This window comes from Terrabacter sp. Soil811, from assembly GCF_001429655.1.
Classification (GTDB): Bacteria; Actinomycetota; Actinomycetes; order Actinomycetales; family Dermatophilaceae; genus Terrabacter.
Genome location: NZ_LMSX01000007.1, coordinates 285,929 through 342,486 on the forward strand (window position 1 = coordinate 285,929; position 56,558 = coordinate 342,486).

The 56,558-nt window shown below is 71.4% G+C and carries 52 protein-coding genes, 2 tRNA genes and 1 other RNA gene (2 of these 55 running past the window's edge); 29 read left to right on the top strand and 26 right to left on the bottom strand.

Annotated features, from left to right (window positions below; translation table 11 throughout):
- The 3 genes from ASH01_RS08240 to recR form a co-directional block, all read right to left on the bottom strand.
- Positions 1-357: the 5' portion of an aspartate kinase gene (locus ASH01_RS08240; RefSeq protein ID WP_056774091.1), read on the bottom strand. It extends 915 nt beyond the left edge of the window; the window shows 357 of its 1,272 coding nt (coding positions 1-357); the start codon lies at positions 355-357; its stop codon lies off the left edge, out of view.
- 130 nt (positions 358-487) lie between these two features.
- Entirely contained in the window at positions 488-1,075 is a 588-nt protein-coding gene (locus ASH01_RS08245; protein ID WP_056775244.1) for a DUF5063 domain-containing protein, read from the bottom strand.
- A 244-nt stretch (positions 1,076-1,319) separates the two neighbouring features.
- A complete protein-coding gene (gene recR / locus ASH01_RS08250) occupies positions 1,320-1,919 on the bottom strand; it encodes a recombination mediator RecR (RefSeq protein ID WP_020145767.1) in 600 nt (199 codons plus the stop codon).
- Between the two features lie 111 nt (positions 1,920-2,030).
- Here recR and ASH01_RS08255 point away from each other — a divergent pair, with 111 nt between their 5' ends.
- Positions 2,031-2,399, top strand: a complete 369-nt coding sequence (locus tag ASH01_RS08255) for a hypothetical protein (RefSeq protein ID WP_235509574.1) — start codon at positions 2,031-2,033, stop codon at positions 2,397-2,399.
- 22 nt (positions 2,400-2,421) lie between these two features.
- Here ASH01_RS08255 and ASH01_RS08260 read toward each other — a convergent pair whose 3' ends face one another.
- The 4 genes from ASH01_RS08260 to ASH01_RS08275 form a co-directional block, all read right to left on the bottom strand.
- Positions 2,422-3,570 (bottom strand): HoxN/HupN/NixA family nickel/cobalt transporter, encoded by a 1,149-nt coding sequence (locus ASH01_RS08260; protein ID WP_235509575.1) that lies wholly within the window; start codon positions 3,568-3,570, stop codon positions 2,422-2,424.
- 45 nt (positions 3,571-3,615) lie between these two features.
- A complete protein-coding gene (locus tag ASH01_RS08265) occupies positions 3,616-4,290 on the bottom strand; it encodes a lysophospholipid acyltransferase family protein (protein WP_056774096.1) in 675 nt (224 codons plus the stop codon).
- Positions 4,291-4,407: 117 nt separating this feature from the next.
- A complete protein-coding gene (locus tag ASH01_RS08270) occupies positions 4,408-5,166 on the bottom strand; it encodes a class I SAM-dependent methyltransferase (protein ID WP_056774098.1) in 759 nt (252 codons plus the stop codon).
- A gap of 52 nt (positions 5,167-5,218) precedes the next feature.
- Positions 5,219-6,571, bottom strand: coding sequence for a hypothetical protein (locus ASH01_RS08275; RefSeq protein WP_056774100.1), 1,353 nt, complete (start codon positions 6,569-6,571; stop codon positions 5,219-5,221).
- A gap of 91 nt (positions 6,572-6,662) precedes the next feature.
- Here ASH01_RS08275 and ASH01_RS08280 point away from each other — a divergent pair, with 91 nt between their 5' ends.
- Complete coding sequence (locus ASH01_RS08280; RefSeq protein WP_056774104.1) at positions 6,663-7,529, top strand: LysR family transcriptional regulator; 867 nt, start codon at positions 6,663-6,665, stop codon at positions 7,527-7,529.
- A gap of 229 nt (positions 7,530-7,758) precedes the next feature.
- Here ASH01_RS08280 and ASH01_RS08285 read toward each other — a convergent pair whose 3' ends face one another.
- Positions 7,759-10,473, bottom strand: a complete 2,715-nt coding sequence (locus tag ASH01_RS08285) for a DNA polymerase III subunit gamma and tau (RefSeq protein ID WP_056774107.1) — start codon at positions 10,471-10,473, stop codon at positions 7,759-7,761.
- A gap of 209 nt (positions 10,474-10,682) precedes the next feature.
- On the opposite strand from ASH01_RS08285, the gene egtB reads away from it, so the two are divergent.
- Both egtB and egtD read left to right on the top strand, forming a co-directional pair.
- Positions 10,683-11,972: an ergothioneine biosynthesis protein EgtB gene (gene egtB / locus ASH01_RS08290; protein ID WP_056774111.1), complete on the top strand. Its 1,290-nt coding sequence runs from the start codon at positions 10,683-10,685 to the stop codon at positions 11,970-11,972.
- Entirely contained in the window at positions 11,969-12,949 is a 981-nt protein-coding gene (egtD, locus tag ASH01_RS08295) for an L-histidine N(alpha)-methyltransferase (protein ID WP_056774114.1), read from the top strand. The genes egtB and egtD overlap by 4 nt, the downstream gene beginning before the upstream one ends.
- Positions 12,950-12,976: 27 nt before the next feature.
- Here egtD and ASH01_RS08300 read toward each other — a convergent pair whose 3' ends face one another.
- Positions 12,977-13,606, bottom strand: coding sequence for a TetR/AcrR family transcriptional regulator (locus ASH01_RS08300; RefSeq protein ID WP_056774117.1), 630 nt, complete (start codon positions 13,604-13,606; stop codon positions 12,977-12,979).
- A gap of 89 nt (positions 13,607-13,695) precedes the next feature.
- On the opposite strand from ASH01_RS08300, the gene ASH01_RS08305 reads away from it, so the two are divergent.
- The 6 genes from ASH01_RS08305 to ASH01_RS08330 all read left to right on the top strand — a co-directional run bounded on the left by ASH01_RS08305 (position 13,696) and on the right by ASH01_RS08330 (position 19,125).
- On the top strand, positions 13,696-14,163 hold the full coding sequence (locus ASH01_RS08305) for an SgcJ/EcaC family oxidoreductase (protein ID WP_056774118.1): 468 nt from the start codon (positions 13,696-13,698) through the stop codon (positions 14,161-14,163).
- Positions 14,160-14,888: a hypothetical protein gene (locus ASH01_RS08310; RefSeq protein WP_056774122.1), complete on the top strand. Its 729-nt coding sequence runs from the start codon at positions 14,160-14,162 to the stop codon at positions 14,886-14,888. Before ASH01_RS08305 ends, ASH01_RS08310 begins: the two co-directional genes overlap by 4 nt.
- 157 nt (positions 14,889-15,045) lie before the next feature.
- The gene (locus ASH01_RS08315; RefSeq protein ID WP_056774125.1) at positions 15,046-15,507 is read left to right on the top strand and encodes a DUF3817 domain-containing protein; all 462 of its coding nucleotides are present in this window, start codon (positions 15,046-15,048) and stop codon (positions 15,505-15,507) included.
- Between the two features lie 122 nt (positions 15,508-15,629).
- Positions 15,630-16,286, top strand: a complete 657-nt coding sequence (locus tag ASH01_RS08320) for an ABC transporter ATP-binding protein (protein ID WP_056774128.1) — start codon at positions 15,630-15,632, stop codon at positions 16,284-16,286.
- 13 nt (positions 16,287-16,299) lie between these two features.
- On the top strand, positions 16,300-17,850 hold the full coding sequence (locus tag ASH01_RS08325) for a hypothetical protein (protein WP_056774131.1): 1,551 nt from the start codon (positions 16,300-16,302) through the stop codon (positions 17,848-17,850).
- A gap of 48 nt (positions 17,851-17,898) precedes the next feature.
- Complete coding sequence (locus ASH01_RS08330) at positions 17,899-19,125, top strand: GNAT family N-acetyltransferase (RefSeq protein WP_056774133.1); 1,227 nt, start codon at positions 17,899-17,901, stop codon at positions 19,123-19,125.
- 222 nt (positions 19,126-19,347) lie between these two features.
- Here the strand turns inward: ASH01_RS08330 and ASH01_RS08335 are convergent, their stop codons facing one another.
- Positions 19,348-20,592, bottom strand: coding sequence for an MFS transporter (locus tag ASH01_RS08335; protein WP_056774136.1), 1,245 nt, complete (start codon positions 20,590-20,592; stop codon positions 19,348-19,350).
- Positions 20,593-20,784: 192 nt separating this feature from the next.
- Here ASH01_RS08335 and ASH01_RS08340 point away from each other — a divergent pair, with 192 nt between their 5' ends.
- Positions 20,785-21,858: a LacI family DNA-binding transcriptional regulator gene (locus tag ASH01_RS08340; protein ID WP_082619610.1), complete on the top strand. Its 1,074-nt coding sequence runs from the start codon at positions 20,785-20,787 to the stop codon at positions 21,856-21,858.
- Positions 21,859-21,885: 27 nt separating this feature from the next.
- Here the strand turns inward: ASH01_RS08340 and ffs are convergent.
- Together ffs and ASH01_RS08345 are read right to left on the bottom strand one after the other, a co-directional pair.
- Positions 21,886-21,982: signal recognition particle sRNA small type (gene ffs / locus ASH01_RS22450), an RNA gene on the bottom strand.
- A gap of 24 nt (positions 21,983-22,006) precedes the next feature.
- Positions 22,007-23,329, bottom strand: a complete 1,323-nt coding sequence (locus ASH01_RS08345; RefSeq protein WP_056774141.1) for an MFS transporter — start codon at positions 23,327-23,329, stop codon at positions 22,007-22,009.
- A gap of 111 nt (positions 23,330-23,440) precedes the next feature.
- Between ASH01_RS08345 and ASH01_RS08350 the strand changes: the two genes are divergently transcribed.
- Positions 23,441-23,914, top strand: coding sequence for a hypothetical protein (locus ASH01_RS08350; protein WP_056774143.1), 474 nt, complete (start codon positions 23,441-23,443; stop codon positions 23,912-23,914).
- 292 nt (positions 23,915-24,206) lie between these two features.
- Here ASH01_RS08350 and ASH01_RS08355 read toward each other — a convergent pair.
- Positions 24,207-24,294 (bottom strand) — tRNA-Ser (locus ASH01_RS08355).
- A gap of 84 nt (positions 24,295-24,378) precedes the next feature.
- Here ASH01_RS08355 and ASH01_RS08360 point away from each other — a divergent pair.
- From ASH01_RS08360 to ASH01_RS08370, 3 genes are all read left to right on the top strand, one after another.
- Positions 24,379-25,365, top strand: a complete 987-nt coding sequence (locus ASH01_RS08360) for an MBL fold metallo-hydrolase (RefSeq protein WP_082619611.1) — start codon at positions 24,379-24,381, stop codon at positions 25,363-25,365.
- Positions 25,366-25,409: 44 nt separating this feature from the next.
- On the top strand, positions 25,410-26,417 hold the full coding sequence (gene argF / locus ASH01_RS08365; RefSeq protein WP_056774146.1) for an ornithine carbamoyltransferase: 1,008 nt from the start codon (positions 25,410-25,412) through the stop codon (positions 26,415-26,417).
- A 94-nt stretch (positions 26,418-26,511) separates the two neighbouring features.
- Positions 26,512-27,543, top strand: coding sequence for a metallophosphoesterase (locus ASH01_RS08370; RefSeq protein ID WP_056774149.1), 1,032 nt, complete (start codon positions 26,512-26,514; stop codon positions 27,541-27,543).
- A 75-nt stretch (positions 27,544-27,618) separates the two neighbouring features.
- Here the strand turns inward: ASH01_RS08370 and ASH01_RS08375 are convergent, their stop codons facing one another.
- Together ASH01_RS08375 and ASH01_RS08380 are read right to left on the bottom strand one after the other, a co-directional pair.
- Entirely contained in the window at positions 27,619-28,155 is a 537-nt protein-coding gene (locus ASH01_RS08375) for a LytR C-terminal domain-containing protein (protein WP_056774151.1), read from the bottom strand.
- A 45-nt stretch (positions 28,156-28,200) separates the two neighbouring features.
- On the bottom strand, positions 28,201-28,497 hold the full coding sequence (locus ASH01_RS08380; RefSeq protein WP_020145941.1) for a type II toxin-antitoxin system VapB family antitoxin: 297 nt from the start codon (positions 28,495-28,497) through the stop codon (positions 28,201-28,203).
- Between the two features lie 51 nt (positions 28,498-28,548).
- Here ASH01_RS08380 and ASH01_RS08385 point away from each other — a divergent pair, with 51 nt between their 5' ends.
- From ASH01_RS08385 to ASH01_RS08405, 5 genes are all read left to right on the top strand, one after another.
- Positions 28,549-30,141, top strand: coding sequence for a helicase HerA-like domain-containing protein (locus tag ASH01_RS08385; protein WP_056774155.1), 1,593 nt, complete (start codon positions 28,549-28,551; stop codon positions 30,139-30,141).
- Positions 30,142-30,219: 78 nt separating this feature from the next.
- Positions 30,220-30,723: an RNA polymerase sigma factor gene (locus tag ASH01_RS08390; RefSeq protein ID WP_056774159.1), complete on the top strand. Its 504-nt coding sequence runs from the start codon at positions 30,220-30,222 to the stop codon at positions 30,721-30,723.
- Positions 30,716-31,789, top strand: a complete 1,074-nt coding sequence (locus ASH01_RS08395) for a hypothetical protein (RefSeq protein WP_056774162.1) — start codon at positions 30,716-30,718, stop codon at positions 31,787-31,789. The genes ASH01_RS08390 and ASH01_RS08395 overlap by 8 nt, the downstream gene beginning before the upstream one ends.
- Before the next feature lie 132 nt (positions 31,790-31,921).
- Positions 31,922-32,434, top strand: a complete 513-nt coding sequence (locus ASH01_RS08400) for an RNA polymerase sigma factor (protein WP_056774164.1) — start codon at positions 31,922-31,924, stop codon at positions 32,432-32,434.
- Complete coding sequence (locus tag ASH01_RS08405; RefSeq protein ID WP_056774167.1) at positions 32,427-33,515, top strand: hypothetical protein; 1,089 nt, start codon at positions 32,427-32,429, stop codon at positions 33,513-33,515. Before ASH01_RS08400 ends, ASH01_RS08405 begins: the two co-directional genes overlap by 8 nt.
- 53 nt (positions 33,516-33,568) lie before the next feature.
- On the opposite strand, the gene ASH01_RS08410 is transcribed toward ASH01_RS08405, so the two are convergent.
- From ASH01_RS08410 to ASH01_RS08425, 5 genes are all read right to left on the bottom strand, one after another.
- A complete protein-coding gene (locus tag ASH01_RS08410) occupies positions 33,569-34,405 on the bottom strand; it encodes a helix-turn-helix transcriptional regulator (RefSeq protein WP_056774171.1) in 837 nt (278 codons plus the stop codon).
- A gap of 42 nt (positions 34,406-34,447) precedes the next feature.
- Entirely contained in the window at positions 34,448-37,084 is a 2,637-nt protein-coding gene (locus ASH01_RS08415; RefSeq protein WP_056774174.1) for an ATP-binding protein, read from the bottom strand.
- A gap of 310 nt (positions 37,085-37,394) precedes the next feature.
- Complete coding sequence (locus tag ASH01_RS22920) at positions 37,395-37,631, bottom strand: hypothetical protein (RefSeq protein WP_156415500.1); 237 nt, start codon at positions 37,629-37,631, stop codon at positions 37,395-37,397.
- 276 nt (positions 37,632-37,907) lie between these two features.
- Positions 37,908-38,555: a response regulator transcription factor gene (locus tag ASH01_RS08420; protein ID WP_056774177.1), complete on the bottom strand. Its 648-nt coding sequence runs from the start codon at positions 38,553-38,555 to the stop codon at positions 37,908-37,910.
- 162 nt (positions 38,556-38,717) lie between these two features.
- Positions 38,718-40,589, bottom strand: coding sequence for a histidine kinase (locus ASH01_RS08425; protein WP_056774179.1), 1,872 nt, complete (start codon positions 40,587-40,589; stop codon positions 38,718-38,720).
- A gap of 303 nt (positions 40,590-40,892) precedes the next feature.
- Here ASH01_RS08425 and ASH01_RS08430 point away from each other — a divergent pair, with 303 nt between their 5' ends.
- The 3 genes from ASH01_RS08430 to ASH01_RS08440 are packed head-to-tail and all read left to right on the top strand — an operon-like array spanning position 40,893 to position 44,515.
- Positions 40,893-42,644, top strand: coding sequence for a TRAP transporter substrate-binding protein (locus ASH01_RS08430; protein ID WP_162263871.1), 1,752 nt, complete (start codon positions 40,893-40,895; stop codon positions 42,642-42,644).
- On the top strand, positions 42,641-42,994 hold the full coding sequence (locus tag ASH01_RS08435; protein ID WP_056774185.1) for a response regulator: 354 nt from the start codon (positions 42,641-42,643) through the stop codon (positions 42,992-42,994). Before ASH01_RS08430 ends, ASH01_RS08435 begins: the two co-directional genes overlap by 4 nt.
- Before the next feature lie 3 nt (positions 42,995-42,997).
- Positions 42,998-44,515, top strand: coding sequence for a sensor histidine kinase (locus tag ASH01_RS08440; protein WP_056774188.1), 1,518 nt, complete (start codon positions 42,998-43,000; stop codon positions 44,513-44,515).
- 119 nt (positions 44,516-44,634) lie between these two features.
- Here the strand turns inward: ASH01_RS08440 and ASH01_RS08445 are convergent.
- Together ASH01_RS08445 and ASH01_RS08450 are read right to left on the bottom strand one after the other, a co-directional pair.
- Positions 44,635-44,724 (bottom strand) — tRNA-Ser (locus tag ASH01_RS08445).
- A gap of 10 nt (positions 44,725-44,734) precedes the next feature.
- Positions 44,735-45,238: a nucleoside deaminase gene (locus ASH01_RS08450; RefSeq protein WP_056774190.1), complete on the bottom strand. Its 504-nt coding sequence runs from the start codon at positions 45,236-45,238 to the stop codon at positions 44,735-44,737.
- Between the two features lie 17 nt (positions 45,239-45,255).
- Here ASH01_RS08450 and upp point away from each other — a divergent pair, with 17 nt between their 5' ends.
- Positions 45,256-45,894, top strand: coding sequence for a uracil phosphoribosyltransferase (gene upp, locus ASH01_RS08455; protein ID WP_020143911.1), 639 nt, complete (start codon positions 45,256-45,258; stop codon positions 45,892-45,894).
- Positions 45,895-45,922: 28 nt separating this feature from the next.
- On the opposite strand, the gene ASH01_RS08460 is transcribed toward upp, so the two are convergent.
- Entirely contained in the window at positions 45,923-46,912 is a 990-nt protein-coding gene (locus ASH01_RS08460) for a small ribosomal subunit Rsm22 family protein (protein ID WP_056774193.1), read from the bottom strand.
- Between the two features lie 150 nt (positions 46,913-47,062).
- On the opposite strand from ASH01_RS08460, the gene ASH01_RS23380 reads away from it, so the two are divergent.
- The 4 genes from ASH01_RS23380 to ASH01_RS08475 all read left to right on the top strand — a co-directional run bounded on the left by ASH01_RS23380 (position 47,063) and on the right by ASH01_RS08475 (position 50,862).
- Positions 47,063-47,233 carry a hypothetical protein gene (locus tag ASH01_RS23380; RefSeq protein ID WP_200959120.1) on the top strand — a complete coding sequence of 57 codons (171 nt, stop codon included), beginning with the start codon at positions 47,063-47,065 and terminating at the stop codon, positions 47,231-47,233.
- 18 nt (positions 47,234-47,251) lie between these two features.
- Positions 47,252-48,052, top strand: a complete 801-nt coding sequence (locus ASH01_RS08465) for a PH domain-containing protein (RefSeq protein WP_056774195.1) — start codon at positions 47,252-47,254, stop codon at positions 48,050-48,052.
- Between the two features lie 177 nt (positions 48,053-48,229).
- Positions 48,230-49,729 (top strand): APC family permease, encoded by a 1,500-nt coding sequence (locus ASH01_RS08470; RefSeq protein ID WP_056774198.1) that lies wholly within the window; start codon positions 48,230-48,232, stop codon positions 49,727-49,729.
- Positions 49,730-49,926: 197 nt separating this feature from the next.
- The gene (locus ASH01_RS08475) at positions 49,927-50,862 is read left to right on the top strand and encodes a hypothetical protein (RefSeq protein WP_056774201.1); all 936 of its coding nucleotides are present in this window, start codon (positions 49,927-49,929) and stop codon (positions 50,860-50,862) included.
- Between the two features lie 114 nt (positions 50,863-50,976).
- Here the strand turns inward: ASH01_RS08475 and pntB are convergent, their stop codons facing one another.
- From pntB to ASH01_RS08490, 3 genes are all read right to left on the bottom strand, one after another.
- The gene (pntB, locus tag ASH01_RS08480; RefSeq protein WP_056774202.1) at positions 50,977-52,365 is read right to left on the bottom strand and encodes a Re/Si-specific NAD(P)(+) transhydrogenase subunit beta; all 1,389 of its coding nucleotides are present in this window, start codon (positions 52,363-52,365) and stop codon (positions 50,977-50,979) included.
- A gap of 6 nt (positions 52,366-52,371) precedes the next feature.
- Entirely contained in the window at positions 52,372-53,940 is a 1,569-nt protein-coding gene (locus tag ASH01_RS08485; protein ID WP_056774205.1) for a Re/Si-specific NAD(P)(+) transhydrogenase subunit alpha, read from the bottom strand.
- A 187-nt stretch (positions 53,941-54,127) separates the two neighbouring features.
- A complete protein-coding gene (locus ASH01_RS08490) occupies positions 54,128-55,075 on the bottom strand; it encodes a helix-turn-helix domain-containing protein (RefSeq protein ID WP_235508688.1) in 948 nt (315 codons plus the stop codon).
- A gap of 309 nt (positions 55,076-55,384) precedes the next feature.
- On the opposite strand from ASH01_RS08490, the gene ASH01_RS08495 reads away from it, so the two are divergent.
- Positions 55,385-56,558 carry the 5' portion of an ABC transporter substrate-binding protein gene (locus ASH01_RS08495; RefSeq protein ID WP_056774211.1) on the top strand. Its footprint extends 191 nt past the window's final position, so 1,174 of the gene's 1,365 nt are visible here — the first part of the coding sequence; the start codon lies at positions 55,385-55,387; its stop codon lies off the right edge, out of view.

The window sequence follows — 56,558 nt, forward strand, 5'->3', positions numbered from 1 at the left end:
GCCCGGCGTCACGTCGATGATGCGGGCGGCGCCGTGGGCGTCGTCGGTGATGACGCCCGCCTGGCTGCCGGTGAAGGAGCGCGCCTCGGCGCCGAGCTGGGCGATGGCCATCGCGACGAGCGCCATCGAGATCCGCTCGCCCGACGTGAGCAGCATGTCGAGCTCGCGGGCCGGCGGGGCCGGCGTGACCTGCTCGGCGAGATCCATCAGCTCGTCGGTCGTGTCACCCATCGCGGAGACGACGACGCAGACCGAGTGGCCCGCCCGCTGCGTCTCGACGATGCGCCGGGCCACCCGCTTGATGGCCTCGGCGTCGGCAACGGACGACCCGCCGTACTTCTGGACGACGATGCTCACACTGGCTCCGGATCTCCTCGGTGGTCTGCGGCGGCTCCGAGTCTAGGCGCGCGCACGGGACGTCCACCGGGACGTCGCGATGGTGAGATGTGCGCCGATTCGTCCCCGGCGCCGCACGTTCTTGCGCGGGCTACGGGTGCAGCGCGTCGAACTCCGCCTCGCCCACGGCCTCCTCGTCGGCGTCGAGCCGCAGGTGGGCGAGGATCGAGTGGAGTGACCGGAGCGCCATCATCCCCCGGTCGCCCCAGTTGGACAGGTAGCCGAACTGCCACCACCACAGCGCCTCGAGCCTCCGACCGGCGGCGTAGTGCTTGAGCCCATGGCTCAGCGACACCGCCACGTCGACGAGGTCGTTGGTGATCGACCCGTCGGCGCGGTCGGAGGAGGTGATCGGGTCGATGACGTAGACGTAGTCGTCGATGCCGACGAAGACGTTGGCGAGGCCCGTGCGCAGCGGGTCCGAGTCGTCGTCGGCCGCATCCGGCTCGAAGCGCTCCTCGGGCACGACGTCCTGGATGGCGCCGAGTCGTGCCCCGGCGACGAGCACCTGCGACAGGGCGAGGGTCAGCAGCGGCAGCGCCGTCTCGGGGGAGCTGCCTGACGCGACCTCCGTGACGGACGTGAGGAAGGCGCTCGCCTCCGCGGCGGTCAGGTCGGCGAGACCCGACAGGTCGTCGATCTCGCCCGTGTGGCCCTCGTCCAGCGGCTCGTCAGTCATGGCCCCCAGCATGCCGTATGCCGTGTCGCCCAGTCGCGCCCGGGGCCACCCGGAGCCGTCGGAGCCGTCCGCACGCCCCTAACCCACTCGAGTGAGCGCCCAGTCCCACTCGAGTGAGCGCCCAGCCCCAGCCACCACGCGTCCGTGTTGCGAAGCGCTCACCCGAGTGTTGCGGAGCGCTCACTCGACGGGAGGGCGGCGGGACGGCATACGTCCTCGGTGGGCCTGGGCCCTCGGCGGTGGGTCAGGCGTCGACGCGGCGGCGGCCCTCGAAGGCCCGCCCGAGGGTCACCTCGTCGGCGTACTCGAGGTCACCGCCGACGGGCAGGCCCGACGCGAGACGCGTCACGGTGAGGCCGACGTCGCGCAGCAGCCGGCTGAGGTAGGTGGCCGTGGCCTCGCCCTCGAGGTTGGGGTCGGTCGCGATGATGACCTCCTGCACCTCACCGGAGGCGAGGCGCACCATGAGCTCGCGCACCCGCAGGTCGTCGGGACCGATGCCGTCGATGGGGCTGATCGCGCCGCCGAGCACGTGGTAGGTGCCACGGAACTCACGGGTGCGCTCGATGGCGACGACGTCCTTGGGCTCCTCGACGACACAGATCGCCGTCTGGTCGCGGCGCGGGTCGGCGCAGATGCGGCACCGCTCGGCCTCGGCGACGTTGCCGCACTGCTCGCAGAAGCGGACCCGGGCCTTGACCTCGGTGAGCGCCGTGACGAGCCGCGTCACGTCGTCGGAGTCGGTCTGGAGCAGGTGGAACGCGATGCGCTGGGCGCTCTTGGGACCGACTCCGGGGAGTCGTCCGAGCTCGTCGATCAGGTCCTGCACCGCGCCTTCGTACACACCGCAACACTAAGCCCCGCAATCACCTGCTGCGCACCGCCGCACCGGACTAGCGTGGTGAAGCAGAGTCAGGGGCGACGGGTCGAGCGGGGTGTCGGAGTGGGTGACCAGATGGACGACCGGACGGTGTCCCGGCGCAGCGAACGCATCCAGGGCGCCGTGCCCTTCCGGACGATGTTCGCCTTCCGGATGCACTCCGGGTACGCCGAGCGCCGGCTCGAGCCCGGAGTGCTCGACTTCACGTTCGGCGACCCCCACGAGCTGCAGGTGCCGGCCCACGCCGATGCCCTCCGCGAGGCCGCGGTGCCCTGCGACGCGCTGTGGTTCGCCTACAAGCAGAGCGAGGTCGCGGCACAGGCAGCGGCCGCGGCCTCGCTCGAACGGGTCGTGCCACTCGGCTGGGGCGACACCGCGACGGCCGAGTCGGTCGAGGCGGCCCTGCCGCACTTCCGCGACGCGTTCGAGGCCGCCCGCACCTGACCGCGCGCGGCTCGCGCCACGATCAGTCGGCGAGCGTCGCCGACCACCGCTCCTCGATGCGCCCGAGCCGCCACACGGCGAGCGCCACGGCCCAGGTGAGGACGAAGAGCCCGACGATCCAGAAGCCGACGTCGCCGAGGTCGATCGAGCCGACCCACGCGACCGGTCCCGACGTGACGTCGAGCTTGTCGGCGAGCAGCCCGACGAGCTCGATGACGCCGATGAGGAGGGCGACGGCCACCGACAGCGACGTGACGGTGATGTTGTAGAAGATCTTGCGCACCGGCCGGTTGAACGCCCAGCCGTAGGCGACGCTCATGAACGACCCGTCGAGGCTGTCGAGGAGGGACATGCCCGCGGCGAAGAGCACGGGAAGGGTGAGGACGGCATACCAGGGCAGGGCGGCCGCGGCGGCGCCGCCGGCGATGACGAGCAGCCCCACCTCGGTCACCGTGTCGAAGCCGAGGCCGAAGAGCAGCCCGACCGGGTACATGTGCCAGGGCTTGCGCACGGCCCGCGTGACGCGCCCGAGGATGCGGTTGAGGAAGCCGCGCTTGTCGAGCTGCCGCTCGAGCTCGGCCTCGTCGTAGTGCCCCGAGCGCATCCGGCGGAAGACCTTGAGGATGCCGACGAGTGCCGCGAGGTTGATGAGACCGATGAGGACGAGGAAGACGCCCGAGACGGTCGTGCCCCAGACGCCGGTGGCCTGCTGCAGCGCGGAGCCGTCGTCCTCGAGGGCGCCGGCGAGGGCGCGGATGCCGAGGGCCACGAGCATGACCATGACGAAGACGACCGACGAGTGCCCGAGGCTGAACCAGAAGCCCACGCTCATCGCCTGTCGGCCGTCGGCGAGCAGCTTGCGGGTCGTGTTGTCGATGGCGGCGATGTGGTCCGCGTCGAAGGCGTGGCGCATCCCGAGGGTGTAGGCCGTGACGCCGAGCCCGACCCCGAAGAGCTGGCCGGCGACGCGGTACTCCGCCGGGGCCACGACGAGGACGAGCAGTCCCCAGCCGACGACGTGCAGCAGGGCCACGAAGGCCGCCATCCCGACGAGGCTGCGTCGCTCGTCCCGGGAGAGCCGCCGACGCACGGCCGAGCGCGAGCCCGAGCCCGAGCGCGGGCCCGAGCGCGAGCGTGGGCCCGAGCTCGGGCGGGGGGACGTCAGGGTCACGGCCCCACGCTAGATGCGACTGGGTCGCATCTGCAACGCCCGCCCTCAGATGGCGGGCTCGCCGCCCGGCACCTCGTTGTACGTGTCGACGCGCTCCTGGCCACTCAGCTCCGCGATGGCCTCCATGACCCGGTCGGTCAGCAGGCGCCGCGCCTTGCCCGCGGGCATGCCGGCGTACTCCTCGACCCCGATCGGCTCACCGAAGCGCACCGTGACCTTCGCGAGCCGCGGGAAGCTCGCCCCGACAGGCTGGATGTCCTCGGTCCCGATGAGCCCGACCGGCACGACGGGGACCTGCGCGGTGAGCGCGAGCCACGCCACGCCCGTACGCCCGCGGTAGAGCCGGCCGTCCCGCGAGCGCGTGCCCTCCGGGTAGATGCCGAACGCGTCGCCCGCCTTGAGCACCTCTAGCGCGGCGTCGAGGCTCTCCTGCGCGGCGGTCGGCGAATGCCGGTTGACCGGCACCATCCCGACGGCGCTGAAGAAGCCCTTGCGCACGAAGCCGCCGACACCCGTGCCCGTCCAGTACTCCTCCTTGGCGAGGAAGCGCACCTGCCGCGGCGAGGCGAGCGGGATGGCGAAGGAGTCGATGAACGACCGGTGGTTGCTCGCCACGACCACGCCGCCTTCGCGCGGGATGTTCTCCTTGCCCTCGATGGTGGGCCGGTACAGCGCATGGGACAGCGGGTACAGGAGGTTGCGCCCGAGGCTGTAGAACATGGGCCACAGCCTAGGGCCGTCCACCGGCCGTCCGGTGTGGGGCGTGCGTCGCGGCGGCCCGGTGTTCACCCCTTGGTATGCCGGGTGGCGGGCCCGAGCACGTCGGGCGCAGACGCGTCAGGCGTGGGCGCGAACGGCCCAGGCGGTGGCCATGATGTAGAAGGGCGGCGCGGGCAGCAGTTCGCGGCAGTGCTCGCGCAGGCGGACGCGTCCGACCTCGTCGAGGCTCTGCACGTGCGCCCCCGCCGGGCCGACGCCGAGCGTGTAGGGGTCCCACCAGTCCTCGAAGGTCGGGTGCCGCACGGTGACCGTGAGCGCGGTGTCCTCGATCTGGTTGAGACCGGCCCGGTCGCAGAGGTGGGCCAGCTCGCCCTCGCGGACCCCGCTCATCCCCGACTCGTCGTCGACGCCGGGGTCGAGGTCGCGGGCCGCCTGCCAGAAGACGGTGAGCGGCGCTCCCCCACCGGCCAGGTCCCACACGCACGCCGAGACGGTCCCGCCCGGCCGCGTGACCCGAGCCATCTCGTGCAGGCCGAGCACCGGATCGGCCATGAAGCTGACGACGAGCTGGGCGAGCGCGTGGTCGAAGAGGTCGTCGGGAAAGGGCAGCGCCTCGGCCGTTCCGGTCTGCACGTCGAGGGTCGGGAACGACTGGCGCAGGGCGGCGAGCAGCTGTTGCGACGGGTCGACCGCCGAGACCCCGTCGACGCCCAGCCGGTCGATGAGGACTCGGGTCAGGGCGCCGGTCCCACAGCCCACGTCGATGGCCCGACCCGGTCCGGCCACACCGGACCAGTCGGCAAATCGTGTGGCGAGCGGCCCCGAGTAACGCCCCATGAAGCGGTTGTAGGCGTCCGCCGCAACCTCGAAGGTCACCTTGCGACGCTACTCCCGGGAGGCGTACGCCCACGGGTGAATGAACATTCTCCTAACCCCGAGTCAGCAGCTGCCGCAGGCGTCCCCGGCCGAGGTGACCGGCGGGGGGACTCCTCAGGTCGGAGGGCGCGGCCGCCTCGCCGGCCGTGAGACCGGCGACGAGCGCGACGGCCGCCGTGACCAGCCCGGTCAGGGCGAGGGTCGGGCGAGGACCCGCATGGTCGATCACGAAGCCACCGGCCAGCATCCCGACGGAGACGGTCACGTCGACGAGGATCGACTGGCCGGCGAGGGCCGCTCGCCGGGCGGGGCCGTGGGTCCGGGTCAGCAGAACCTGCATCATCGCGCGGATGCCCACGACGGTCACGGCGCCGGCCGCGGCCGCGCACACCCCGACGGTGACCGGCGTCGTCCACACCGCCATCGCAGCGAAGGCGAGGCCCTGTCCGACCCAGGCGACCGTGGCGAGACGGAGGGGCTGCGCGGATGGCGGGCGCCGCGCGATCGCGAGAGTCATGACGAGCGAGCCGAGGCCGTATGCCGTCAGCGCCGTCGCGTAGAGGGCGCCCGCCCGCCCGGTCCGCTCCCCCTCGACGGCAAGCCCGAGAGCGAAGGCGAACCACAGCAGGCAGCTCGTCCCGCGCATGACCCAGCCGCGCAGCACGTCGGGGTGGTCCCGGACCGAGGCCAGGATGCCCGGCGCGGGAGCCGGTGCCGTGCCGGCCGACGGAGCGTCGGCTCGCACAGTCGAGCGGCCGGTGGCGACCGGGGTGACCGGGGCGATGGGGGTGACCGGGGCGATCGGCACGACGACGCGGCGGACGAGCAGCGCCGACACCACGAGGGCGAGACCCTCGACCCAGAGCAGGGCGTGGGTCCAGCCGAGCTGCACCCCGAGCCCGGCCAGTGCCGGCCCGACGACCATGGCGCCTCGGCGCAGGGCGTCGTCCCACGTGATGACGCGGATCGCGGCGCCGCCACCGACCCGGTCACCGAGGTCACCGAGCACGGCCGTCCGCCCCGGCGAGGCGAGGGCGTCGGAGACCCCCACCGCGAGGCCGGCGACGGCGAGCATGACGGGGTGCAGCGCGCCGAGGGCGAGAGCAATGGGGACGACGAGGACCGCGCCGGCCTGCCAGAGGGAGACGAGGGCGAGTCCCCGTCCGTCGCTCAGACACTGGCGCAGGCGGCGGGCCCACCACGGGGACGTGATGACCGGGAGACCGGCGAGACCTCCGACGAGCCCCGCCATCGCCGCCGAGTCGAACTCGCGGAGCACGACGAGCGGAAGGGCGATCTGCGTGAAGCGGTAGGCGAGGTGCTCGATGGCGTTGGACAGGAGCAGGATCCGGATGGGGCGAGTCGGTGGGTGGTCGGCGTTCTCGGTCGTCAGGGTCGCGGTCACGGATTCCAGCCTCGGCGCGTGCCGAGCTCGGCGGTAGAGAGCATGATCTGCGCACTACCCATAAGGTGGCCTTATGGACACATTGGTTCAGGTGCCTGATGTCGAGGACCTGACGCTCGTGCTCACCCTGCACCGAACCCAGTCGCTCGGGGCGGCGGCGCGCGAGCTCCTCGTCAGCCAGCCGGCCGCTTCACAGCGCCTGTCCCGGCTCGAGAGGCGTTGTGGGACAGTCCTCTTCGCGCGCAGCTCACTCGGCACGACGGCGACCCCGGCGGGTCTCGAGATGGTCCGGCAGGCCGAGCACATCCTCGGTCACCTGCACGGCGTCTTCGCGGCCGTCCGTTCGTCAGCGGCAGCGCGCACCCTGCGGGTGGGCACGTTCGCCGGCATCTCGGGCTATGCCTTCCCGGCGCTCGACGAGCTCGTCGGCGACGCCGTGCGGCTCTCGACGGTGGTGCACCATGGCGGCGAGATGATCGAGCTCGTGGCCGAGGGATCGATGGACGCGGCCCTCATCGGGATCGCCGAGCAGGTGCAGCTGCCACCCCATGTCGTCGCCCACCGTCTCGGCACCGACGAGCTCGTCGCCTTCGTCGCGTCGGGGGTGCAGCCGCCACGGCGCGGCAACCTCCCGTTCCTCGACCGGGTCGTCACGTACGCCCCCTACGACAACTCCGGCCCGCTCATCGCCGAGCGCATCGCGGCCCTCGGCGGCACGCCCCGACACGCGGCGACGGCTCCCGTGGCGCTCGAGATCTCACGCCGACGCGACGGAATCGCCATCGTGCCCTCGAGCGCGGCCCGGATGTCAGGACGTCCCGGCGACCGCGTCATGGCCTCACGGGTCGACCTCCCGGTGCGCCTGTCGGTCATCGCGCGCGGTGAGCTCGACCCGGTCCTCGCTGCGGCCCTCCCAGCCCTGGCCCGAGCCCTCGGCCTCCGCCGACGCCCCTCCTGACCCCCGCCCCACTCGATCGAGCGCCCGACCCCCTCGAGTGAGCCCCCAACCCCAGTCGAGTGGCCCTGCAGTCACACCTGTCACAGCGGTCGGCGCCTCTGCCTGGTCGAGTTGGCCCCGTCGTGGTGCGCGAGGGACGGCGAGGCCACGCGAGTGGGCTCGATGGGGGATGCGCATGCTGGCGGGCCGGCTCCGCTGGGAGCGGAGCCGCGCGACTGGGCGGGCTGGGTCAGTTCTCGAGCTCCTGGACGACCCGACCGCCGAGCACCTTCTCGATGACGGAGCGCCCGACGTCCCCGGACTGCTCGATGTCCTCGTCGTCGTCGCTGACCGCCGAGTCGTCGGTGACCGGCTGGCGCGGCTGGTCGTCGTCGGTGGGGCGAGAGCCTCCGGCGCGCGACCGGGCCTGCGCGAACGACTGCCGGACGGCACTCGCCCCACGCACGGCGGAGTCGGTGGGCACGTCTCCCCCGCCGGACGACCCCGCGGCTGCCGGGGCGGTGGCCCCCGCGGCGGGCGCTACCGGCTGACCAGCCGCACCCGACGCCCCGGACGCAGCGGACGCACCGGAGGCACCGGAGGCACCGGAGGCACCGGGCGCCGGCGACTCCCCGGCGGGCGCGGTGGCCCAGTCGGGGGCGGGCCCGGTCGCCGAGCCCCAGCCGGCGTTGTCCTCGAGCGAGCGGCCGGAGATCGGGCTCAGCCCGGCATCGGCGAGGGCGGTCGCGCCGCGAGAACCGGTGGCTGACGCGCCGCCTCCTGCGCTCGGGGACGATCCACCGGATCCGCCGGCCCCGCCCGGAGCGCTGTCTCGGGAGCCGGCGGACTCATGCCCCGCGCCGGCATCACCCCACGACTGGCGGCCCGCGCCGCCATCACCCTGCCGGCCAGATGGCTGACCGACGTCCGGACCACCGGGCACACCCTTGCTGGGCGGGTCCGGGAGCCCGGGCGGGACCACTCCGGGCGGCGGCGCGACGGGGGCCTGCTGCGAGACCGCGTCGACGTGGATGCCGTCGACGATGGCATCGACGCCGAGCTCGTCGATGAGGGCCTGTCGGACGATGTCGGCGTGGTTGCCGGCGCGGAAGGTCTGCGTCAGGCCGGCCGTCGCGATGCCGAGGGTCAGCTTCTTGCCGTCGAAGGCCGTGACCTGGGCGTTCTGGGACACGAAGGTCCAGGTGATGCGACGCATCGTGAAGATGCGACCGAGCACGTTGGGCCAGGCCCGGCGGATGGCATCGGTGTCCATGCCACCGGCAGGAGCGCCGTCGGCCCCGGCGCCAGGGTCGTCGGTGCCGGTGGACGCTCCGCCCGCCGATTGCGACGCGGGCGCGGACGGCCACGGCGCGGACCGGGCCTCGTCGGAGGCACCGGCGAGGTGCTGACCCCCGGTGTGCGACTGGTCGACGGACGACGGGCCGCCGACGGACTCGTCCGGCGTCATGACCGGCGGGGAGCCGACCTCGGCCCGCGCGGCGTCGACGCGGCCCGCATCACCCGGACCCGACGGACCAGCCGTCGCGGCAGCACCTGCGCCGGGGGTGTCGACGCCGGTGCTGCGACCGCCCCCACCCATGCCACCGGCGGCGTGCGAGGCGCCTGACCCGCCGCCCGACGGTGGCGTGTAGTCGGAGACGGTGCGCGGCGGCGCGGACACGGCCGAGGTCCCGGAGGCCGACGGGCCGGACGGGGCCGTGGCCGGTGCCGAGGGCGGCGCGGGGGGCGCGCTCATCGGCGCCCCCACGGGCGGGACGTCGGCACGGGCGGCGGTCGGGACCCCGCCCACGTCGAGGCGCCGCTCGAGACGGTCGAGGCGGGCGGCATACCCCTGCTCGCCGGAGGCGGCCGGGAGGAGGATGCGGGCACAGATGAGCTCGAGCTGGAGCCGGGGCGCGGTGGCACCGGTCATCTCGGTCAGGCCGGTGTTGACGATGTCGGCCGCCCGCGACAGCGCGCCCGGGCCGAATGCGGCCTGCTGCACCCGCATGCGCTCGAGCTGGTCCTCGGGGACGCCGCGCAGCACCTGCGAGACGCCCTCGGGGATGGCCGCGACGATGATGAGGTCGCGCAGCCGTTCGAGGAGGTCCTCGACGAAGCGGCGCGGGTCGTGGCCCGACTCGATGACCCGGTCGATCTGGCGGAAGGTCGCGGCGCCGTCACCGGCGGCCATCGCGTCGACGGTGCTGTCGAGCAGCTCGCCGTCGGTGAAGCCGAGCAGCGACACGGCGCCGTCGTAGGTGAGCCCCTCGGGACCCGAGCCCGCGATGAGCTGGTCGAGCACCGACAGCGAGTCACGCACGGAGCCCCCGCCGGCGCGCGTGACGAAGCTGAGCACGCCCGGCTGCACCGCCACGTGCTCGGACTCGAGCAGCCGCTCCATGTACGTCGACAGCTTGGCCGGCGGGACGAGGCGGAAGGGGTAGTGGTGCGTGCGCGAGCGGATCGTGCCGATGACCTTCTCGGGCTCGGTCGTCGCGAAGACGAACTTCACGTGCTCCGGCGGCTCCTCGACGATCTTGAGCAGCGCGTTGAAGCCCTGCGGCGTCACCATGTGCGCCTCGTCGATGATGTAGATCTTGAAGCGGCTCTGCGCCGGGCCGTAGCTCGCCCGCTCGCGCAGGTCGCGGGCGTCGTCGACACCACCGTGGCTCGCGGCGTCGATCTCGATGACGTCGACCGAGCCGGAGCCGCCGCGCGCGAGCGCCACGCACGAGTCGCACGTGCCGCACGGGATCGGCGTCGGGCCCTGCTCGCAGTTGAGGCAGCGCGCGAGGATGCGCGCGCTCGTCGTCTTGCCGCAGCCGCGAGGGCCGCTGAAGAGGTAGGCGTGGTTGACCCGACCCGTGCGCAGCGCCTGCATGAGCGGCTCCGTCACGTGCTCCTGGCCGATGACGTCGGCGAAGCTCTCGGGCCGATAGCGGCGGTACAGGGCGGTGGCCATGCCCGAAACCCTAACCGCCACGACCGACGCCGGGAACGCCGACCGAGCAGCCGGCGGCGGCGCACCGTGCGGACGGTCGGGACCGTCGAAAGGGTGAACAGCTCCTTACGGACCGCTGGTCGGACGAGCGACTGTCACCGGGTATGCCTAGGGTCGATTCACCGGTCCGCGGTGCACGGTGCACCAGCGGCCGACGGAGGAGGTCACCCATGCCCGACCCGACCTGGGACGCCGACACGCTCGTCGCCCGCTACGACGAGGTGCGAGCCCACACCGAGACGCTCGCCGCCCCGCTGTCCCCCGAGGACCAGACCGTCCAGACGATGCCCGACGTGTCGCCGACGAAGTGGCACCGCGCACACGTCACGTGGTTCTTCGAGACGTTCGTGCTCGCCGACCACGAGCCGTCGTTCAAGCCCTACCAGGACCGCTACTGGTTCCTCTTCAACAGCTACTACGAAGGCGTCGGGCCCCGCTATGCCCGCGCCGAGCGAGGATTCGTCACCCGCCCGGGCGCCCACGACGTCGGGCTCTACCGCGCCGACGTCGACTCGCGGATGCGCGACCTCGTCACGACCCTCGACGGCGGTTCGCTCGAGAAGCTCACGTCCACCATCGAGCTCGGCTTCCACCACGAGCAGCAGCACCAGGAGCTGCTCCTCATGGACATCAAGCACGTCCTGTCGGTCAACCCCCTCCAGCCGACGTATGCCGGCAGCCCCCTCGCGCCGTCGGCTCCCGACCCGTTGGGCTGGGTCGACGTCGAGGGCGGCCTCGTCGAGGTGGGTCACCGTGGCGGCGGGTTCAGCTTCGACAACGAGCTGCCGCTGCACCAGCAGTGGCTCGAGCCATACCGCCTCGCCGACCGCCTCGTCACCAACGGCGAGTGGCTCGAGTTCATGGCCGACCGCGGCTACGAGCGCCACGAGCTCTGGCTCTCCGACGGCTGGGGGAAGGTGCGCGCCGAGGGCTGGCGGGCGCCCTTCTACTGGTCCGAGGTCGACGGGGTGTGGTTCGAGCACACGCTGAGCGGCACCCGGGCCGTCGACCCGGGGCTCCCGGTGAGCCACGTCAGCCACTACGAGGCCGACGCGTACGCCACGTGGGCGGGCAAGCGGCTCCCCACCGAGGGCGAGTGGGAGCACGCCGTCGTCGCCGACGGCCAGTCCGAGCCGCCGGCCACCGGCGCCAACCTCGCCGACACCGAGACGTTCCACCCGCGCGCGGCCGGCCCGAGCACCGGCCACCTGCGCCAGGTCTACGGCGACTGCTGGGAGTGGACGAGCTCGGCCTACCTGGCCTACCCCGGCTACCACGCGCCGGCCGGCGCCATCGGCGAGTACAACGGCAAGTTCATGTCGGGCCAGATGGTGCTGCGTGGCGGGTGTGCCCTGACCCCGCCCGGTCACGCCCGGGCGACCTACCGCAACTTCTTCCCGCCGGGCTCACGCTGGGCGCTGTCCGGCGTCCGCCTCGCCGACGGCGGTGAGCGCCGATGAGCGCCCGCGAGCCGGTCGTCACCGTCGCGCTCGACCCCGACTGGGCGTCGGAAGCGCTCGTCGACGACGTACGCCGTGGGCTCGGGTCGCAGCCGCGCACCCTGCCGCCGAAGTGGCTCTACGACGACGCCGGCTCCGACCTCTTCGACGAGATCACGCGACTGCCGGAGTACTACCCGACCGAGCGCGAGCGGGCCATCCTGCGCGACCACGCCGCCGACATCGTGACCGCGTGCGACGCGACGACCGTCGTCGAGCTCGGCAGCGGCACGAGCGACAAGACCCGCACCCTGCTCGACGCGTTCGCCGCGCGCGGGAGCCTCGAGCGCTTCGTCCCGGTCGACGTGTCCGAGCAGACCCTGCGGGACGCGGCGACGATGCTCTCGGAGCGCTACCCGTCGCTGCGCGTCGAGGCCCTCGTCGGCGACTTCACGCTGCACCTCGGGCACCTGCCGCGAGGCGGGCGGCGGCTCGTCGCCTTCCTCGGCGGGACCATCGGCAACTTCTACGTCGAGGAGCGGGCGGCCTTCCTCGGGGCCCTGCACGACAGCCTCGAGCCCGGTGACTGGTTCCTGCTCGGCACCGACCTCGTCAAGAGCACCGACCGGCTGATCGCCGCCTACGACGACAGCCGCGGAGTCACGGCGAGGTTCGTCACGAACTGCCTGCGCGTGCTCAACCGCGAGCTCGGCGCCGACTTCGACATCGAGGCCTTCTCGTACGTCCCGTTCTGGGACCCGCGTCAGGAGCGGATGGACCTCCGGCTGCGCGCCGACATGCCGCAGCGGGTGAGCATCCCCGGTGCCGACCTGACGTTCGACCTGGCGCACGGTGAGGAGATCCGCGTCGAGATCTCGACGAAGTTCCGCCGCGAGAGCCTGCGCGACGAGCTGGGCGCGGCCGGCTTCACGGTCGAGCGCACGTGGACCGACGACGACGGCGACTTCGCCCTGACCCTCGCCCGACGGGACGGCTGACCGGGGCCATCCCGAGGGCGGTGCGGGTCAGGCCAGCAGCAGGCCGGTGAGCGCCTCGACCCACCACTGCTCGACCTCGTCGACGGACCAGCCGCGCTCGCGCGTCGCGATGTCGAAGGTCTGGATCGAGCACACCGTCGCATAGACGTCCAGGGCCCGGTCCAGCGTGAGTCCGTCGCGCAGCGCCCCGCTCGGCCACGACGCGAACAGCCTCCGCCGGTTCGCGTCGCCGCGGGCCCGGCCCTGCTCGTACGCCGCGGCGAGCGCGGGCTCGTTGCGCCCACCCTCGACCGTGAGCCGCAGGCCGTCCCCACCGCGCTCGAAGAGGCGCCGATCGAACCGGATGAACGCAGCGAGCTGCCCTCTCGGGTCACCCTGCGCCGCCTCGATCTCGCGGGTGACCTGCTCGACCCCGGCATCCAGCTCACCGCTCTCGACGAGGGAGGTCGCGAGCCCCGCCTTGGTGCCGTAGACCGCATAGACCGTGGCCTCGGAGACGCCGGCATCCGCCGCGACCGAGCGCACGCTCGTGCCCGCCCACCCCGACTCGACGAAGCGCTGCCGGGCGGCCCGGGCGATGCGTTGCTTCGTCTGCTCGGCCTGCTCCTCGCGAAGGGAGGAGTGGTAGGCGCGAGGGGAGGGCTCGGAACTCTTCACGGAAACCACTGTACAGGTCGGCTGAGCGGTTCTATATTGACTGAGTACTGCTCAATCAATCATGAGCAACTCACTCAAAGGAGAGCACCATGAGCAGGACCCAGCTGGACCCGTCCGCCACCGAAGCCGCGCCGCACACCGCCGCCACCGAGAGGGCCGGCGCCGACAGGGCAGCCGCCGACACGGCCGCTGCCGTCCTGCGGCGCCTCGAGGCGGCCTGGAACGCCGGCGACGGCCAGGGCTTCGGCGCGCCCTATGCCGCGGACGCGGCCTTCGTGAACATCCGCGGCGAGCACCACCGAGGACGCGACGCCATCGCCGGCGGACACGCGGGGATCTTCGCGACCATCTACGCCGGCAGCACGAACCGGATGGAGCTCGTGGACGCACGCCACCTCGCCGACGACGTCATCGTCGCGACGTCGCGCAACACCCTGGACGTCCCGAGCGGTCCGCTGGCCGGCATCCACGCCGCCACCTCGACCTCGGTCCTCGTCCACGTCGGCGAGACCTGGCAGATCGCCGTCACCCACAACACCCTCGAGGCCACGCGATGAGCGCCCTCGTGGGCGGGACGGTCGGCGAGGCACTCGCGGGCCGCGCGGCCGAGACCAACACCACCCCCGCGTCGGAGCGCACGTCCGCCCCATCCCGCCTCGCGCGTCGCGCCGCCGTGGTCTTCGGCGTCGGTGGAGCCCTGCTCGCCGTCGGCGGGACGATGCACCCGCACGAGACGTCGGGTTCGCTGCACGAGAGCCTTCTCGCGCTCATCGGGTCCCCAGTCTGGCTGCCCGCACACGCCGTGCTCCTCGCGGGCATGCTGACGACACTGGTCGGCCTCGTCCTGCTCCGGCGCCACGACGCCTTCCCGGCCGGGGTCCGTCCGTGGCTCACCGGGACGATCGTCGCCTGGGCCGTCGCGACGCCGGAGTTCGTGCCGCACCTGCTCGCCGGCGGCGAGCACGACGCACTCGAGGCCGGCGGCGCGACCCCGATGGTCGACACCCATCTGGCGCTCTCGACCTTCACGACCCCGCTCGTCGGCGTGTCCGCCGCCCTGCTCGCCGTCGCGGTCGCACGGGCGGCGGCGACGTGGCCCGCCCGGATCCTCGCCGTCCTCGGAGTCGTCGGGGGTCTCGGTTTCGCTATGGCCGCACCACTGCTGGCGGTCACGGGCAATCCGCAGGTCTCGAACCTCTTCGCCGCGCAGACCCTCATCGACGTCTGGATCATCGGCACGAGCGTCCGCGTCGTCCTGTCCGAGAGGGCGGCGCGGCGCTGACCCCGACGCGCCGCCCGAGGTATGCCGTCGCGCCCGGCCGCGACGGCATACCCCTGGGCCGGGGACGTGGGACTCATCCGTCGGGGTGCCCGCGGAAGCCTTCCTGGCGTTTGGCACACTGGGCACTCCAGTACGACACGATGTAGGAGATCCCCGCATGACCCCTCGTTCCCTCTACCGCCGGATCGCCCTCGCGGAGGTGGTGACGTGGGCGCTGCTCCTGCTCGGGATGGTCCTCAAGTACGTGACCCACACGACCGAGCTCGGGGTCAGGGTCTTCGGACTCGTGCACGGCGTCGTCTTCATCGCGTTCTGCCTCGTCACGCTCCTGCTCTGGGTCAACCAGCGCTGGACCGCCCGAGAGGGCCTGCTCGGCCTGCTCTGCGCGGTGCCGCCGTTCCTCACCGTGTGGTGGGAGCGACGCCTCGAGCGTCGCGGACGCCTCGACGGCGGCTGGCGCCTCGGCCGCGGCGGCGACACCCCGGCCACTCCGGCCGAACGCCTCGTCGCCGCCCTGCTCGCCCGGCCGTTGGTCGCCGTGGGTGTCGGCGTCGTCGCGGTACTCGCGCTGACCGGCGTCGCCCTGCTCCTGGGCCCGCCCGTCGGCACGCAGGGCTGACCCGGCGCCCCACGTCGCCCCTCACGGCTCGTGGGTACCTCCTCCCGGTCAGGGCATTCCGAGCCGGGCGGCATACGGTGGCTTCCGACAGCTCGACCGGGTCGACGAAGGGATGGAAGCAGATGGGTGCGGTCGCAGTGCTGACCGGTGAGGTCCGTGCGGAGGGCGTCGGCAAGACGATCGACGAGACGACCCTGCTGCTGCCGACCGACGTCAGTGCCGACCCCGGCGAGTGCATCGTGCTCCGGGGTCCCAACGGCTCGGGCAAGACGACCCTGCTCCGGATCATCGGCGGGCTGCTCGTGCCCAGCACGGGAACCGCGACCATCGGCGGCCGCGAGGCCGACGAGCGCGACCGGACGGTCCGCGCCGCCGTCGCCGCCCTGCTCGGCGCGCCGACGACCTACCGCGACCTGACCCTCGTCGACCACCTCGTCCTCATCGACTCGACGTGGGGCGGTGACCCGGCCACGTCCGACGACCGCAGCCTCGCCCTCCTCGACCGCCTCGGCATCGCCCACCTCGACGACCGCTTCCCGCACGAGCTGTCGTCGGGTCAGGAGCAGCTCTTCCGGCTCGCGCTGACGTTCTCGCGCCCCGCCAGCGTCGTGCTCCTCGACGAGCCCGAGCAGCGGCTCGACACCGGCAAGCGCCAGGTCGTCGCCGAGCTGATCCGCGAGCGCACCGAGTCCGGCGGCACGGTGGTCATGGCCTGCCACGACCCCGACCTGACGGCCACCCTCGCGACCCGCGTGGTCGACATCGTCCCGGCGCGCTGACCGCGGACCGACGATGAGCAAGCGCAAGCAGCCGGCCCGCAGAAAGGCCGCTCCCGCCCCCACGACCCCCGCCCCCACGACCACCGCACCCACGACCCCCGAACCCACGGCCCCCGAGCCGACGGCGGAGCCGGCGGCGACCCGAACACCCGGCGAGACGGCATACGACCGCTCGGCACGCGACCTCACGGCACCGGCCGAGGTCGACTACGACGACCACGACCTCCTCGGCCAGGCCGACTGGGTCATCGGTGGCGAGGCGGCGCGCAAGGCCCGGCAGCAGGGGTTGTATGCCGGCTACGTCCTCTTCCTCGGCGCGCTCGTCTACGGTCTCCCGATCGTCCAGGCCGTGTTCCGCACGTCCGATGCCTCCTCGCTCGGTGACCAGCTGAGCTCGCCCGAGGCGATCGCGCTACTGGTCGCGTCCGTCGCGGCGTTGCTCGGAGCGGTGGTCTTCGCCGGCCGTTTCCGGGGCCCGGTCGTGCCGCCCATGCCCTGGATCGACCTCGTGCTACCCGTGCCGCTCGACCGCGCCCTGGCCCTGCGTCGGTGGTGGCGCTACGCCGCCGTCGGGGGCCTGTTCATCGGGGCGCTCAGCGGGCTGACCGTCGGGGGCGGCCTGGCCTTCGCGCACCTGGCCGGCCCGGTGACGATCATCGTGACCACGGCTGTCGGTACCGCTCTCGGTGTCCTCGCCACGCGCCTCTGGCTCTGGTCGCAGGTGCGCTCCTGGCCCGGCCCGGACCGCGGCCTCAGCCTGCTCTGGCGCGTGCCCGATGCCCTGCGCGAGCTGCACGCCGAGTCGCTGCGGGCCCACTCGGCCAACACCTCGACCATGGCCGGGTCCGCCCTCACGGGCAACCTGCGCACCGCGCGCCTCGCGCTGACCCGCCCGGTCCGGCACGGACGCTCCGCGCGTCTCCGCCCGGGTCGGCCCTTCGGCGTGCTCGTCCGCCGCGACGTCATCGGCCTGCGGCGCACGCCGGGCGCGTTCCTCTCGGGCCTCGGCCTCACGCTCCTGGGCGGCGCGATCGTCACGTGGGCGTTCACGCAGCCGGCGGCCCCGAGCATCGCGGCGACGATCGGCCTGCTGCCGCTCTACCTCGGCTTCGGCGCCTGGGCGGAGGGGTTGCGCCTGCAGGCCGACAACGTCGGCACTCCCTCCCTCCTCGGCACCGGCGAGCTGACCGAGGCCGTGGCCCACGTGACGGTCCCCACCGCCCTGACGCTCCTGGTGCTCGGCGGCTGGGTCGCCGTCGCCGGTGCCCTCGGGTCGCTGCCGGGCAGTGCGCCGCTGTCGCTGTGGCTGATCCTCGTGCTCGTCGTCGCCGGCAACGTGCTGGCGGCCTTCCGCGGCTCCCCCACCTTCATGCTGCGTCCCCAGATGGTCATCGCGTGGTATGCCGTGCCGGCCCTCGCCGTCGTCGTGCTCGGCTCGCTCGTCGCGGTGCTGACCAAGGCCGCCAGCTACACGTGGCTCTCGGTCGTGAGCTGGCTCGTCTACGCCGTGCTCGCCTGGGCGGTCTCGAAGGTGCGCCGGCTGACCTACCTGCACCGCGCCTGAGCGACAACCCGTTCGCGGTCGGCGGTGACCACTCGTTAGGTTCGGGCCATGAGCGAGCTGCGCACGCGTGACGTCGTCGACGCCGACCTCCCCGCCGTCCTGGCCATCCGCAACCGGTCGTTCGGTCCGCTCGGCACCGGCGGCGACGTGTGGTGGCAGCGCGTCTCGGCCGAGACCCTCGGTGGCCGGATGATCGCGGTCGTCGACGAGTCCGACCAGGTCCTCGGCGCCGGCCGCATCCGACCCTACGAGCAGGCGTGGGGCGGGCAGCACCTGCGGATGGGCGGCGTCGCCGGCGTCTACGTCGAGCCGAGCGCCCGCGGCCGGGGCGTCGCGACGACCCTGACCCGCGCCCTCATCACGAGGATGGGCGAGCTCGGCGACGTCGTGTCGTGCCTCTTCCCGACCACGGCGACCCTGTACCGCCGCTCCGGCTACGAGATCGGGGGCGTGCAGACCCGGATGACGTATGCCGCCCACCACCTCCGCGACCTCGGCGCCACGCGCGCCGGGCGGGCTGGATCGACCGGCCTGCGCCCCGCGGTGCCGAGTGACGCGCAGCAGATGCACGACCTCGCCCGCGCCTCGAGCGCCCGGCACGGGGTCAGCGGACCGATGGTGCGCTCGGTGGCGGCACTCACCGGGATGCTCGAGCGCGACGAGCTCATCGCCTATGTCGTCGACGGCGGCTTCGTCGTCTACGACCTGTCCGAGCAGGCCGTCACGGTCGAGGATCTCGTCGCGACGACCCCCGAGGCAGCGGCGACGCTGTGGGGCGTCGTCGGATCGGGCTCGTCCGCCGCGCCGACGGTGCACACCTTCCTCGACCCGCGCGACCCGGTGACGCTCGCGCTGGGCGGGCTGCCGACGGTGGAGGTCCAGCAGATCCCGTGGATGGCCCGGGTCGTCGACCTGGGGGCGGCCTTCGCCGGGCGAGGCTTCGGTCGGCATCTCTCGGTCGAGGCCGACCTGGTCGTCGACGACGCCGAGGCGCCGGCCAACACCGGTCGGTGGAGCCTGTCGGTCCGCGACGGGCGTGGCACCGCGACACGCACCGACGACGCCCCGGTTCGAGGTGATGCCGGCACCGACGATGCTGACGCGATCACCTCGAACGCGCTGCGGGTCGAGGCGCGCGGGCTGGCGGCACTGTGGTGCGGCTGGTCCGTGTCGCGCCTGCGCCAGGCCGAGCTCGCGACCGGGGGCAGCCCCGACGGCGATGCCGCCCTCGACGCCGTCTTCGCCTGCCAGCCCTTCATCACCGAGTACTTCTGACAGCAGACTCCCACCAGTCGAGTGGCCCCGTCGTCACACCCGGGACTGGGACCAGTGCGACCGCTGGGGCCACGCGGCCACTCGAGTGAGCGCCTCGCACCAGTCGAGTGAGCGCGGCGTCCCAGGAGCGTGTGGCAGGTGGGACGACGGGGCCACTCGAGTGGGACCGGGCGCTCACTCGAGTGGGACTAGGCGCTCACTCGAGTGGTGACCGGCGAGCGGTCAGTCGGTGGTCGAGGCGGTGGTCGAGGCGGTGGTCGAGGCGGTGCTCGCGGCTCGGTCGGGCTCGCGGACGGCGGGGATGGCCACGAGGGCGACGACCGCCATGGCGCCGACGACGAGCAGCGAGTGCAGCACGCCGACGTGGTCGCCGAGGAAGCCGAGCAGCGGTGGCCCGGCGAGGAACGCGGTGTAGCCGATCGTCGAGACGACGCTCATCCGCGCGGCAGCACGCCTCGGGTCGTCGGCCGCGGCGCTCATGCCGACGGGGAAGCCGAGGCTCGCCCCGACACCCCAGATCGCGGCGCCGACGAAGGCGAGCACCGGACCGCCGTAGACGACGAGGAGGCAGCCGACGACGGCCGACACGAAGAGGACGCGGAGCACCGGCACGCGGCCGCGCTCGTCGAGCACGCGGGTGCCGAGCAGCCGGCCGGCCGTCATCGCCGTGAGGAAGACCGCGAAGCCGACGACGCCCACCCAGCGCTCGAGGCCGTAGCCGTCCGAGAGCGCCACCGCGACCCAGTCGTTGGCCGTGCCCTCGGTGAACGCGGCGGCGAGGACGACGACGCCGATGAGCAGGGTGCGCGGCTCGCGCCAGGCCGCACCGATCCCCGCCTCCGAGCGCACCTCGGCGCCCGTCTCGTCCGTCTCGACCGAGCGGGGCAGGAAGGCGCGCAGGAACCACGGGGTCACGGCGAGCAGCAGCACGACGACGCCGGCGAGGTGCACGGCGACCGGGACGTGGAGGAACGACAGGCCCGCACCGATGAGGGCGCTCACGACCGTGCCACCGCTGAAGGCCGCGTGGAAGTGCGGCATGATCGCGCGGCCGAGGAAGCGCTCGACCTCGGCGCCCTCGAGGTTCATCCCCACGTCGAAGACCCCGGTGCCGATGCCGACGAGCACGAGGCCCGCCATGACGACGGCACGGTTGTGGGCGACGTCGACACCGAGGCCGACGCCGAGCAGACCGACGCTCTGGACGACGGCGGCGCCCATCAGGGTGCGGGCCGCACCGAGGCGGTGCACGATCCAGCCGGACAGCGGGAGACCGATGACCGAGCCGAGAGAGGCGGCGAGCAGGGTCAGGCCGAGCTGTCCGGCCGAGAGCCCGAGCTCGTGCTTGATGTCCGGCACTCGTGAGGCGAAGGCCGCGAATGCCGCCCCGTTGATCGCGAAGGCCGTGAAGACGGCGGTGCGGGCCGTGCGGACGACGGCGGCCGGCGGGGCACTGACGGCGGACATGGAGCAAGCCTCTCAAGGGACGACCGACGCGGGGGGCGTGAAGCGAGGGGGTGAAGCGGGCCGGCCGTCCGTGCGGCCGACCACCTCGACGGCGGTCTGGCGATGGTTCGGGACGAGGGTGGCCCCGGTGAGACCGAGCCCTCGAGCGCTTCGAATCGATTCGACTCGAAACGTTTCGATAGCATGCCTCCCATGGTCACCCGAGGTCAAGCCCGTCCGACGCTGCGCGACGTCGCCGAGCGCGCGGGCGTCTCGGTGTCGACGGCCTCCCTCGTCTTCAGCGGCAAGGGTCCGGTCGCGGAGGCCACGGGCGACCGCGTCCGTGCCGCCGCGACCGAGCTCGGCTTCACCGGGCCCAACCCGCTCGCGTCGTCACTGCGGCAGGGCCGCTCGGGCGCCATCGGCGTCCTCGTCGAGGGGCGCCTGCGAATGGCCTTCCGCGACCCCTTCGCCATCGCCGTCCTCGACGGCCTCGCCGAGGTGCTCGAGACCGTTCCCACGGGCATGCTGCTCATCGGGCAACCCGCCGGCTCAGGCGAATCCGTCGTCCCGCAGCTCGCACCGCTCGCCCTCGACGCGGTCGTCTTCTCGCTCTGCGGACCCGGCGAGAACCCTGCCGTCGAGCACCTCGCGGCCCGCGGCATCCCGATGTTCAGCACCGGCGTGCCGGGCGACCGGCGCATCACCCAGGTCCGCGTCGACGAGCGCGCCGCAGGCATCGCCGTCGCCGAGCACGTGCGCTCGCTCGGGCACCGCCGGGTCGCCCACGTCGCCATGCCGCTGCGGCCGACGAGCACGGCCGGTCCGGTCCCCGACGCAGAGGTGCGGCCGGGCGAGGCCAACGTGCCGAGCGTGGGCCGCCTGCTCGGCTTCCGCGACGTCTTCGGCGCGGACGCCGCCGCGGTCCAGACCGGGGACGGGTCGTCGTTCGAGGGCGGCCGGATCGCGGGCCGGTCGCTGCTCGACGTGCCCGAGCACGAGCGCCCGACCGCCATCGTCACCCAGTCAGACGTCATCGCGGCCGGGGTCATCGTGGCCGCCGAGGAGCTCGGACTGCGGGTGCCCGACGACCTCAGCGTCACCGGGTTCGACGGCGTCGACCTCCCGTGGCTGCCGCACCGGATCACGACCATGGACCAGCAGGGCCGCGAGAAGGGCCGTATCCTCGGGACGCTCGTGCGCAAACGCCTCGACGGCACCCGGCCCCGGAGCGTGACCCAGCCGGTGCAGCTGCGGGTCGGCACGACCACCGCTCCCCCGGCCTGACCGGAGGCCCGCCACCGCGCGGAGGGGAAAAGGGACACCCCGCGTACCTGGAAGAGCTCTCCTACCCTTGCTGCATTCCTGCCCTGGGGGAGTTCGGAGAGGTACCACCACGCGGGGTGCCGACGGCCAGTGTATGCCGCCCCCGACGTCAGCCGGAAATCGCCCCTCCAGCCGTGGCCGGGCTCGCGGTCGGCGCCTGCTCGACCTCTCGGACTCCGTTGACGTGCGGGGGCAGCCGACGCTCGACGACGAGCGAGATGACGGCGAGCAGGGCGCACCCGCCGACGAGGAAACCGATGTAGACCGGACCCAGGCCTCGCCCGATGAGGAAGCTCGCGACGACCGGCCCGACGACGAAGGCGATCGAGAACATGAGCGAGCTGAGCGCGTTGTAGCGGCCCCGGAGGTGGTCGGGCGCGAGGTCGTTGACCATCGCGGCGCTCGTCGGCTGGAGCATCGTCTCGCCGAGGCCGAACACCCCGGCGCAGGCGCAGAGCAGCACGGTGGCCGCGACCGTGCCCGGCACGAGCGCCGTCGCGCCGAGCAGCGACCAGGCCACCATCCACGTGAACGCCATGACGACGGCGACCCGGGTGCGACGTCGCCCCTCGATGCGCTGGAGCACGACGAGCTGGAGCAGCACGATGACCACGGTGTTGGCCGCGAACGCATAGCCGAGCCCCTCGGTCGAGACCTGCCCCAGGGCACGCGCGAAGGCGGGCATGCCGGCGTTGAGCTGCGGGTAGCTGACGAGCGCGGCGACGCCGACGAGGAGCAGCAGGGCCCGCAGCCGGGGGTCACGCAGCAGCGCGACGTAGGACACGCTGCCGGTCGCCTCGTCGGCCGGCCGCGCGACCCGATCGCGGGCACGGCGCAGCGGGCCGAGGAGGATGACGAGCGCCGGCACGTAGCTGAGGGCGTCGAGCAGGTAGACCGTGACGAACGTGCCCGGCCGCGACACGTCGACGAAGCGCCCACCGACGATGCCGCCGATGCCGATGCCGAGGTTGAGCAAGGTGAAGTTGATGCCGAAGTAGCGCTGCCGCTGCTCGGTCGGGATGAGGTTGCCGATGAGCGCGCTCGACGCCGGCCAGACGATGCCAAAGCCGTAGCCCATGAGGACGAGCGCGAGGGCCGCCTGCCCCGTCGTCGTGGCGAGCGCCAGCACGATGTCGGCGAGGAGCAGCGCCACGAGGCTGCTCGCGTAGACCCGCCGCGGCCCGATGCGGTCGATGAGCGCCCCGGCCGGCGCCACGAGCACGATGCCGACGCCCGCCTGGAGCGCGAGGAGCAGACCCACGGTCTCGAGCGGGATGCCACGCACCTCGTGGAGGTAGACGACCATGAACGGCAGGACGAGACCCGTGCCGATCGACTGGAAGACGACGGTCGAGATGAGCAGCTTGCCCTCGCGCGGCAGGTCGTGCCAGAACGAGGTCAACGGCGATCGGGCGGCACTGGTCGAGCTCACCGGTGCAGTCTGCCGTGCCCCACCGACAGCCGCCGAACCGATGTCGGGGACCTTCGCCTCTGGTGCGCACCCGAGCCCGCGACGAGCGTGGAAGCACCGAAGGAGGTCGCCATGTCGACCCTGCAACAGCGCCCCCAGACCTCTTCACCGCTCCCGGCACACAGCCCCGGAAACCGGTGGGCCCTCGGGCTCGGGATCGGCGGACTCCTCGTCGCCGCAGACACGTTCGTCGTGCCCGATCCCGACGTCGCCGGACTCTGCTGGACGGCCGGCTTCGCCCTGCTCTTCGCGGCCACGGTCGTGGTCGTCGTCGGCCACGTCCACGCCCGCGGCGACCACCTCAGCGCCCTGCCCACGAGCACCGCGGGCTGGGTGGCCCTGACCTGCTTCGCCGCCGGGGCCGCCCTGCTCTTCACCCCCGTCGGCGAGCTCAGCCTCGTCCTCGGTCTCGTCGCCGCGGCCGCCGGCGTCAGCGCCGTGTCCGTCTCGCGGGAGCGGTCGCTGCCGGTCATCATGCTGCCGCTGCTCAGCGGCACGTTCGTGCTGGCGTTCCTGCTGGGCGAGCTGCTCATCGGACACGAGTGAGCCGACACTGATTGCGTATGCGTGTCGCTCGCTGTGGGGGGCACGCCCGGCCTTCGCCGCGCTCAGTTCCCTCCCCGATCGTCGCGCTCGGTTCCCTCGCCGCTCGGCTGGGTTTCCTGCCCGCTCGGCTGGGGACACCATCACCCGCGGGGATGGGGGAACCGTCGGGGTGGGGGCCGCGAGTCGCTCGTGCCTCGCGGTGGGCGGCCCCCACCCCTCCTCCCAAATCCGGAGACTCCGTCACATGACAGCGGCCCCCATCGCGCTGAGCGCGATGGGGGCCGCTGTCATGTGGCGGAGGATGGGGGATTTGAACCCCCGAGGGTTTTATCCCAACACGATTTCCAATCGTGCGCACTAGGCCACTATGCGAATCCTCCGTCGCGCAGGTTACCGGAGGCGGACCCCGCACAAGAAATCGGCCTCCCCGGCCACCCTGCACGACCCCGGTGCACAATCACCGCATGGCCCCTCCCACGCCGGTCGCCCTCGACACCGACGTCACCTGGATCCACGGCGCACCGTCCCCGCGGCGACGACACGACCCACCGCTCCAGGTGCACCACCTCGCCCCCGGCACCGTCCTGATCCGGCAGAGCAAGGACCTCACCTACGAGGCCCCGTTCATCCTGCTGCTCCTCGGCGAGCGCCGCGCGCTGCTCCTCGACACCGGGGCGGTGGAGGGCACCGCCCTGCGACAGACGGTGGACCGCCTCGTCGCGGACCACGTCGCCGCGCAGACCCGGCCGGACGCGCAGACCCCGCCTGACGCGCAGACGCCGCCGAACGCGTACGACCCCGACGCGTACGAGCTCGTCGTCGCCCACACGCACGGCCACGGCGACCACGTCGCCGGCGACGCCGCCTTCGCCGACCGGCCACGCACGACCGTCATCGGCCACGACGTCGCGAGCGTGTGCGCCTTCTTCGGCATCACCGGGTGGCCGACCGAGGTCGTGCCGCTCGACCTCGGTGGCCGTGCCCTCGAGGTCTTCGGCATCCCGGGTCACCACCCGGCCTCGATCGCTTTCCACGACCCGGCCACCGGGCTGCTCCACACGGGCGACACGGTCTACCCCGGCCGCATCTACGTCCAGGACTCCGACGCCCTCCTCGACACCCTCGACCGCCTCGTCACCTTCGCTGCGGAGCGCCCCGTCACGCACGTCCTCGGCTGCCACGTCGAGATGACCCGGCGGCCCGGTCGCGACTACCCGCTCGGCTCGCGCTACCAGCCCGACGAGCCGTCACCGTTCATGACCGTGGCGCAGCTGCGCAGCGCCCGCGACGCCTTCCGCACCGTCGCGCACCGTCCCGGCATCCACCGGTTCGACGACGTCGTCTTCTGCGTCGGCGAGGGCCCCCGCGTCCTCGTCCCGCTCCAGCTGCGCGCGCTCGTCGAGCAGGTCCGCTGGCGGCTCGGGCTGCTGCGCCGCCGACCGGCTCCCTGAGACCGGATTGCCGCACGGCGACCGCGCCTGAAACCATCACGTGCATGTCCCTCGCCGCACTCCACCGCCGCAACCTGCTCAAGGAGATCGACCTGACGCCCGACGAGTTCCGGGCGCTGCTCGACCTCGCCGCCGAGCTCAAGGCCGCCAAGCGCGAGGGCCGCGAGGAGCGACGCCTCAGTGGCAAGAACATCGCCCTGCTCTTCGCCAAGACCTCGACGCGCACCCGCTGCGCGTTCGAGGTGGCCGCGGCCGACCAGGGCGCCAGTACGACCTATCTCGACCCGGTCGGCTCGCAGATGGGCCACAAGGAGTCGGCCAAGGACACCGCCCGCGTGCTCGGCCGCTTCTATGACGGCATCGAGTACCGCGGAGCCGGTCACGACGTCATCGAGACCCTCGGCGCCTTCGCGGGGGTGCCGGTCTGGAACGGCCTCACCGACGACTGGCACCCGACGCAGTCGCTCTGCGACGCCCTGACGATGCGCGAGCACGCCGGCAAGCCCGACGAGCAGATCGCCTACGCCTACGTCGGCGACGCCCGCTTCAACATGGGCAACTCGCTGCTCGTCACCGGGGCCCTGCTCGGCATGGACGTGCGCATCGTCGCGCCCCGCTCGCTGTGGCCGTCCGACGCCGTCGTCGCCGTCGCGAGGAGGTATGCCGCCGAGACCGGTGCCCGGGTCACCCTCACCGAGGACGTGGCGGAGGGCGTGCGGGACGTCGACTTCGTCCACACGGACGTGTGGGTGTCGATGGGTGAGCCGAAGGAGGTCTGGGCCGACCGCATCGAGCTGCTGACGCCCTACCAGGTCAACGCGGAGATGCTTGCGCTGACAGGCAATCCGCGGGTCAAGTTCATGCACTGCCTCCCGGCCTTCCACGACCTCGAGACGCAGGTCGGCAAGGACGTGCACGAGCAGTTCGGGCTCAAGGAGCTCGAGGTCACCGACGACGTCTTCGAGTCCGATGCGTCCGTCGTCTTCGACCAGGCCGAGAACCGGATGCACACGATCAAGGCGCTCATGGTCGCCACGCTGGTGCAGCTCTGACGGCGGGGTCCCAGCGACCTCCCAGACTCGCGACGCCTGACGTTCACGCTTTGGTGGTGGCGCCGTTCGACGACGGTGCGGGAGAACAGCAGTCATGCACCTCTCTCGCACCCCAGCCCTGGCGGCCGTCGCGGCCGCGCTCGTCGTCCTGCCCGCTGCCACGGCAGCCTCCGCCGCAGATGCCCCCGGTCAGGGCAAGGACGGCCACTACCGCTTCGCCGTCATCGGCGACGTGCCCTACGGCGACGCCCAGGTCGCGGCCTTCCCGACATGGGTCGACCAGATCAACGCCACCCCGGACCTCTCCTTCACCATCCACGTCGGCGACATCAAGAACGGCTCGTCGAGATGCACGAACGAGTACTTCTCGATGATCCGCACCCAGTTCGACCGCTTCACCACGCCGCTCGTCTACACCCCGGGCGACAACGAGTGGACCGACTGCCACCGCACCAACAACGGCACCTACGACCCCCTCGAGCGCCTCGCCGCCGTCCGGTCGACCTTCTTCCCCCGCGCGGGCCACACCCTCGGCGCCGACATGACCGTCGCGTCGCAGGCGGCCGCCGGCTTCCCCGAGAACGTCTCGTTCCGGCGCCAGGGCGTCGACATCGCAACCCTGCACGTCGTCGGCAGCAACAACGGCCTGCTCCCCTGGCCCGAGCTGGGTTTCACCTCCCCCACGGCGCAGCAGGTCGCCGAGGAGCGGGCCCGCACGGACAACGCCTTGGCACAGGTCCGTTCGGCCTTCGCCGGAGCCCGGCAGCGCCACGACCGCGCCGTCGCGCTCTTCCTCCAGGCCGACATGTTCGACCCGACGTACGCCGTGACCTGGGCCGACAACTCGGCCTTCCAGCCGCTCGTCCGGGAGCTCGTCGCGCAGTCGAACGCCTTCGACGGCGAGGTCTACCTCTTCAACGGCGACAGCCACGTCTACAACTCCGACCGCCCGCTCGCCTCCGGCTCGAGGTGGCTCGACTTCTACGGCGTGCAGGGCTCGGCGGACAACCTCACGCGCGTCACGGTCGACGGCTCGAGCAACAACACGGACTTCCTCGAGGTCACCGTGAACCGTCCCGGCGCCGCGCACGTGCTGTCGTGGAAGCGCGTGCCCTACACCCGCTGAGCCGTCCGGACGGGCAGCACAGCGTGAGTATGCCGTCCGGCGCGCACCGTGCCGGACGGCATACTCACGCTCGTGTCACGGCTGGACGGTGATCGTGGGGCACTGGCGCAGCGTCTGGGTGGGCGTCGCGACGACGGGCACCTTCCCGAAGCTCTTCCAGGCCGCGCCCACGACGAGGTCGACGGTGTCGCCCTTGCGCTTGTCGTTGAGGTAGACGGCCTGCGGCACGTGCGCCTTGACGAGTCGGGCCGACGCCGCGCCCTCGGGTCCGAAACGGATCTGCGCGACCTGCTTGACGCCCGCGTCCTTCGGGTCGTTGCCGACGGCCTTGACCTTGAATCCACGGGTGTCGGCGACCTTGGCGACGGCCGCGGCGAGCCCGTTGCGCGTCGTCGAGTTGTAGACGTTGAGGCTGACGTCGGCCGGGCGCAGTGGTGCGACGGGCACCTCCGTCGTGCACGGTCCCGGTGTCGGGGTCGTGTCGCGGAAGTAGGTCGAGGCGTAGTAGAACGCGCCCGCCATGCTCAGCAGGACGACCGCGATCACGATCGTCGACCGGCGCTGGCGCCGCACCCGGTAGGTGCGGTCGTCCTTGTCAGCGACCTGCGACATCACCGCTCCTTCGTCCGTCGTCGCCCCTGGTCGGGCGGGCCCGTGTCAGGAGAGTACGAGGACTCGGGCGTGAAGGACAGGACGCTGCTGCAGCGCGGCGCGCAGTGCCCGGTGCAGCCCGTCCTCGAGGTAGAGCTCGCCCTCCCACTCGACGCAGTGCGGGAAGAGATCCCCGTAGAACGTCGAGTCGTCAGCCAGGAGGCCGCGCAGGTCGAGCGTGCTCTTGGTCGTGATGAGCTCGCCGAGCTGCACCACCCGAGGCGGGACGTTCGACCAGTCCTTGGTCGTCTCGAGTCCATGGTCTGGGTACGGGCGCGAGTCGCCGACGGCCTTGAAAATCACCGGGTCAGCATAGGCGTCGAACGTGGACGACCGGCCACTAGAGTTCGAACCGTGACCGAGACTGCAGGCTCAGGAGCCCCTCAGACGGGCGGCACGGGCGACACGAGCCAGATCGACGAGATCCGGGCCGGCTACGCGTTCGACGGAGGGGTGCTCAAGCTCGGCGCCGCCGTCGTCGACGGCCAGGCCCATGCTGACGCCCCGGTGCAGATCCCGCTCAGCGTCCTCAACCGCCACGGCCTCGTCGCGGGCGCGACCGGCACCGGCAAGACCAAGACGCTCCAGCTCATGGCGGAGCAGCTGTCGGACCAGGGCGTCCCGGTCTTCCTCGCCGACATGAAGGGTGACCTGTCGGGTCTCGCGACGCCCGGCGAGGGCGGCGACAAGATCACCAGCCGCGCGGCCGACGTCGGCATGCCGTGGACGGCGACGGCATACCCCACCGAGTTCTACTCGCTCGGCGGCAAGGGTGACGGCATCGCGATCCGCGCCACGATCACGGGCTTCGGCCCGACCCTGCTCAGCAAGGTCCTCGGCCTCAACGACACGCAGGAGAGCAGCCTCGGGCTGATCTTCCACTACGCCGACAAGAACGGCCTCGCGCTCCTCGACCTCAAGGACCTCCGCGCGGTCATCAGCCACCTGACCTCCGACGAGGGAAAGGCCGACCTCAAGGACCTCGGCGGCCTCTCGAGCGCGACGGCGGGCGTCATCCTGCGCAACCTCATCACCTTCGAGGACCAGGGCGCCGGCGCCTTCTTCGGCGAGCCCGAGTTCGAGACGAGCGACCTGCTGCGCACCGCCCCCGACGGCAAGGGGATCATCTCCTGCCTCGAGCTGCCCCAGGTCCAGGACCGACCGCAGCTCTTCTCGACCTTCCTCATGTGGATGCTCGCCGACCTCTTCCACGACCTGCCCGAGGAGGGCGACGTCGACAAGCCGAAGCTCGTCTTCTTCTTCGACGAGGCGCACCTGCTCTTCAACGACGCGAGCAAGGCGTTCCTGCAGGCCATCGAGCAGACGGTCCGGCTCATCCGCTCCAAGGGCATCGGCGTCTTCTTCGTGACGCAGTCTCCCAAGGACGTCCCGTCGGGCGTGCTCGCCCAGCTCGGCAACCGCGTCCAGCACGCCCTGCGCGCCTTCACCCCCGACGACGCCAAGGCGCTCAAGCAGGCGATCGCGACCTACCCGCACACGGCCTACGACATGGAGAAGCTCCTCACGAGCCTCGGCATCGGCGAGGCCGTCGTCACCGTGCTGTCGGACAAGGGCGTGCCGACGCCCGTCGCGTGGACCCGGATGAAGGCCCCGAACTCCCTCATGGACCCCTCGTCGCCCGCGACGATGGATGCCGTCATCGCGGCGTCGCAGCTCAAGACGAAGTATGCCGACGTCGTGGACCGCGAGTCGGCCTACGAGAAGCTGACGGCCCGGTTGCAGGCGGCTCCCGCGACTCCGGCGGCCCCCGCCCCGGCACCCGCCGCCCCGGCCCCCGCGCCCGCGTCGAGTCGCGCCCCCAAGGAGGAGCCGAGCATCATCGCGCAGGTGGCCGGCAGCTCGGCGTTCAAGTCGATGCTCCGGTCGGCCGGCACCGTCATCGGCCGCGAGATCACCCGCAGCATCTTCGGCACCCGCAAACGCTGACCGGCTCCGGAGGCAACCAAACCGCCTCGCCGGGGACTGTTCCGCTGTCAGCATTGACCAGCGGAACCGAGGTGGGCCATGCGCGAGGACGACGACCCGATCCGGGTCATCTACGACGCGTCGTACCGAAGACTCGTCGGCCAGCTGTATGCCGTGTGCGGCAACCGCGGCGATGCCGAGGACGCCGTGCAGGAGGCCTTCGTGCAGGCGGTCTACCACCGACGTCGTTTCCTCGAGATGGACAAGCCGGAGGCGTGGCTGCGCACCGTGGCCCTCAACCGGATCCGCAAGGGGTGGCGGCGGGGCGCCCTGGCCCGTCGCGTCCTCTCGCGCGGCACGACGGCCCCGCCCACCGCTGACTTCGGGCTCGGCCCCGACCACGTGGCGCTGGTCGCCGCCCTCGGACGCCTGACCCCGGTCCTGCGCGAGACCTTCGTCCTGCACTACGTCGTCGACCTGCCCGTGGCGACCGTGGCCAACGAGCTCAACGTCGCCGAGGGCACCGTCAAGGCGCGCCTGTCACGCAGTCGGGCCCTGCTGGCCGACCTGCTCTCCGACCGGGAAGGAGCCGAGCATGTCTGATCTCACGTCACTGGTCACCGACGTGGCCGAACAGGTCGACGGGCCGACCTTCGAGGAGATCACTCGCCGGGCACGGACCCGGCGGGTACGCCGAGTCACCACCGCTGTCGCGGCGGTCGGGCTGGCTGCCGTGGTCTCGGTCGTCGCGCTCGCCTCGACGTCGGGTCGTCCGCGGGCGCTTCCTGCCACACCACAGCCGAGCTCGGTCGCGGTCACGGTGCGGCCTCCCGAGCAGATCGTCAACGGCCGCAACGCCAGCGCGGGGCGCACGTGGACGGCGCCGGAGCGCTCCGGCGAGCTGACGATCCGGGCGTGGTCCCAGTGCGCCGACGACACGCTGACCGTGCGCGAGTGCGACCCGGGCCGGCGCCTGGGCGCCTGGGAGGTCACCGATGCCTCGGGGCGCCGGGTGCTCGTGCCCTCCGGCCCCGGCGAGGGCCAGGTCTGGTACGCCGGCGGTGGCATCTGGGTGCTCCGGGCCGCCTCACCCGAGGGCTCCCCGCGGTCCCCGATCGTGGCCGCGTCCGCCAGCCTGAGGACACCGGTCACGCTCGCCCCCGATGCGGGCCGCACCATCGGGATGCAGGCTGCCAGAGGTCGGCCGCACGTCGCCTGCCCGGATGAACCGTGGGTCAAGTGCGTGGTCGACGTCTCCGCGGGCACCCTGACGCCCATCACCGATCTCCCGACCGGGGACTGGTCGATCACGAACGCTGCCGGATGGGTGGGGATCCTTCACACCGGGCAGGTGGCCGTCGGCCAGCCGGACGGAAGCCTGCTGCACCTCGATCTGTACGAGGTCCTGGTGAGCCCGACACGTGTGGTCGTCGAGGACGCCCTGGACGGCACGATCGGCTGGTACCTGAGCAACGAGGAGGACGTGCTCCCGACCACCCCGGTGAGGGCCCTGCTCAGCACCGATCGGGGCCGCACGTGGACCCTGAGGTCCGTGCCCGCGACGGCCCAGGCCGCGCGCGACTGGATCACCGAGCCGGGCTTCGACCGGTCCGTGCACCGCGCCGTCCTGCCGGACGACTGGCGCACGTGGCCGGTCATCGCTCGCTAGCAGGCTCGCCGGGCGCCCTGTCTCCTGGGACGGGGCGCTCGGGCACCAACGGCTCCCCGAACCCATGCAACCGAACGGGCCGCCGGGGACTCGTCCAAGTGGAAGCATCGTGAGGACGGCAGGTGGACGCTCATGGACGAGAGCAGCGACGGTGACCCGGTCCGGGTCGTCTACGACCTGTCGTACCGGCGACTCGTGACGCAGCTGGCGGCGCTGTGCGGCAACCTCCCCGAGGCGGAGGACATCGTGCAGGAGGCCTTCGTCACGGCCATGACGCACCGTCGCGACTTCGTGGAGGTCTCCAACAAGGAGGCCTGGCTGCGCACCGTGGCGGTCAACCTGCTGCGGAACCGCTGGCGCCGGGCCCGGGTCACGGCACGTGCCCTGCCGAAGTTCCGCGCCGAGCTGAGCATCGACCTCGGCCCCGGCACTCCGGAGGACCACGTCGCCATCGTGTACGCGTTGAGCCAGCTGAGCCTGCCGGTGCGGATCACCGTCGTGCTCCACTACATCGCCGATCTCAGCGTGGCGCAGGTCGCCACCGAGCTGGCCGTGCCCGAGGGCACGGTCAAGGCGCGGCTCGCGCGAGCCCGGGTCCAGATGGCCGGGCACCTCATCGACCGCGAGGAGGCGGACCATGTCTGACCTGACCACCTTCGCCCGCGACACCGAGCGCCGCGTGGCCCAGCCTCCCTTCGAGACCCTGCTCTGGCGGCAGCGCCGGGTGCGTCGCCGTCGCGCGGCGTGGGTCTCGGCCGCGGCGGTCGCCGCCGTCCTCGCGCTCGCGTTCGCCGTGTCGGGCCTCGGTCGCCTAGGCGCCCAGAGTCTCCCGGCCGCCCCGACCCCACGGTTGACGTCGGTGAGCGTCCCCGACTGGACCGCCGACGAGGTCGTCGGGCACCCGGACGCCTTCGTCGCCGCCCAGCTCGAGTCCCGCAGCGACCGGCGGATCGTGCTCACGGTCTGGAAGCGCTGCGTCGCGCCTCGCCCCGACCACGACTGCCTCGGCCGGGAGGCCATCGCCGTCGTCGACGGGACCGACGACCGGTTCCTCGTGCTCGGGGCCGTCACCGGGTCGAGTGAGCAGCCCTTGATGGGCGGTCCGGGGCTGTACCGCGAGGTCGGTGACGGAGTCTGGTACTGGGCGCACAGAGGACCGGGGCCCTACCTGCTCTCGGCGACGATGCGCCAGCCCGTGGCGCTCACCGTCATGGACCACCCCGTGGCCCCGCCCTTCGGGACGTCGACGGTCGAGTGCGCCGACGGGGCCGGTCTGTGCACGCTCGACGTCAACGCCAGGACGCTGGAGCGGCTGGCCGTGCCGAACGTGCCGGACGGCGACACGAGGTGGGCCACGCCGACCTCGAAGGGCTGCGGCATCTGGGGCCTGACCGGCGCCGGCGGGGACCTGCGCCTCGTCATCCAGCAGCGCGACGGCTCCTTCGCGTCGGCCGACCTCCCCGGCGACGCGACGCCGACGTCGCTCGCCGAAGGTGGCGCCGAGTGCGAGGTCGCCTACTACCAGTCGACCGCGGACACACAGGACCAGCTCGTCGTCAGCCTCGACCAGGGGTCGACGTGGCAGGCACGTCGAGCGCCTCTGCCTCAGCTGAGCGGCAACATCGAGGAGAAGCCCCGCCTGCGGGTGCTCATCCCTCCGCGGTGGGCGGCCCTACCCGAGGTCACGAGCCCCTCCGGACTCCCGGGCCCACTGAAGCCCCTCTGAGGCGCCGGTCGACGGGCGTCACTCGACCGGCGTCACTCGACCGGTGTCTTCGGCTAGGCGTCGAACTCGACGTCGTCGAGGTCCCCGTCGACGTCCGCGAAGTAGCTGATGACGCGGATGTCGGGCTCGTCGAGCACCTGCAGGACGAGCTGGCGCAGCTGGATGACCTGCCCGGTGTCGAGACGGATCCGCTTGGTGCGGCCCCGGGTCGGGTCGCTGTCGTGCCGCTCCCACCACTCGACGGTGTCGGGGTTGGTCTTGAAGATCTCGTCGAGGATCCGCTTGAACGACGGGTCGTCCGGGTGTCGTGCGTACGCCTCACGGAAGAGCGCGAGCTGGTCGGCCGCCTCCTGCTCCCAGTCGACGAAGAGGCTCCGGGCCGCCGGGTCGCAGCAGTAGAACCACAGCAGGTTGCGCTCGCGCTTGCTCCGCTTGCTCTCCCAGTCGGTGAAGAGCTGGCAGGCGGTGTGGTTGGCGCCCAGCACGTCCCAGCGAGCGCCGACGACGTAGGCCGGGTTCGGGTCGATGGAGTCCAGCAGCTCCTCGAGCTCCTCGGTCAGCTCCTCCGGCGCCTGCGGCCGACGTGACGGCGTGCCCGTCGCGAGCGCATGCAGGTGCGACCGGCCGTCGGCGTTGAGCTTGAGCGCGCGGGCGAGGCCCTCGATGACGCTCTTGCTCGGGCGCAGGTCGCGGCCGCGCTCGATGATGTCGTAGTACGCGACGGAGATGTTCGCGAGCTCGGCCACCTCGGTGCGGCTCAGACCCACCCGGCGCCGACCCTTGGCCCGCTTGATGCCGACCTCTTCCGGGGCGAGCTCGTGCCGGCGCGCGCGAAGGAACTCGCCCAGGGGGGAGGGGGTGCGCACGCTGAGCGGGACGTCCGTGGTCATGGCGCTCATCCTGCCAGTGGTGAGCCGCTCCGGGGCGTCGGGTCAGACGTCGTCCAGCGCAACGAGCAGGTCCTCGACCGAGGACCCCCGGCCGGTCCGGATCTCGCGCGCCCAGTCCTCGGCGGAGATGAGTCCCTCCACGGCAGCCCAGGCCTCGGCCTGCTCCTCCTCCTGGTAGGGGTTCGGCAACGACAGGCGGTCCCTCATGGCCTCCTCGGCACCGATGAGGTGCGCGGCACGCACCGGGTCCCGCAGGCCGATGAGGATGTTCATGTACGTGTCGGCGAACGCCATCGTGAGGTTCGGGCTGCGCAGCCCCACGATCCGGTCGACGAGCGACCGGGCGAGCCGGGCGGCCTCCTCCGGGCGCCCGCTCGCCGCCAGCAGGTGGGCGAGGTTCTGGCCCTGGACCGCGGCCTCGTGCACGTCACCGGCCGCGGTGACGATCTCGATGGCCTCGTTCGTCAGCTCCTCGGCCCGTGCGTAGTGACCGAGCTCCTCCTCCACCCCGGCGAGGTTGCCCAGTGCGCGGGTGAGCCTGAGCGGGTTGCCGATCCGCCGGTGCAGCACCAGGGAGTCCTCGAACGTCCGACGTGCGGTGTCGACGTCACCCTGGTGCAGCCGGGCCGTCCCGACGATCCCCATCGCGAAGGCCTCCCGCTCCTCGTCCGCGACTGCTCGGGCCATCGTCAGGCTCCGCGACGCGACGTCAGCGGCGCGGTCGGGCTCCCCACGGGCGATGAGGAGGTTGGCGTAGGCCCCGAGGCACTCGGCGACATCTCCGGACGCCGTGCCCCCGGCGCGCTCCAGGGCGAGCTCGAGCCAGCGGCATCCCTCGAGGACGTATCCGCCCGTGTACCAGAGCCATCCGAGCGAGGTCGCCAGCTGGAGGGCGGTTGCCGTCGCCGTGACGTCGACGCCCTCGGTCGCCCCGCCGTGGCGAAGACCCCAGGTCAGGGCCTCCCGGAAGTTGTCGAGCTCGGCATCCGCCTGGGCCAGAGCCAGCAGGTGGTCGGAGTCACGGGTCACCTTGAGCCGCTCGGCGACGTCGAGGTGGTGGGCGGCGTGCGCCGAACGCGCCTCGTCGAGCTGGCCCGTGCCGCGCAGCTCCGCCAACGCGAAGGACCGGATCGTCTCGAGCAAGGTGATGCGCGGCTCCCCGTCGGGCGCCTCGGACACGATCACGAGACTGGCGTCGACGAGGTCGGCGACGAGGTCCAGGGGATCTGCCGAGCGGTCGCCCGTCGCGGCGGGCAGCGCGACCGCCGCCACCGACTCGAGGGCGGCCCCACCGGCGAACACCCCGAGCCGCCGGAAGAACGCCTGGTCGTTCTCGGGGAGCAGGTCGTAGGACCAGGCGATGGTCTCGCGCAGTGTCCGGTGCCTCAACGGCCCCTGCCTGCTCGTCGAGGGGAGGTCGAGCGTCGTGTCGATCCGACGCAGGAGCGCCTGCGGCCCGAGCAGTCGGGTCCGCGCGGCGGACAGCTCGATGGCCAAGGGCAGCCCGTCGAGGCGCCGGCAGATGGCGACCACCGCGTCGACGTTCTCCGGCGTCAGCCGGAAGTCCGGGCGCACGCTGTGGGCCTGCTGCAGGAACAGCTGCACCGCCGGGGACTCCTCGGCGGCTGCCACGGTCGATCGGCTCGGCAGACCCAGGGGCGGCACCGGGTAGAGGTGCTCCCCCGGCACCGCCAGCGACCGGCGCGAGGTCGCCACGACCGCCGAGCGGGGCGCCGCCTCCAGCAGCTCCGAGACGACGTCGTCGGCCTCGACGAGCTGCTCGAGACTGTCCAGGACGAAGAGCGCAGCCCGGCTCGCGACCTGCCCGAACACGCGCGGCGGCTGACGGCTGCTCCGCGGCACCTCGAGCACGTCACCGAGCGTCGTCCACGCCACCTCCGGTGTGGTCGCCGACGCGAGGGGCACGAAGAAGACCCCGTCGGGGAAGGCCGTCACGAGCTTCTTCGCCACCTCGATCGCGAGGCGCGTCTTGCCCGAGCCTCCCGGCCCGCTCAGCGTGACCAGTCGGATCTCGGGCGACCGGACAAGGTCGACCAGGTCCGCGACCGCGTGCTCACGTCCGACCAGATGGGTCGCCGGAACCGGGAGGCGGGAGGCCGCGCCCAGCGTCCGGAGCGCAGGGAAGTCGACCTGCAGGCCGTCGACGGTGAGCTGGAAGAGCCGCTCCGGCTCCGGGATGTCCTTGAGGCGGTGGAGGCCGAGATCCCTCAGCCCGACACCGTCGGGCAGGGCGTCTCGAGCGAGCTCCGCGGCCACGGACGACAGGACCGCCTGCCCGCCGTGGGCGGACGAGGCGATGCGGGCCGCGCGGTGCACGTCCATCCCCACGTAGTCGTCGTCGTGGACCTGTGGCGACCCGGTGTGGATGCCCATGCGGACGCGGACCCTCTCGTTGCCGGGCCACCCGTGGCTCTCGAGCCCGCGCTGGGCCTGGGTAGCCGCCCTCACGGCGCCCTCGGCCGTCGGGAACACCACGAAGAAGCTGTCCCCCTCGGTGCCCATCTCGGTGCCTCCGTGCGCCGACCACGCCGAGCGCAGCACGTCACGGTGCCCGTCCAGCGCGTCGGTGTACCTGCGCCCCAGCCGGCTCAGCATCAGGGTCGAGCCCTCGATGTCGGAGAACAGCATCGTCACCGTCCCGGACGGCAGCTCGCGCACGGCGCCTCCCTCCCACTCTGCCGTTCCGAGCGTGGGCGCTGCGATCGCGGCGCGTCAAGGACTTCACGGAAGAGGGGCCGCTGCCGACACTGCTCGCGTATGCCGCCCGTCCCCGGTCACCGGTCACCTGAGCCCGCGTCCCTGCCGATGCAACCGGACGGCACACCCGGGGTTCGTGTGGGTGGGGACGTGGAACGCAGGGGGACGCGCCGGCCGGGCGAACAGGCAGCGTGCCGGCGGAGGCATCCGCGGTTCCGTGGTGGATCGCCGGCACCGGGTGCCGGCGATCCACCACGCTCCTCGGCATCGCTCAGAGCGCTGCGTGACCGACGTTGGTCAAAAGGACGATCTCGTTGTGGATGCTGGGCTTGTCCGACGTCCCCGCCTGTGCGTAGGCCTCGGTCAGCTCGTCGATCGCCACCTGCACCATGTCGGGAGCGTTCCGCGATGGCGGATCCGGAACCGGCGAGGCGGCAGCGGCAGCGGCAGCGGGCAGTGCCAGCAGGCCGGAGGCGATGACTGCGAAGACAGCTCTGCGAGCGTTCATGACATTCTCCTGAGATACGAGTTCGCTTGCAGATCAAGCGATGTGGGGACAAGTGCGAACACATCCAGAGTCGCCTCCAAGACCCCTGACCCACATTCGGAGAATCACTCGAACCGGGCGCCGCGGCCTTGGGGTTTCCCCTCATCGGGCATCGCAAAGGCCTCGAAGGGCGCCAGCGCCGTGGGTGCGCGCGTGACCGCGGACGGCGGAGTGCACCCTCGACGGGCCTCCGCCCAAGCCGGTCGACCCCTTCCTGCTGACGGCCTGATCTCGACGTCAGGCGCTGCGCAGGAAGGTCAGAACGGCCAGGACGCGGCGGTTGCTCTCCGGCGACTCGTCGAGCCCCAGCTTGGTGAAGATCTGGCGGACATGCGCCTCGACCGTGCGGTCGGTGATGAACAGCCGTCTGCTGATGCCTTGGTTGGTCAAGCCCTCAGCGACGAGAGCAAGCACCTCGCGCTCCCGCACGCTGAGCTCGTGGAGGGGGTCGGCATCGCGGTGCTTGTGCAGCAGGCGCGCGACGATCGTCGGGTCGATCACCGTCTCCGCCTCCGCCACCCGCCGCAGGCTGTCGACGAGGACGTCGCCCGAGTAGACCCTCTCCTTGAGGACGTAACCGATGCCTTCGGGCTGGTCCTGGATGAGACGCATCGCGTATGCCGACTCGACGAAGTGGGACAGCACCAGGACGCCGATGTCCGGGAACTCGGACCGGATGGCGGCGGCCGCGACCAGGCCCTCGTCGGTATGCGTCGGAGGCATGCGGATGTCGACGACGCAGACGTCCGGACGGTGGGCTCGCACCAGGTGAAGGAGCGCCGAGGCGTCGGCCGCCTGGCCGACGACATCGACCCCGCCGGAACGCAGCAGTGCGACGACGCCTTCGCGCGTCAAGAGTGTGTCGTCTGCAACAACGGCTCGCATGCAACCTCCGCTCGGAGGCCAGTCCGACACCGACCTCAGCAGTCGCCCTGGCCACCCAGCCAGTGTGGCAGCGCCATCGCCCGAGGACTCGCGGTTGACTCGGAACGTGCGCCCCGGCCTGGGGACCACCCTGGGAGCGGCAGGCGAGGCGACGTCGCCGGCTCAGGTCCGCACGCCATCGGCGGGTTCCGTCTCGGGCGACGCGTCCAACGCCAGCGGCAGCGCCAGGTCGATGCGGACACCTCCGTCCACCTGCGTCGACACGAGGCGCCCGCCGATCGCGGCCACCCGGTCCTCGAGAAATGCGAGGTCCCAGCTGGCGTCCGCGACGTCCGCGACGTCCGCGCGGACGCGGAGCCATCCCCCGTCGCTTGTCGCGCGTACCGTCGTGGGGCCCCGTGCCGCGGCGGTCGCGACGACGACGTATGCCGTTGCCTCGACCGCCGCCGGAAGCCGACCCTCCGGGGCGGCCATGACCTGCAGGGGCCGTGTTTCGCTCAGCGCCTCCCACGCGCCGGCGAGCCCCTCGGTCACCAGGACGTTCGGGAACAACCCCGCGGCCAGCTCCCGGAGGTCGCGCACCGCCTGCTGGACCTCTGCCTCCGCCGCGTCCACCGTCCTGACCAGGTCGTGCTGGTCTTCGCCGACGCTCGATCGCAGGAGGCGCAGACCCAGCAGGAGACCGACGAGACGTTGTTGTGCGCCGTCGTGGAGGTCGCGTTCCAGTCGGCGCCGCTCGCGGTCGCCCGCCTCGATGATCCGGACCCGCGACTCGGCGAGGGCCCGCACCTGGGCGAGACCCAGAGCGCGTAGCCGCTCGTTCTCGAGCCCCAAACGAGCCGCGGTCACGACCTCCCGGAGCGCGTCCGGGTTGTCGAACAGCCCCGGACGGTGCACCAGGACAGCGATCTCGTCGCCGTCGTTCGCGAGCCGGCTGGTGGCTCGTCCGGGGGCCCTCACGTCCACCGTCTCGAGGTCGACGTCGCGGTAGGTGCCGTCGACGGGGTAGCCCACGAGGAGCGACGGGTCGTGCAGCCACGTGGCCAGCGCCTCACGCATACCTCCTGCGGCGGTCTCCCGGTGCAGGTCGACGACGAGGCCCGTCACACCCCGGCGCAGGGATCGTGATCGCAGCAGGCTGAACTCCACCGCGGAGGCCAGTGCGGCCAGACCCACGAGCTGCGCCCACCAGAGACCGTGGTCCGTCGCCGAACCTTCCACGAAGCCGCGATCCAGGCTCAGGCCGAGGTGCGCCGCGACCGCCCCGAGGTACACGACGCCGATCGTCCCCACCGCGCCGCGCGCCCGTCGCGACGCAGGACTCATGCGCACGAGGCCGACGGCGAGGACGACCATCGTGACGATGGTCCACGCGAGGCAGGCACCGATCGCGAGCCGCGAGGATGTTGCGGCCACGTCCGGGTCGTCGTGCAGCAGAAGCAGATTCGTCGGGCAGTCCGAGCAGCCTTGGGCCTGTAGGTCGAAGAACAGCGTGGGCACGAGTCCCAGTGCACCGACGAACAGGAGTGCTCCCGTCGCGAGCAGGTAGCGCTCCGCTCGCGCGTCCACCCGTCCGGACGGAAAGGCGAGGATCGCCCAGGTCACGGCGACCGGAACGGCGACCGCGAGAACCAGACCCACCGTGAACACCGCCACGGAGAGAACGCCGGCCGCCGTGGCCCCCGGGATGTCCCACTCGGTCACCAGCACCAGGCTCGCGACGAGGACGAGACGCCGGCCGAACGCGTTCTCAGGTCTGGACAGCCGATGGACGATGCCGACGGCCGTGAGCCATGCCACGGTGCAGTAGAGGACGAGCCCGGACCGGACCGACTCGCCACTGTCCGAGAAGCCCGGCGACGCGGCCACGATGCGTGTCGTGAGCCATGCGAGCCCCCCGACCATGCCCAGGGTCGCGACGGACCGGTAGATCGGGGCGGGATCGACGGACCCCGCCCAGCGTGGCGCGTGTCCGCCTGCGACGCCCCCGGCGGCCGGGAGGTAGGTCTGTCGGGCGCTCTGCCGAGCCCTCATGCCACCCAGCGTCCACCCGAGATGCACCTCGCGACTCAGGGTTGGCACTGATTCGCTCGACCGATTGACCGGACGACACTGGCGTGGGAGCGAGACAATGGACCGTTGAGGCACCGAAGGGACGTGCCGACCATGACCCGGAACACGACATCGACCACAGGGACCATGCCGACTGTCCTGAGAGCCGGTCGCGTGGTGACCAGGTCGAGCTGGGCGCTCCTGGCCGCCGTGGCGGTGGTCGCTGCCGGATGCACGACGACGGAACCGGACCGGGCCGGTGGCCGAGGCCTCCAGAAGGTGACCATGCTGGAGATCGCCCAGCCCGACCAAGCCGCTCCAGCGCAGGTGCAGGCGTATGCCGCAGAGGTGAACACGCAGTCGCACGGGTCCCTCCGCCTTCACTTCAACGACGCCTGGCGTCAGGGCGAGATCGGTTTCGAGAAGAACACCCTCGAAGACGTGACGCGCCGTCGCGTCCCGGGTGCCTGGGTCGGCGTGCGGTCGCTCGACCTGATCGGCGTGACCTCGTTCCAACCGTTGCTGGCCCCGCTGCTCGTCGACAGCCACGACGTGCAGGATCGCATCTTCTCGGAGGGCATCCCGCTCGAGATGGCCCGCGGCCTCGAGGGGCACGGCCTGGTGTCGGTCGCCGTCCTGCCTGGTCCGATGCGCAAGGTGCTCGGCGTTCGCAGGCCGTTCCGAGAGCCCGTGGACTTCTGGGGCGCCGACCTCGGGGTCCAGGGCGGCGACATACCGGAGGCCACGGCGAAGGCACTCGGGGCGACCTTCACACGTATGACGTCCGGAGTAACCCTCGCCGGGCTCGACGCGTACGAGCAACAGGTCGACAGCATCTTCGGCCGCTTCTACGGACTCGAGGCGAAGTACGTCACCGCGAACGTCAACCTCTGGCCGGCAGCCATGACCGTGGTCCTCAACGAAGCGGTCTACCGTGAGCTGACCGACGCCCAACGTGAGGTCCTGCGCACGGCCGCGACGACCGCGATCCCAGAGGCTCTCGACGCAGCCAGGACGGAGGACGTCTCCGCCGTCGCCAAGCTGTGTGGTCAGGGTGTTGCGTTCCCGGCCTCGTCGGACCTTCAGCTCGCCGCCCTGCGCAAGGCCGTCCAGCCGGTCTACGACGAGATCGCCGCGGGCGACCCGGGCAGCGCCGGCATGCTCGACCGGCTCGCCAACCTGAAAGCTGACGTCGCCGCGGGGCCGGACCTTTCGGCCTGTCCCACGCCGGCAGCCGGTTCAGGCCGCGGGTCGTTCCCCGAGGGAACCTACGAGATGGTGCTCGACAACGATGCACGATGGCAGTGCCCGGGCGGTCCGAGGCAGGGCACGCCGGGCCGGAGGTCCTGGTTCTCGCTCGAGGTGGGTGGCGGCCAGGTCACCATTCGCCAGCGCGTCGACAGTCAGACGGCGCCCAAGGAGGTCGCGTACAACGGCGTGTACTCCCGCCTGCACGACCATGTCCGGATCAACTCCCTCGACGCGAAGTGGTCCTTCGACGGGACTGAGCTGCGACTGAGCGACATGACCGGTGGTTCGTGCGGGGACACTGTCATCTGGACGACCAAGCCCTGGGTCCGGCGAGCCGACTCGGCTCAGCCGGGCGCGTCAGTGGTTCCGGACGGCACCTACGAGACGGTGCTGTCTCCAGGAGATCGCCACCTTTGTGACGGCCAGCTGGGTGAATACCTTCTCAACAGGGAGCTCTTCGTCCCGGAGGACCACCCCCGAACCTGGTATCTGAACTTCACTCTCGATGGCGGAGTGGTGACGGAGCACGAGAGCGAAGTCAGCCGTACGGCGATCGCCCGCATGGGATGGGTGGGCAGCTACCGCGTCCACGGCAACACTTTCGAGCTGACCGATCTCAGGAGCACAGCGAACTATCCGGCCGGCACCGACCGCCGCGGCCCCATGACCGCTACCTTCACGTTCGTCGGCAAGACCCTGACGCTCAAACCCGTGGGATCCTGGCGGTGTGAGAGCCGGGTCCTGTGGACCCGCCACCCGTGGACCCTGGTGAAGAGGGCGCCATGACACCTACGCTCGTGATCATCGACGACCACGACGGCTTCCGGGCCTGCGCCAGGGCGCTGCTCGAGGCGGAGGGTTACGACGTCGTCGGAGAAGCCGCCGACGGTTCCTCGGGTGCTGAGCTGGTCGGCCGCCTGCAGCCCGACGTCGTCCTGCTCGACATCGTCCTTCCCGACGTCGACGGGTTCGCGGTGTCCGAGCGCATTGCCGGCTGCGCGCCTCACTGTGCGGTCGTGCTGACGTCGACTCGCAGCCGCAGATCCTACGGAGCGCGCGTCGCCGCCGTCCGCGCTCGCGGCTTCGTCGGCAAGAGCGAGCTCAGCGGCGCTGCGCTGGACATGCTGACCGGGTGACTCATGGCCGGGAGCCAGTTCATCCAAGCCGTCGACCTCCTGGTCGGTGTGGTCGTGATCTCCGCCGGCCTGGCATCGATGCGGTCCGGCAGGGTCGCCCATTTGATGCTGCTCGTCGGCGCGACGTGGCTGGTCGGCAACGTCTTCTCCGCAGCCGTCTTCCTTCACCGCGGTCCGCTGGTGCAGCTGCACCTCACCTATCCCACCGGGCACGCGAGGCGCCGCTACGTCGTGGTCGTCGTCGGTGCGGCATACGTCCTGGGCATCATCGAGGTGTTCGTGCCCACAGCCGCGCTCACCCTCTCACTCGCGCTCTTGGTCGCCGCGACAGCGATCGACGTCTTCGTGCGCACCACGGGCACCGCCCGCAAAGCGGGGCGGCCGGCACTGTGGGCGGCCCTCGGGTTCTCCGCCGTGCTGGTGACGAGCGCTCTCAACCAGCTACTCGCCTGGAACATCGACGTGCCCGTCCTGCTGGCATACGACGGTGTGGTCGCCGGCGCCGTCGTCGTGCTGGCTGCCGACCTGCGGTGGGGTCGCTGGACCGAGTCGACCCTGAGCGACCTCGTGGCCGACCTCGGCAGGACCTCCGACACGAGCGGGCTGGCGGGACGGCTGCAGCAAGCACTGGGCGACCCGGGGCTCACGGTCGGCTACTGGATCCCGGAGCGGGCGTCCTACGTCGATGACCAGGGTGAGCCGATCGACCTGCCGGCGCAGGACGGCGGTCGCACGGCCACCCCGATCGACGACGACGGGAGGCATGTCGCCGTGCTGGTCCACGACCGGGCACTGCTCGAGGACCCCCGGCTCGTCAGCGGCGTGGCGACGGCGGCCCGGCTCGCGATGACCAACGCGCAGATGCTCGCTGACATCCGCTCCCGGGTCGGCGACCTCACGCAGTCCCGGCAACGCATCGTCGAGGCCGTCGGCGACGAGCGCGCACGGATCGCCGACGAGCTCGACGGCGGGGCCCAACGACGACTCGCCCGCGTCGCCGATATCCTGGACCACGCTGGGGCTGCCGACCTCTCGGGCAATCGACACCTCGCGCTGGTACGTGCGGAGGTCGTGCGGGCGCAGGACGACCTGACGAGTTTCGTCCGTGGAGTCCGCCCCCTGACCCTCGTCGAGGGCGGCCTCGACGCGGCTGTCCGTGACATGGCCGGGCACTTTCCGTTCCACGTGGAGGTACGCGTCGACGTGGGACGGCTTCCCGACGCCATCGAGGGAGCGTTGCTCTTCTTCTGCTCCGAGGCGATGACCAACCTGGCGAAGCACGCCAGTGCTAGCCGGTGCAGGGTGGTCATCACCGCTGGGCCGGACCTGATCGCCGCGGTCGTCGAGGACGACGGGATCGGTGGGGCGGACCCCTCCGGATCAGGCCTGCTCGGCCTCACCGATCGGATCGAGACGATGGGTGGACGCTTGATCGTGACCAGCCCGGCAGGAGGGGGCACACGTCTCGAAGCGCGGATGCCGCGACTGGCACGGGAGCGCGTGCGCGGGCGGCTGCGGTGACCCGTCGCGGGCGGGCGGGTTCGTTCCTCCCCCAACCGCCCGCTCCTCCCGAATCCCCCGTGCATCCGCAGATGCAGAAGGACCCCCGACAAAAAACATGTCGGGGGTCCTTCTGCATCTGGCGGTGGCGGTGGGATTTGAACCCACGGTGGAGTTACCCCCACACACGCTTTCGAGGCGTGCTCCTTAGGCCGCTCGGACACGCCACCGGGAGAGACCTTACCCGAGCCTCCGGCCCTCGAAGAAATCGACGAGCAGGGCCGCCGACTCCTCCGCTCGGACGCCCCCGACGACGTCCACGACGTGCGTCGCGAGCGGGTCCCGCGTCAGGTCCCAGACCGATCCGCACGCCCCCGCCTTGGGGTCCCAGGCACCGAAGACGACCCGCTCGACCCGCGCCGCCATCGCCGCGCCGGCACACATGACGCACGGCTCGAGCGTCACGACGAGCGTGCACCCGTCCAGCCGCCACGAGCCGAGCGCCTGCGCCGCCTCACGCAACGCGACGACCTCGGCGTGGCCCGTCGGGTCACCCAGCTCCTCGCGGACGTTGCGACCACGCCCCACGACATCGCCCGCGACGTCGACGACGAGCGCGCCGACGGGGACGTCCTGCGAGCCGACGGTCGCGGCTGCGAGGTCGAGCGCCTGGCCGACCCAGGCGGCATACGTCTCCGGGGCCGGGACGGAGCTCTTGCCGGGGGTCTCGGATCTCTTCGCCACGCGATAAGTTTCCACCCATGGACGTCCATGTCGCAGACCACCCGCTCATCGCCCACAAGCTGACCTACCTGCGCGACAAGCGGACCGACAGCCCGACCTTCCGGCGCCTCGCCGAGGAGCTCGTCACCCTGCTCGCCTACGAGGCCACGCGCGACGTCCGTGTCGAGCCGTTCGAGATCGAGACGCCGGTCGCGCCGACCACCGGCATCAAGCTCTCCAACCCCAAGCCGATCATCGTCCCGATCCTGCGCGCGGGGCTCGGCATGCTCGACGGCATGGTCAAGCTGCTCCCGAGCGCCGAGGTCGGATTCCTCGGCATGATCCGCAACGAGGAGACCCTCGAGGTCTCGACCTACGCGAACCGCCTGCCCGACGACCTCACCGGACGCCAGGTCTTCATCCTCGACCCGATGCTCGCCACCGGCGGCACGCTCGTCATGGCGATCGACTACCTCACGGCCAAGGGCGCCCGCGACATCACCGCCGTCTGCCTGCTCGCCGCGCCCGAGGGCATCCAGCACCTCGAGGACGAGCTCGCCGACAGCGACATCCCCGTCAAGGTCGTGCTCGGCACCATCGACGAGAAGCTCAACGAGAAGGGCTACATCGTGCCCGGGCTCGGTGACGCCGGCGACCGCCTCTACGGCGTCGTCTGAGCCGACACCCCTTGCGTATGCCGCCCGGTCAGGGCAGCGCGTCGCCCCACTCGGCGTCGCGCGCCCTGCGGTAGCGCTCCCCCGACTTCTTGGAGACGACCTCGCGACCCGCGGTCCCGTCGGGCCGGCAGACCTGGAACTCGACGAGTCCCTTGCGCTTCAACGGGTGTCGGAGGATGCGCCCCGAGATCTCCTCTGGGGTCGGAGGTTCCAGCACGCCGGGAGCGGCGGCCGCGACCCACGAGAACTTCTCGTCCTCGTAGGACAGCTCCGCCCCCTTGAGCCGACGATGCTCCGCGGACCGGCTCACCCGGGCCGCGAAGTGGCACCAGTCCCCTGGTGCGAGAGGGCATTCCATCGAGTGCGGACACGGCCCGAGCAGGGTCCACCCGGCCGCGAGCAGAGCGGCTCGGACGCGGAGCACCCGGGCGTAGCCGTCGGGCGTCCCCGGCTCGGCGACGACGACGGCGCGGCCGCGGCGCATCGCCTCGGCGACGAGCCCGTCCTGCTGGGTCTCGTCGAGCTCGCTCAACACGTACGACACCGTCACGAGATCGGCGTCGAGCTCGGGCCAGGCGCCGGCGACACCGCGCCGGAACGTCGCGCCCGTCAGCGCGGGCGACGTCGCGTCGGCGACGAGGTCACGGCCAAGGGCCAGGGCGTCCTCCACCTGGTCGAGCACCGTGATCGACTCGAGCGAGTCGAAGGCGCCCGCGGCAGCCCACGCCGCCGCGCCCGTGCCGCCGCCGAGGTCGAGCATCGAGCGCGGCGCCAGACCGCGGTCGGCGAGGTCGACCATGACCCGCGACAGCGCCGCGTGCGTCGCCGGCATCCGGTAGGCGGCATACGCGGCGACGTGCACCCGCGAGGCGAGGATCGGCGCCGACGCAGGGGCGACCGACCGGTAGCGCGACACGAGCGCCTCGGTCGCCCGGGTCAGCTCGCGTCCGTCGACCCCACGCGCGGCGCGGCTCAGAGCGGCGCGCAGCTCGGCGGCATACGCTGGCGTTCGCGACACTCGTGGAGGATAGCGGCGACGTGGAGGTCAAGCCGACACGCGGGCGCCGGTGCCGCACCCCACCAGTCACGTACGGCACACTGGTCCCACCCCTGTGCCGTGGGGCTGTCAGGGCAGCGCCAGCACCTTCCCTCCAAGGAGCGACACACCATGGGCCCCAAGGCCAAGAAGATCATCCTGATCATCGTGCTCGCGTTCTTCGTCTACGCCGTGTTCACGTCCCCCGACAAGGCTGCCGACATCGTCAGCAACATCTGGGGTGTCCTCGTCGACGGCTTCAACGCGATCCTCAGGTTCTTCAACTCCTTGCTCAACCGCTGAAGCGAGCACACTGAGCTCATGGCCTTGATGCGGAGCACGGAGGTGCCGGCGGGACTGGCGCCGATCCTGCTCCCGGGCGAGCGACTCGTCACCGCGGTGCGTGCGCACTGGGGCAAGCTCGCCGAGCCTGTCGTGACGATGCTCCTGGGACTCACCGCTGCCGTGTGGGTCGACTCCAACGTCACCAAGGCCACCCAGGCCGTCGGCACCATCTTCTGGTGGCTCTTCTTCGTGCTGCTCGCCCGCCTCCTGTGGTGCCTGCTCGACTGGAGCCACAACTGGTTCGTGGCCACCGACAAGCGGCTGCTGCTGCGCTACGGTCTCATCTCCCACAAGGTCGCGATGATGCCGTTGCTCAAGGTCACCGACATGAGCTATGTCCGCTCCATCCCCGGCCAGTTCCTCGGCTACGGCAAGTTCGTCCTCGAGAGCGCGGGCCAGGACCAGGCCCTCCGCGAGGTCAAGTGGGTGCCCAACCCCGACCAGACCTACCGCGACATCTGCGCCGAGATCTTCCACATCGTCCCGCCACCCGGCGACGAGGACTTCGAGGAGATCGACGACGAGTTCCCTGACGACACAGGGCAGCCCGGTGGTCAGATACCGCCCGTGAGCCCGATCGCCCCAGGTGGCGGCACGGCATATCCCGACGTCCACCGCACCCACAACCCGATCCAGGACCGTCTCGACTCCTACTCGCGGGCCGTCCCGATCCAGCGGCCGTCCGGCGAGAGCGAGACCGTCTACGAGAGCGACGACCGCAAGCGTCGCCGGCGCGGCGCTGACACCGGCCCGATCTGGCCGCGCTCCGACGACTGAGCAGATCCAGCAAGATCGTCCTCCGAGTGAGCGGAATCCGGTCGGGGCGGGTACCACTGGGTAGTCGCGGCATCCCCCGCGGCGCGCGGCCAACGACGCCCGGGCAGGACTCGCAGGCGGTCGCGCTCCCCGCTAGTTTGTGATGATCCGCCCGTCACCGACCGCTCGGAGGTCAGCATGAGCGTGTTCCGCACCAAGTCGGTCGAGGCCTCGATGGCCTCGTCCGAAGAGGCCGACCACAAGCTGAAGAGGACACTCAGCGCCCTTGACCTCACGGTCTTCGGCATCGGTGTCATCATCGGCGCCGGCATCTTCACGCTGACCGGCAGAGCCGCCAAGGACTACGCCGGTCCGTCCATCGCACTTTCGTTCGTCATCGGTGCGATCGTCTGTGGCCTCGCCGCTCTCTGCTACGCCGAGTTCGCGTCGACGGTTCCCGTCTCCGGTTCGGCCTACACCTTCTCCTACGCGACGCTCGGCGAGCTCGTCGCGTGGATCATCGGCTGGGACCTGCTCCTCGAGCTCATGCTCGGGGCGAGCGTCGTCGCCCAGGGGTGGTCGCAGTACTTCGTGACCTTCCTGGAGCAGCTGGGAGTGACCTGGCCAGAATCGGTCGGGCCGGGGTCGCACTTCGACCTGCCGGCCTTCCTCCTCATCGCCGGCCTGACGCTGCTCATCGCCTGGGGCATCAAGGAGTCGCTGCGCGTCAACCTCGTGCTCGTCGGCGTCAAGCTCTTCATCGTGCTCTTCGTCATCTTCGCGGGCATCCAGTTCATCAACCGCGACAACTGGTCGCCGTTCATCCCGCCGTCCCAGCCGGGCAAGGCCGCAGAGGGCCTGACGACGCCGCTGCTCCAGGTCATCACCGGCATGACTCCCGCGACGTACGGCGTCATGGGCATCATGGCCGGCGCCGCCATCGTCTTCTTCGCCTACATCGGCTTCGACGTCGTCGCGACGACGGCCGAAGAGGCCAAGAACCCGCAGCTTGACCTGCCCCGTGGCATCCTCGGCTCGCTCGCCATCTGCACCCTGCTCTACGTCGCCGTCACGCTCGTCATCACCGGCATGCAGAACTACAAGGACATCGACCCCGATGCGGCGCTCGCCACGGCGTTCAAGTCCGTGGGCAAGGAGGGCTACGCCACGCTCATCTCGGCCGGCGCCGTCGCCGGCCTCACCACAGTGGTCATGACCCTCATCATCGGCGCGACCCGCGTCACGTTCGCGATGAGCCGTGACCGCCTGATCCCGGCCGGACTGGGCCGGACCAACCCGCGCACGAGCACCCCGGTCAGGCTCACGCTCATCATAGGCACCGTCGTCGCCCTCATCGCCTCGCTGACCCCCATCGGCAAGCTCGAGGAGATGGTCAACATCGGCACGTTGACCGCCTTCATGCTCGTCTCGCTCGCCGTCCCGATCCTGCGCAAGCGGCGCCCCGACCTGAAGCGCTCGTTCAAGGTGCCCGGCAACCCGGTGGTGCCGTGGCTGTCGGCGGCCGCCTGCTTCTACCTCGTGCTCAACCTCTCGGTCGAGACGTGGATCCGGTTCGTCATCTGGATGCTGCTGGGCTTCCTCATCTACTTCCTCTACTCCCGCCACCACAGCAAGCTGGCAACGGGCGAGGAGGAGGAAGGCCGCCGAGCAGCCCCCGAGGTCCTCAGCGAACGCTGACCTCGCCCCACCTCGCCCCACCTCGGCCCCACCTCGGCCCCACCTCGGCCCCACCTCTCCCACCGAACGCGGCGTTCGGTCTCGAACTCACTGTTAGAACAGAGCTTTCGAGACCGAACGCCGCGTTCGGTCTGTTGGGGGGTGAGTTGTCCACAGGCCCTTGGCAGGCAGATCGCGTATGCCGCCACGATGGGCCCATGAACCTGCACCATCTCGCTCCTTCCGGGGTCTTCTCCGCCGCAGCAGCGCGCATGAGCGGGATCAGCGGCGCTCTGCTGCGGAGTCTGGTCGCGCGCGGCGAGTGCCACCCGCTCCATCGAGGCTGGTACTCCGTGCAGCGGCCGACCAGCGACAAGCACCGCCACCGGCTGCGTGTGACGGCCCTGCTCGAGGAGTACGCGGGTCTGGTGATGGCCTCCCACGCCTCGGCTGTGGCGGTGCTGGACCTGCCGGACGAGGGCATCGACTGGGGGACGGTGCACCTCATGTGGCGAGACCCCGAACGCCCCTTTCGTGCCTTCAGCCGCGTCCACATCCACGAGCTCGTCGAGCACCCGCGACTGCAGCACCGAGGCCAAACGGTCGACCTCGGCCTGGCTGCCGTCCAGGTCGGGCTGCACAGCCAGATCGGCATGCTGGTCGTCGCCGACCACTGTCTGCGCAAGGGGTTGACGACGAGCGAGTCCCTCACTGCGGCGGCTCGGAGCCTACGCGGCCACCGCGGTGTCACACGTGCCAAGGCGGCCGTCTCGTGGTGCGACTCGAGACACGAGTCGCCGGGCGAGACGCTGACCGCCCACGTGCTTCGAGGGCTGGGCTATGCCTTCACTCCCCAGCTCGAGATCGCCCGGCGCGAGCACCCCGGACGGTCCTTCTACGCCGACTTCCACCTCGATGGCACCAACGTCCTGGTCGAGTTCGACGGGAAGGTGAAGTACGACCCCGAGACGAATCCTGACGCCGCGAGAGCCAACTTCGACGAGAAGCTCCGAGAGGACGAGCTGCGCCGTCTCGGGTTCGTCGTCGTCCGCCTCACCCGGGCGGACCTGGCGCGCCCCGCCCTCGTGAGGACCCGCATCGAGGCCGCGATCCGCGACTCCCGCCCCGCCCGGCCCGAGCTCCCCCTGGCCTGAGCCCCCCTCCTCTGAGCTCCCTCCCTGTGACCGAACGCAGCGTTCGGTCACGAACTCGCTGTTAGAACACTGAGTTCGCGACCGAACGCWGCGTTCGGTGGGGAAGGGGATGGGTCAGAGGGCCTTGATGATGTCTTCGACGCGTTCCTTGGCGTCGCCGAAGAGCATCGCCGAGTTGTCGCGGAAGAAGAGCGGGTTCTGGACTCCGGCGTAGCCGGCGTTCATCGAGCGCTTGAAGACGACGACGTCCTTGGCGTTCCACACCTGCAGGACCGGCATCCCGGCGATCGGTGACGTGGGGTCCTCGGCGGCCGCCGGGTTGACGGTGTCGTTGGCGCCGATGACGAGCACGACGTCGGTGTCCGGGAAGTCGTCGTTGACCTCGTCCATCTCGAGGACGATGTCGTACGGCACGCGAGCCTCGGCGAGCAGCACGTTCATGTGGCCGGGCAGGCGGCCGGCCACCGGGTGGATGCCGAACCGGACGTCCACGCCGCGCTCCCGGAGCTTGGCCGTCAGCTCGGCGACGGGGTACTGCGCCTGTGCGACCGCCATGCCGTAGCCGGGCGTGATGACGACCGACGACGCGTTCTTGAGCAGGTCGGCGACTTCTGATGCGTTCGTCTCACGGTGGTCCCCGTAGTCGACGTCAGAGTCGAAGACCGCCCCGTCGGAGCCGAACCCGCCGGCGATGACCGAGACGAACGACCGGTTCATGGCCTTGCACATGATGTACGAGAGGTAGGCACCCGACGAGCCGACGAGCGCACCGGTGACGATGAGCAGGTCGTTGCCGAGCATGAACCCCGCGGCGGCGGCGGCCCAGCCCGAGTAGCTGTTGAGCATCGACACGACGACGGGCATGTCACCGCCGCCGATGGAGGCGACGAGGTGCCAGCCGAACGCGAGCGCGATCGCCGTCATGACGAGGAGCGGCACGATCGAGTGGGCCGCCACGAACCACACGAGCAGCCCGGCGGACACGACGAGCGCGGCGAGGTTGAGCCAGTGGCGTGCCGGCAGCATCAGCGGCTTGCTCGAGATGCGCGCCGACAGCTTGAGGAACGCGACGATCGATCCGGTGAACGTCACGGCTCCGATGAAGACGCCGAGGAAGATCTCGACGAGATGGACGGCCTCACCCTCGACCCCGACGAGGTCGGACGTCGCGACGAACGTGTTGATGCCGACGAGAACCGCCGCGGCCCCGACGAACGAGTGCAGCATCGCGATGAGCTCGGGCATGCCGGTCATCTCGACCTTGCGCGCCCGGGCGATCCCGATCGCGGCACCGATGACCATGGCGACGGCGATGAGCAGCCAGGCCGACCACGCGGCATCGCGCAGGGAGAGCCAGAGCGTCGCGACGAGGGCGATGCCCATGCCGACCATGCCGAGGACGTTGCCGTCACGGGCGGTCTCGTGCTTCGAGAGGCCGGCTAGCGACATGATGAAGAGCAGCGCCGCGACGATGTATGCCGCCTGGATGAGTGCGGTGTCCATGTGCGGTCAGCCCTTCCGGAACATCGTCAGCATGCGGCGGGTCACGGTGAAGCCACCGAAGATGTTGATGCTGGCCAGGAGCGCAGCCACGAAGCCCAGCACCATGATCACGACACCCTTCGTGCCGCCCACCGACCCGGCCGAGCCGAGCTGGAGCAGCGCGCCGACGACGATGATGCCGCTGATCGCGTTGGTGACGGACATCAGAGGCGTGTGCAGGGCGTGGTGGACGTTGCCGATGACGTAGTAGCCGATGACGACGGCGAGCGCGAAGACGGTGAAGTGCCCGAGGAAGCTCGGCGGCGAGACGGCGGCCACCGCCCCGAAGACGACGGCTCCGATCGCCATCCCGGCGTACCTGCGGCGTGGGTCCTTCGGTGGCTCAGGCTCTTTCACGACCTTCGTCCCGGACGCCGTCTGGGCCACCGGGGCTGCTGCGCTCACCTGGATCGCGGGCGGCGGCCACAGCAGCTCACCGTCGCGGGCCACCGTCATGTTGCGCTGCACGACGTCGTCGAAGTCGAGGACGAGCTCGCCGTCCTTGCCCGGCGTCAGCAGCTTCATGAGGTTGACGAGGTTCGTGCCGTAGAGCTGGGAGGCCTGCGTGGGCAGCCGGGCCGCGAGGTCGGTGTAACCGATGATCGTCACCCCGTTGTCGGTGACGACCATCTCGTCGGCGACGGCGCCCTCGACGTTGCCGCCGTTGGCTGCGGCCATGTCGACGATGACCGAGCCGGGCTTCATCGACGCCACCATCTCGCCGGTGATGAGCCGCGGCGCCGGGCGTCCGGGGATGAGCGCCGTCGTGACGATGATGTCGACGTCGGGCGCCTGGGCGGCATACAGCTCAGCGGCCCGTCGGTTGTACTCCTCGCCCATCTCCTTGGCGTAGCCGTCGCTCGACGCGGCAGCGGCGTCGACCTCGGGCATCTGGACGGCGAGGAAGTCGGCGCCCATCGACTCGACCTGCTCGGCCACCTCGGCGCGGGCGTCGGTCGCGCGGACGATCGCCCCGAGCGAGCGGGCCGTGCCGATCGCGGCGAGGCCCGCCACGCCGGCCCCAGCGACGAGCACCTTGGCGGGCGGCACCTTGCCGGCCGCCGTGACCTGCCCGGTGAAGAAGGAGCCGAACTCGTGGGCGGCCTCGACGACGGCGCGGTAGCCGGCGATGTTGGCCATCGACGACAGGACGTCGAGCGACTGGGCCCGGCTGATGCGCGGCACCGCGTCCATCGCCATGGCGGTGACGCCCGCGGCGCGCAGCCTCTCGACGAGGTCGGGGCTGATGGCCGGCGCCATGAGCGAGACGAGGACGGTACCGGGGCGGAGCCGCGCGATGTCCTCGTCCGAGGGCGCGTTGACCTGGTGGACGATCGGCGAGCCCCACGCCTCCTCGGCCGTGACGACGCGAGCGCCGGCGGCGGCATACGCCTCGTCGGAGAAGCTCGCCCGCTCCCCCGCCCCGCTCTCGACGGCGACGTCGTAACCGAGTCCGACGAGCTGTTCGACGGTCTTGGGCGTCGCGGCGACACGTGTCTCGCGGGCACGGGTCTCACGGGGGACACCGATCTGCACGCTGGGCTCCTTCGCGCGGAGGGCTGGTGGGCACTGGTTCACGAACCTAGAGCACGACCCACGGGTAGCGGCAGGTCTGCCGGGCACGTCACACAAATGACACGCGACCGGACCCGAACGTCTCTGATCGTGGGCAGACAGAGGGTCGGCGAGGCTGCCCCGGTGAGCTCGACGTGAACCCGGAAGGTCAGTGCGACGGCGCCCGACGACCGAGGCTGAACACCTCGGGCGGCGGCTTCTGGTCGGACTCGAGCCGTCGGTAGGCGCTCGGCGTGGTCCCCACCTCGGCGAGGAACTGCCGGTTGAAGTTGGCCATGTTGTGGTAGCCGCTCATCTCGGCGACCTGGGCCACGGAGTGGTCGGTCGTGTCGAGCAGGCGTCGGGAGTAGGCGATCCGCAGCTTCTTGACCATGCTCGAGAAGGTCATGCCGGTCGCGGACTTGAAGTACTTCGAGAACGTCGGCTCCGACATGTACGCGAGACGTGCGGCCGTCGACAGCCGGATGTCGCCCGTCAGGTTGTCGGAGATGTAGCTGAGCCCCGCCTCGCCGGCGTCGCGCGACGCCGCGTCGGTCGGTCGGCCCATCCACTCGCTCGCCACGAGGTCGTACTCCTCGGGCGGGGCGTGCGCGAAGAGCGCGAGGAGCTTGAAGAGGTGGCCGAGCTGCTCGACGCCCTGGCTGTGCACGCAGGCGAGGATCGTCTCGGCGGCCCGCCAGGCCGTGGCACCGGAGAAGACGATCCCGCGGGTCGAGCGCTGGAGCACCTCCGTCACCTCGGCCAGCTCCGGCAGGTGCTCCATCGCCGCGTGGATCCACTCGTCGCTGAACTGGATGACCGCGTCGCGGTCGACCGCCACCTGCCCTTCCGCGAGGTCGCTGACCCAGTCGTGCGGCAGGTTCGGGCCGATCAGGCTGACGTGACCCGGCGCGAAGGTGCCGATGTGGTCGCCGGCGATGAAGCTGCCACGCGTCTTGGTGATGAGGTGGATCTCGTACTCGGGATGGAAGCCCCAGCCGCAGATCTCGCTCGGGAAGTCGTGCGTCAGCACCCGTGCCGAGGCCTGCGGGTGGTGCGGGATGTACTCCCGCCGGACCGGCTGCCCCAGGATCGGGCCCGACGGTACGGAACGCATCGACTCGACGTCGGTCGTGCGGGAAGCGCCATCCGAAGACTGGCCGGATCGATACGAAATCTTCGTCTCCTTCGCCGCGCTGGACAGCACCGTCGCCATCCCGTGCGGGGCTGCGACCGATTCGTCACCTGCAGCTCCCACCCGTCCGCAAAATCGTATCAACGACAGGGGGCTCATGGTGCTTGTTGCCCCGACTCGCGCGTCGTTACCGTTCCGGCAAGTTCCCGTCAAGAAACGAAGCGGAGATCGCCGCAGGGCCAGGTGGAACCGGCCGACGGAAACGAGGAATGCCTACCAAAGGAGTTAGGAATGCTTGCGAACAAGCGCATGCTCGCGCTGGGGACGGGCGCGGTGGCGGTCGCCATGACGGTGGCTGCCTGTTCGTCCGGGGCGGTGCAGTCCGGCAACGGGTCCACGGGCGCCGCCGGAGGCGCCGTCACCCTCAAGGTGGCCACCGTGAACAACGGCCAGATGAAGGACATGGAGAAGCTCAAGTCCGAGTACGAGAAGGCGAACCCCGGCGTCACGGTCAACTTCCAGGTCATGGAGGAGGGCGACCTCCGCGCCGCCGTGACGGCGGACGTCGCGAGCGGCGCCGGCCAGTACGACATCGTCACCATCGGCGCCTACGAGACGCCGCAGTGGGGTGCCAACGGTTGGCTCGTCGACCTCACCCCGGAGCTCCAGTCCGACTCGTCGTACGACGTCAATGACCTGCTTCCCCCGGTCCGCGACGTCAACACCTTCGACAACAAGCTCTTCGCCGTCCCGTTCTACGGGGAGTCCTCGATCCTCATGTACAACAAGGAGGTCATGGACAAGGCCGGGGTCACGATCCCGCAGAACCCCACGTGGCAGCAGGTCGCGGACGCGGCCAAGAAGGTCAACACCGCCGACATGGCCGGGATCTGCATGCGCGGCAAGCCCGGCTGGGGAGACCTCTTCGCCCCGCTGACCACCGTCGTGCAGACCTTCGGGGGCAACTGGTACGACAGCAGCTGGAAGGCCACCGTCGACACCCCGGAGTGGAAGCAGGCGGTCAGCTTCTACAAGACGATGCTCGACCAGTCCGGTGAGAAGGACCCCGTCTCCTACAGCTTCAACGAGTGCCTCACGGCCCTCAAGGAGGGCAAGGCCGCGATGTGGGCCGACGCCTCCGTCGCAGCGTCGATGCTCGAGGCGGCCGACTCACCCGTCAAGGGCAAGATGGGCTACGCGCACATGCCGGTCGACAAGACCAAGGAGTCCGGCTGGCTCTGGAGCTGGAACCTCGCGATCCCGACGTCGACCAAGCAGAAGGACGCGGCGGTCAAGTTCGTCAAGTGGGCCACGAGCAAGGACTACATCAAGCTCGTCGGCACGAAGATCGGCTGGTCCAACGTCCCGCCGGGCTCGCGGACCTCGACGTACGACATCCCCGAGTACAAGGACGCCGCCAAGGCGTACGCGCCCATCACGCTCGACGTCATGAGCTCGGTCAACC

Bases quoted from the DNA above. Each gene is read 5' to 3' on its own strand.
- ASH01_RS08245 (WP_056775244.1), bottom strand. From the start codon at position 1,075: ATGACTGACGAGCCGCTGGACGAGGGCCACACGGGCGAGATCGACGAC.
- ASH01_RS08255 (WP_235509574.1), top strand. From the start codon at position 2,031: ATGGACGACCGGACGGTGTCCCGGCGCAGCGAACGCATCCAGGGCGCC.
- ASH01_RS08265 (WP_056774096.1), bottom strand. From the start codon at position 4,290: ATGTTCTACAGCCTCGGGCGCAACCTCCTGTACCCGCTGTCCCATGCG.
- ASH01_RS08285 (WP_056774107.1), bottom strand. From the start codon at position 10,473: ATGGCCACCGCCCTGTACCGCCGCTATCGGCCCGAGAGCTTCGCCGAC.
- egtB (WP_056774111.1), top strand. From the start codon at position 10,683: ATGCCCGACCCGACCTGGGACGCCGACACGCTCGTCGCCCGCTACGAC.
- egtD (WP_056774114.1), top strand. From the start codon at position 11,969: ATGAGCGCCCGCGAGCCGGTCGTCACCGTCGCGCTCGACCCCGACTGG.
- ASH01_RS08305 (WP_056774118.1), top strand. From the start codon at position 13,696: ATGAGCAGGACCCAGCTGGACCCGTCCGCCACCGAAGCCGCGCCGCAC.
- ASH01_RS08310 (WP_056774122.1), top strand. From the start codon at position 14,160: ATGAGCGCCCTCGTGGGCGGGACGGTCGGCGAGGCACTCGCGGGCCGC.
- ASH01_RS08315 (WP_056774125.1), top strand. From the start codon at position 15,046: ATGACCCCTCGTTCCCTCTACCGCCGGATCGCCCTCGCGGAGGTGGTG.
- ASH01_RS08320 (WP_056774128.1), top strand. From the start codon at position 15,630: ATGGGTGCGGTCGCAGTGCTGACCGGTGAGGTCCGTGCGGAGGGCGTC.
- ASH01_RS08325 (WP_056774131.1), top strand. From the start codon at position 16,300: ATGAGCAAGCGCAAGCAGCCGGCCCGCAGAAAGGCCGCTCCCGCCCCC.
- ASH01_RS08330 (WP_056774133.1), top strand. From the start codon at position 17,899: ATGAGCGAGCTGCGCACGCGTGACGTCGTCGACGCCGACCTCCCCGCC.
- ASH01_RS08335 (WP_056774136.1), bottom strand. From the start codon at position 20,592: ATGTCCGCCGTCAGTGCCCCGCCGGCCGCCGTCGTCCGCACGGCCCGC.
- ASH01_RS08340 (WP_082619610.1), top strand. From the start codon at position 20,785: ATGGTCACCCGAGGTCAAGCCCGTCCGACGCTGCGCGACGTCGCCGAG.
- ASH01_RS08350 (WP_056774143.1), top strand. From the start codon at position 23,441: ATGTCGACCCTGCAACAGCGCCCCCAGACCTCTTCACCGCTCCCGGCA.
- ASH01_RS08360 (WP_082619611.1), top strand. From the start codon at position 24,379: ATGGCCCCTCCCACGCCGGTCGCCCTCGACACCGACGTCACCTGGATC.
- argF (WP_056774146.1), top strand. From the start codon at position 25,410: ATGTCCCTCGCCGCACTCCACCGCCGCAACCTGCTCAAGGAGATCGAC.
- ASH01_RS08370 (WP_056774149.1), top strand. From the start codon at position 26,512: ATGCACCTCTCTCGCACCCCAGCCCTGGCGGCCGTCGCGGCCGCGCTC.
- ASH01_RS08375 (WP_056774151.1), bottom strand. From the start codon at position 28,155: ATGTCGCAGGTCGCTGACAAGGACGACCGCACCTACCGGGTGCGGCGC.
- ASH01_RS08390 (WP_056774159.1), top strand. From the start codon at position 30,220: ATGCGCGAGGACGACGACCCGATCCGGGTCATCTACGACGCGTCGTAC.
- ASH01_RS08395 (WP_056774162.1), top strand. From the start codon at position 30,716: ATGTCTGATCTCACGTCACTGGTCACCGACGTGGCCGAACAGGTCGAC.
- ASH01_RS08400 (WP_056774164.1), top strand. From the start codon at position 31,922: ATGGACGAGAGCAGCGACGGTGACCCGGTCCGGGTCGTCTACGACCTG.
- ASH01_RS08405 (WP_056774167.1), top strand. From the start codon at position 32,427: ATGTCTGACCTGACCACCTTCGCCCGCGACACCGAGCGCCGCGTGGCC.
- ASH01_RS08410 (WP_056774171.1), bottom strand. From the start codon at position 34,405: ATGACCACGGACGTCCCGCTCAGCGTGCGCACCCCCTCCCCCCTGGGC.
- ASH01_RS22920 (WP_156415500.1), bottom strand. From the start codon at position 37,631: ATGAACGCTCGCAGAGCTGTCTTCGCAGTCATCGCCTCCGGCCTGCTG.
- ASH01_RS08420 (WP_056774177.1), bottom strand. From the start codon at position 38,555: ATGCGAGCCGTTGTTGCAGACGACACACTCTTGACGCGCGAAGGCGTC.
- ASH01_RS08425 (WP_056774179.1), bottom strand. From the start codon at position 40,589: ATGAGGGCTCGGCAGAGCGCCCGACAGACCTACCTCCCGGCCGCCGGG.
- ASH01_RS08430 (WP_162263871.1), top strand. From the start codon at position 40,893: ATGCTGGAGATCGCCCAGCCCGACCAAGCCGCTCCAGCGCAGGTGCAG.
- ASH01_RS08435 (WP_056774185.1), top strand. From the start codon at position 42,641: ATGACACCTACGCTCGTGATCATCGACGACCACGACGGCTTCCGGGCC.
- ASH01_RS08440 (WP_056774188.1), top strand. From the start codon at position 42,998: ATGGCCGGGAGCCAGTTCATCCAAGCCGTCGACCTCCTGGTCGGTGTG.
- upp (WP_020143911.1), top strand. From the start codon at position 45,256: ATGGACGTCCATGTCGCAGACCACCCGCTCATCGCCCACAAGCTGACC.
- ASH01_RS23380 (WP_200959120.1), top strand. From the start codon at position 47,063: ATGGGCCCCAAGGCCAAGAAGATCATCCTGATCATCGTGCTCGCGTTC.
- ASH01_RS08465 (WP_056774195.1), top strand. From the start codon at position 47,252: ATGGCCTTGATGCGGAGCACGGAGGTGCCGGCGGGACTGGCGCCGATC.
- ASH01_RS08470 (WP_056774198.1), top strand. From the start codon at position 48,230: ATGAGCGTGTTCCGCACCAAGTCGGTCGAGGCCTCGATGGCCTCGTCC.
- ASH01_RS08475 (WP_056774201.1), top strand. From the start codon at position 49,927: ATGAACCTGCACCATCTCGCTCCTTCCGGGGTCTTCTCCGCCGCAGCA.
- pntB (WP_056774202.1), bottom strand. From the start codon at position 52,365: ATGGACACCGCACTCATCCAGGCGGCATACATCGTCGCGGCGCTGCTC.
- ASH01_RS08490 (WP_235508688.1), bottom strand. From the start codon at position 55,075: ATGCGTTCCGTACCGTCGGGCCCGATCCTGGGGCAGCCGGTCCGGCGG.